Origin of the sequence: Kitasatospora sp. NPDC056800, assembly GCF_042789775.1 — a bacterium.
Taxonomy (GTDB): domain Bacteria; phylum Actinomycetota; class Actinomycetes; order Streptomycetales; family Streptomycetaceae; genus Kitasatospora.
The window spans coordinates 1-57060 of the sequence record NZ_JBHUAL010000026.1 but is presented as its reverse complement, the minus strand read 5'-3'; the positions used below and the strand labels follow the sequence as shown (position 1 = coordinate 57060).

Annotated in this window: 50 protein-coding genes (1 of these 50 only partly in view); 32 read left to right on the top strand and 18 right to left on the bottom strand. The window is 73.7% G+C overall.

Features of this window, described 5'->3' with window-relative positions:
• On the bottom strand, positions 1 to 946 hold the 5' portion of the coding sequence (locus ACFRQN_RS09045; protein WP_380739381.1) for an MFS transporter. Its footprint begins 545 nt before the window's first position; only the first 946 of its 1491 coding nucleotides appear in the window; the start codon lies at positions 944 to 946; its stop codon lies off the left edge, out of view.
• Between the two features lie 152 nt (positions 947 to 1098).
• On the opposite strand from ACFRQN_RS09045, the gene ACFRQN_RS09040 reads away from it, so the two are divergent.
• Complete coding sequence (locus ACFRQN_RS09040) at positions 1099 to 1779, top strand: TetR/AcrR family transcriptional regulator (protein ID WP_049650271.1); 681 nt, start codon at positions 1099 to 1101, stop codon at positions 1777 to 1779.
• A gap of 156 nt (positions 1780 to 1935) precedes the next feature.
• Positions 1936 to 2568, top strand: a complete 633-nt coding sequence (locus tag ACFRQN_RS09035) for a streptomycin biosynthesis protein StrG (RefSeq protein WP_380739379.1) — start codon at positions 1936 to 1938, stop codon at positions 2566 to 2568.
• Positions 2569 to 2599: 31 nt separating this feature from the next.
• Here the strand turns inward: ACFRQN_RS09035 and ACFRQN_RS09030 are convergent, their stop codons facing one another.
• A complete protein-coding gene (locus ACFRQN_RS09030; RefSeq protein WP_380739377.1) occupies positions 2600 to 3292 on the bottom strand; it encodes a DUF899 domain-containing protein in 693 nt (230 codons plus the stop codon).
• Between the two features lie 131 nt (positions 3293 to 3423).
• Entirely contained in the window at positions 3424 to 5010 is a 1587-nt protein-coding gene (locus ACFRQN_RS09025) for an MFS transporter (RefSeq protein WP_380739375.1), read from the bottom strand.
• Between the two features lie 157 nt (positions 5011 to 5167).
• On the opposite strand from ACFRQN_RS09025, the gene ACFRQN_RS09020 reads away from it, so the two are divergent.
• The gene (locus ACFRQN_RS09020; protein ID WP_234348258.1) at positions 5168 to 5512 is read left to right on the top strand and encodes a YciI family protein; all 345 of its coding nucleotides are present in this window, start codon (positions 5168 to 5170) and stop codon (positions 5510 to 5512) included.
• Positions 5513 to 5537: 25 nt separating this feature from the next.
• On the opposite strand, the gene ACFRQN_RS09015 is transcribed toward ACFRQN_RS09020, so the two are convergent.
• Complete coding sequence (locus ACFRQN_RS09015; protein ID WP_074002840.1) at positions 5538 to 6284, bottom strand: DUF2306 domain-containing protein; 747 nt, start codon at positions 6282 to 6284, stop codon at positions 5538 to 5540.
• 408 nt (positions 6285 to 6692) lie between these two features.
• On the opposite strand from ACFRQN_RS09015, the gene ACFRQN_RS09010 reads away from it, so the two are divergent.
• From ACFRQN_RS09010 to ACFRQN_RS08975, 8 genes are all read left to right on the top strand, one after another.
• Positions 6693 to 8216 carry an FAD-binding protein gene (locus ACFRQN_RS09010; protein WP_380739373.1) on the top strand — a complete coding sequence of 508 codons (1524 nt, stop codon included), beginning with the start codon at positions 6693 to 6695 and terminating at the stop codon, positions 8214 to 8216.
• 106 nt (positions 8217 to 8322) lie between these two features.
• Positions 8323 to 9711 carry an NDP-hexose 2,3-dehydratase family protein gene (locus ACFRQN_RS09005; protein WP_380739371.1) on the top strand — a complete coding sequence of 463 codons (1389 nt, stop codon included), beginning with the start codon at positions 8323 to 8325 and terminating at the stop codon, positions 9709 to 9711.
• A 127-nt stretch (positions 9712 to 9838) separates the two neighbouring features.
• On the top strand, positions 9839 to 11032 hold the full coding sequence (locus tag ACFRQN_RS09000; RefSeq protein ID WP_380739369.1) for an acyl-CoA dehydrogenase family protein: 1194 nt from the start codon (positions 9839 to 9841) through the stop codon (positions 11030 to 11032).
• Between the two features lie 50 nt (positions 11033 to 11082).
• Complete coding sequence (locus tag ACFRQN_RS08995) at positions 11083 to 12339, top strand: acyl-CoA dehydrogenase family protein (RefSeq protein ID WP_049650263.1); 1257 nt, start codon at positions 11083 to 11085, stop codon at positions 12337 to 12339.
• A 19-nt stretch (positions 12340 to 12358) separates the two neighbouring features.
• Positions 12359 to 13480: a DegT/DnrJ/EryC1/StrS family aminotransferase gene (locus tag ACFRQN_RS08990; protein ID WP_380739367.1), complete on the top strand. Its 1122-nt coding sequence runs from the start codon at positions 12359 to 12361 to the stop codon at positions 13478 to 13480.
• Between the two features lie 58 nt (positions 13481 to 13538).
• Entirely contained in the window at positions 13539 to 14801 is a 1263-nt protein-coding gene (locus tag ACFRQN_RS08985; protein WP_380739365.1) for a methyltransferase domain-containing protein, read from the top strand.
• A gap of 60 nt (positions 14802 to 14861) precedes the next feature.
• Positions 14862 to 15461 carry a dTDP-4-dehydrorhamnose 3,5-epimerase family protein gene (locus ACFRQN_RS08980; RefSeq protein WP_380739363.1) on the top strand — a complete coding sequence of 200 codons (600 nt, stop codon included), beginning with the start codon at positions 14862 to 14864 and terminating at the stop codon, positions 15459 to 15461.
• A 36-nt stretch (positions 15462 to 15497) separates the two neighbouring features.
• Positions 15498 to 16772 (top strand): RNA polymerase sigma factor, encoded by a 1275-nt coding sequence (locus ACFRQN_RS08975; protein ID WP_380739361.1) that lies wholly within the window; start codon positions 15498 to 15500, stop codon positions 16770 to 16772.
• A 55-nt stretch (positions 16773 to 16827) separates the two neighbouring features.
• Here the strand turns inward: ACFRQN_RS08975 and ACFRQN_RS08970 are convergent, their stop codons facing one another.
• Entirely contained in the window at positions 16828 to 18117 is a 1290-nt protein-coding gene (locus ACFRQN_RS08970; protein WP_380739359.1) for an activator-dependent family glycosyltransferase, read from the bottom strand.
• A 170-nt stretch (positions 18118 to 18287) separates the two neighbouring features.
• Between ACFRQN_RS08970 and ACFRQN_RS08965 the strand changes: the two genes are divergently transcribed.
• The 3 genes from ACFRQN_RS08965 to ACFRQN_RS08955 all read left to right on the top strand — a co-directional run bounded on the left by ACFRQN_RS08965 (position 18288) and on the right by ACFRQN_RS08955 (position 21419).
• A complete protein-coding gene (locus ACFRQN_RS08965) occupies positions 18288 to 19241 on the top strand; it encodes a putative sugar O-methyltransferase (RefSeq protein ID WP_380739356.1) in 954 nt (317 codons plus the stop codon).
• Positions 19238 to 20248 carry an NAD-dependent epimerase/dehydratase family protein gene (locus ACFRQN_RS08960; RefSeq protein WP_380739354.1) on the top strand — a complete coding sequence of 337 codons (1011 nt, stop codon included), beginning with the start codon at positions 19238 to 19240 and terminating at the stop codon, positions 20246 to 20248. Before ACFRQN_RS08965 ends, ACFRQN_RS08960 begins: the two co-directional genes overlap by 4 nt.
• A 253-nt stretch (positions 20249 to 20501) precedes the next feature.
• Positions 20502 to 21419, top strand: a complete 918-nt coding sequence (locus ACFRQN_RS08955; RefSeq protein WP_380739352.1) for a glycoside hydrolase family 19 protein — start codon at positions 20502 to 20504, stop codon at positions 21417 to 21419.
• Positions 21420 to 21526: 107 nt separating this feature from the next.
• Here the strand turns inward: ACFRQN_RS08955 and ACFRQN_RS08950 are convergent, their stop codons facing one another.
• Positions 21527 to 23008: an APC family permease gene (locus ACFRQN_RS08950; RefSeq protein WP_380739350.1), complete on the bottom strand. Its 1482-nt coding sequence runs from the start codon at positions 23006 to 23008 to the stop codon at positions 21527 to 21529.
• 118 nt (positions 23009 to 23126) lie between these two features.
• Here ACFRQN_RS08950 and ACFRQN_RS08945 point away from each other — a divergent pair, with 118 nt between their 5' ends.
• The 4 genes from ACFRQN_RS08945 (at position 23127) to ACFRQN_RS08930 (ending at position 30508) form a co-directional block, all read left to right on the top strand.
• Positions 23127 to 23774 carry a TetR/AcrR family transcriptional regulator gene (locus ACFRQN_RS08945; protein WP_380739348.1) on the top strand — a complete coding sequence of 216 codons (648 nt, stop codon included), beginning with the start codon at positions 23127 to 23129 and terminating at the stop codon, positions 23772 to 23774.
• A gap of 47 nt (positions 23775 to 23821) precedes the next feature.
• Positions 23822 to 25000, top strand: a complete 1179-nt coding sequence (locus ACFRQN_RS08940; protein ID WP_380739346.1) for a P1 family peptidase — start codon at positions 23822 to 23824, stop codon at positions 24998 to 25000.
• A gap of 205 nt (positions 25001 to 25205) precedes the next feature.
• Positions 25206 to 29273, top strand: a complete 4068-nt coding sequence (locus tag ACFRQN_RS08935) for an AAA family ATPase (RefSeq protein WP_380739344.1) — start codon at positions 25206 to 25208, stop codon at positions 29271 to 29273.
• Positions 29274 to 29518: 245 nt separating this feature from the next.
• The gene (locus ACFRQN_RS08930) at positions 29519 to 30508 is read left to right on the top strand and encodes an aldo/keto reductase (protein WP_380739342.1); all 990 of its coding nucleotides are present in this window, start codon (positions 29519 to 29521) and stop codon (positions 30506 to 30508) included.
• Between the two features lie 81 nt (positions 30509 to 30589).
• Here ACFRQN_RS08930 and cysD read toward each other — a convergent pair whose 3' ends face one another.
• Positions 30590 to 31528, bottom strand: a complete 939-nt coding sequence (gene cysD, locus ACFRQN_RS08925; RefSeq protein WP_380739340.1) for a sulfate adenylyltransferase subunit CysD — start codon at positions 31526 to 31528, stop codon at positions 30590 to 30592.
• On the bottom strand, positions 31525 to 32103 hold the full coding sequence (cysC, locus tag ACFRQN_RS08920) for an adenylyl-sulfate kinase (protein WP_380739338.1): 579 nt from the start codon (positions 32101 to 32103) through the stop codon (positions 31525 to 31527). Before cysC ends, cysD begins: the two co-directional genes overlap by 4 nt.
• A gap of 86 nt (positions 32104 to 32189) precedes the next feature.
• On the opposite strand from cysC, the gene ACFRQN_RS08915 reads away from it, so the two are divergent.
• Positions 32190 to 32834: a sulfotransferase family protein gene (locus ACFRQN_RS08915; protein WP_380739336.1), complete on the top strand. Its 645-nt coding sequence runs from the start codon at positions 32190 to 32192 to the stop codon at positions 32832 to 32834.
• 48 nt (positions 32835 to 32882) lie between these two features.
• Here ACFRQN_RS08915 and ACFRQN_RS08910 read toward each other — a convergent pair whose 3' ends face one another.
• The 4 genes from ACFRQN_RS08910 to ACFRQN_RS08895 form a co-directional block, all read right to left on the bottom strand.
• Positions 32883 to 34088 carry a cytochrome P450 gene (locus ACFRQN_RS08910; protein ID WP_380739334.1) on the bottom strand — a complete coding sequence of 402 codons (1206 nt, stop codon included), beginning with the start codon at positions 34086 to 34088 and terminating at the stop codon, positions 32883 to 32885.
• An 82-nt stretch (positions 34089 to 34170) separates the two neighbouring features.
• Positions 34171 to 34389, bottom strand: a complete 219-nt coding sequence (locus ACFRQN_RS08905; protein WP_049653036.1) for a ferredoxin — start codon at positions 34387 to 34389, stop codon at positions 34171 to 34173.
• Between the two features lie 217 nt (positions 34390 to 34606).
• Positions 34607 to 34813 carry a hypothetical protein gene (locus ACFRQN_RS08900; protein WP_380739332.1) on the bottom strand — a complete coding sequence of 69 codons (207 nt, stop codon included), beginning with the start codon at positions 34811 to 34813 and terminating at the stop codon, positions 34607 to 34609.
• Between the two features lie 76 nt (positions 34814 to 34889).
• Positions 34890 to 35714 (bottom strand): class I SAM-dependent methyltransferase, encoded by an 825-nt coding sequence (locus tag ACFRQN_RS08895; RefSeq protein WP_380739330.1) that lies wholly within the window; start codon positions 35712 to 35714, stop codon positions 34890 to 34892.
• Between the two features lie 416 nt (positions 35715 to 36130).
• On the opposite strand from ACFRQN_RS08895, the gene ACFRQN_RS08890 reads away from it, so the two are divergent.
• The 7 genes from ACFRQN_RS08890 (at position 36131) to ACFRQN_RS08860 (ending at position 43775) form a co-directional block, all read left to right on the top strand.
• On the top strand, positions 36131 to 36934 hold the full coding sequence (locus tag ACFRQN_RS08890) for an SDR family oxidoreductase (protein WP_074002856.1): 804 nt from the start codon (positions 36131 to 36133) through the stop codon (positions 36932 to 36934).
• Complete coding sequence (locus tag ACFRQN_RS08885; RefSeq protein WP_380739328.1) at positions 36931 to 37530, top strand: non-canonical purine NTP pyrophosphatase; 600 nt, start codon at positions 36931 to 36933, stop codon at positions 37528 to 37530. The genes ACFRQN_RS08890 and ACFRQN_RS08885 overlap by 4 nt, the downstream gene beginning before the upstream one ends.
• Positions 37515 to 39902 (top strand): MBL fold metallo-hydrolase, encoded by a 2388-nt coding sequence (locus tag ACFRQN_RS08880; RefSeq protein ID WP_380739326.1) that lies wholly within the window; start codon positions 37515 to 37517, stop codon positions 39900 to 39902. Before ACFRQN_RS08885 ends, ACFRQN_RS08880 begins: the two co-directional genes overlap by 16 nt.
• A 44-nt stretch (positions 39903 to 39946) precedes the next feature.
• Positions 39947 to 41143 (top strand): deoxynucleoside kinase, encoded by a 1197-nt coding sequence (locus ACFRQN_RS08875; protein WP_380739324.1) that lies wholly within the window; start codon positions 39947 to 39949, stop codon positions 41141 to 41143.
• A complete protein-coding gene (gene moaA, locus ACFRQN_RS08870) occupies positions 41124 to 42158 on the top strand; it encodes a GTP 3',8-cyclase MoaA (protein ID WP_380739322.1) in 1035 nt (344 codons plus the stop codon). Before ACFRQN_RS08875 ends, moaA begins: the two co-directional genes overlap by 20 nt.
• Positions 42159 to 42162: 4 nt before the next feature.
• Entirely contained in the window at positions 42163 to 43254 is a 1092-nt protein-coding gene (locus ACFRQN_RS08865; protein WP_380739320.1) for a glycosyltransferase, read from the top strand.
• Between the two features lie 350 nt (positions 43255 to 43604).
• Entirely contained in the window at positions 43605 to 43775 is a 171-nt protein-coding gene (locus ACFRQN_RS08860) for a hypothetical protein (protein WP_181970411.1), read from the top strand.
• 106 nt (positions 43776 to 43881) lie between these two features.
• Here ACFRQN_RS08860 and ACFRQN_RS08855 read toward each other — a convergent pair whose 3' ends face one another.
• The 5 genes from ACFRQN_RS08855 to ACFRQN_RS08835 all read right to left on the bottom strand — a co-directional run bounded on the left by ACFRQN_RS08855 (position 43882) and on the right by ACFRQN_RS08835 (position 49027).
• Positions 43882 to 45681, bottom strand: a complete 1800-nt coding sequence (locus tag ACFRQN_RS08855) for a S8 family serine peptidase (protein WP_380739385.1) — start codon at positions 45679 to 45681, stop codon at positions 43882 to 43884.
• 210 nt (positions 45682 to 45891) lie between these two features.
• Positions 45892 to 46638 carry an anti-sigma factor domain-containing protein gene (locus ACFRQN_RS08850; protein ID WP_380739318.1) on the bottom strand — a complete coding sequence of 249 codons (747 nt, stop codon included), beginning with the start codon at positions 46636 to 46638 and terminating at the stop codon, positions 45892 to 45894.
• Entirely contained in the window at positions 46635 to 47219 is a 585-nt protein-coding gene (locus tag ACFRQN_RS08845) for a sigma-70 family RNA polymerase sigma factor (RefSeq protein ID WP_380739316.1), read from the bottom strand. Before ACFRQN_RS08845 ends, ACFRQN_RS08850 begins: the two co-directional genes overlap by 4 nt.
• A 204-nt stretch (positions 47220 to 47423) precedes the next feature.
• Complete coding sequence (locus ACFRQN_RS08840) at positions 47424 to 48230, bottom strand: ferritin-like domain-containing protein (protein ID WP_380739314.1); 807 nt, start codon at positions 48228 to 48230, stop codon at positions 47424 to 47426.
• Complete coding sequence (locus ACFRQN_RS08835; RefSeq protein WP_074002863.1) at positions 48227 to 49027, bottom strand: ferritin-like domain-containing protein; 801 nt, start codon at positions 49025 to 49027, stop codon at positions 48227 to 48229. The genes ACFRQN_RS08840 and ACFRQN_RS08835 overlap by 4 nt, the downstream gene beginning before the upstream one ends.
• 487 nt (positions 49028 to 49514) lie before the next feature.
• Here ACFRQN_RS08835 and ACFRQN_RS08830 point away from each other — a divergent pair, with 487 nt between their 5' ends.
• Complete coding sequence (locus ACFRQN_RS08830; protein WP_380739312.1) at positions 49515 to 50732, top strand: serine hydrolase domain-containing protein; 1218 nt, start codon at positions 49515 to 49517, stop codon at positions 50730 to 50732.
• Between the two features lie 306 nt (positions 50733 to 51038).
• Positions 51039 to 51515: a hypothetical protein gene (locus ACFRQN_RS08825; RefSeq protein ID WP_380739310.1), complete on the top strand. Its 477-nt coding sequence runs from the start codon at positions 51039 to 51041 to the stop codon at positions 51513 to 51515.
• 217 nt (positions 51516 to 51732) lie between these two features.
• Here ACFRQN_RS08825 and ACFRQN_RS08820 read toward each other — a convergent pair whose 3' ends face one another.
• Positions 51733 to 52650: a LysR family transcriptional regulator gene (locus tag ACFRQN_RS08820; RefSeq protein WP_380739308.1), complete on the bottom strand. Its 918-nt coding sequence runs from the start codon at positions 52648 to 52650 to the stop codon at positions 51733 to 51735.
• 205 nt (positions 52651 to 52855) lie between these two features.
• Between ACFRQN_RS08820 and ACFRQN_RS08815 the strand changes: the two genes are divergently transcribed.
• From ACFRQN_RS08815 to ACFRQN_RS08800, 4 genes are all read left to right on the top strand, one after another.
• Positions 52856 to 53569, top strand: coding sequence for a class II aldolase/adducin family protein (locus tag ACFRQN_RS08815; protein WP_380739306.1), 714 nt, complete (start codon positions 52856 to 52858; stop codon positions 53567 to 53569).
• A gap of 45 nt (positions 53570 to 53614) precedes the next feature.
• Complete coding sequence (locus tag ACFRQN_RS08810) at positions 53615 to 54868, top strand: MFS transporter (protein WP_380739304.1); 1254 nt, start codon at positions 53615 to 53617, stop codon at positions 54866 to 54868.
• Between the two features lie 281 nt (positions 54869 to 55149).
• On the top strand, positions 55150 to 56481 hold the full coding sequence (locus tag ACFRQN_RS08805; RefSeq protein WP_241852909.1) for a M64 family metallopeptidase: 1332 nt from the start codon (positions 55150 to 55152) through the stop codon (positions 56479 to 56481).
• Between the two features lie 143 nt (positions 56482 to 56624).
• Entirely contained in the window at positions 56625 to 56948 is a 324-nt protein-coding gene (locus tag ACFRQN_RS08800; protein WP_074002867.1) for a hypothetical protein, read from the top strand.
• Positions 56949 to 57060: the final 112 nt, after the last annotated feature.

Sequence of the window (57060 nt, the reverse complement as noted above, 5' to 3'; positions counted from 1 at the left end):
TCAGGGTGGCGAACGCCCGCTGGAGGCCGTGGGTGAGGGCCCGCGCGGACCGTGAGTCCCGCCGCGGGGCCGGTGCGCTCCGCGCCGCCGGGGCGGAGAGCGCCACGTAGTCGGGAACGAAGGGCGTCAGCACGGCCAGCACGGCGCCGGTGGGGGCACCGATCAGCCAGAGGATCCGCCAGCCGAACACCGGCTCCAGCCACAGGGCCGAGCCGGCGGCGATCAGGTAGCCGACGGCGGTGGCGACGACGGAGAGCGCCACCACCACCGAGCCGCGGACCCGCCCGCCGACCGCCTCGGTGAGCAGGGTGATCAGCAGCGGGGCGAGGCCGCCGACCGCCAGGCCCATCAGCCCGCACATCAGCAGGTTCCCGCGGAAGGTGGGCATCGAGCCGCACATGCTGGTGGCGGTGAAGCCGAGGGTGGCGATCAGGTAGGAGCTGCGGCGCCCGATCCGGTCGGTGAGCACACCGAACAGCAGCGCCCCGGCCGCCGTCCCGGTCAGTCCGCAGACCGCCAGCAGGGAGGCCGTCCGGGGGTCGAGGCCGTAGTCGGCCCGCATGCCGGGGATGACGAAGCCCAGCGTGGAGGTCTTGCTGATGTCGACGGTCAGGGCGGCCGTACCGATGACGGCGATCAGCAGCCGGCCGCGCCGGCCCGCACGGAGTTCGGTCGGGGCCGAGCGCGGCCGTCCGCGCAGGGCGGCGCCGGCCACCACGAGCAGCAGCCCGGCGAAGGCCGTGAACATCTCCGGCATCTCCGCCAGCGGCATGCCGCCGAGCTTCCGTCCGGCGTCGGCCGGGGCGTGCGCCATCTCCATCGGCATCGGCATCGGCATCGCGGGGTCCATGGCGAAGGCGTGGTGGAAGGCCAGTGCGGAGGAGACCAGCACGATCGCGCTGCCCGCGTACAGGAGCATCGCGGCGCCGAGGGGTCTGGAGAACACGGGGCGGCCTTTCGGTCGGGGGCGGCGGTCGCGCCGGGTGACTGGGAAGCTACGCCGGGCGTCCTGAGGGCCGCTTCTCGCAGTGTGCTGGGATCGGGAGTTGTGGACCCGCGACCGGTTCCGGCACCACGGCGTTTTGGTTGACTGGGGACATGAGTCCGCGTCGCTCGGATCCCCGTGCCCGCCCGGGGCTGGTGACCATCGCCGCCCGGCTGCTGGCGGAGGAGGGGCCGCAGGCACTGTCCACCCGCCGCATCGCGAGCGAGGTCGGCACCTCGACGATGGCCCTGTACACCCACTTCAACGGAATGCGCGGGCTGGCGCGGGCCATCGTCCACGAGGGGTTCGCCCGGCTCCAGCAGCACTTCACCCAGGTGCGGCCCAGTGACGACCCGGTGTGCGACCTCGCGCTGCTGGGCCGTGCCTACCGGTGCAACGCGCTGGCCAACCCCCACCTGTACGCGGTGATGTTCGGCGGTTCCTCGCTGGCCGGGTTCTCGCTCGACGAGGAGGACCGCCAGTACGGCCGCTACACGCTGGCCGGTGTGACCGAGTGCGCGGCCCGGTGCGTCGGGGCGGGCCGGTTCCGCCCGGCGGACCCGGAACTGGTGGCGCACCAGATGTGGTCGGCGGTGCACGGCCTGGTCGTCCTGGAGCTCGGCGGCTACCTGATCGAGCCCTGCGACGCCGACCGCCTGCTGGAGGCGCAGCTGGTGGGGCTGATGGTCGGTGTCGGCGACACCCGGGAGGCCGCCGCCGGATCGGTGGCGGCCTCGGCCCGGCGGCTGCGGGAGGAGGTGGTGCCGGTGGTGGACGCGGCGGGGCCGGAATAGTCCGGCGACGGGCACCCGAACTCTTTCCGGACCGCTTTCTCCCGTCGTGCTCTTGCCGCTCGGAACGTCTTGGTGGAGAAGGGACGCTGCGCTAGCTTCTCGAACAGGAGGCATTGTCCGCCGTCCGCCAGGAGAATTCGGGGAGTGTGGGAGAGCATGCAGCCGAAGACCTACGAGTACGATCCGGCCGTGTTCGACTTCGCCGCGGCGGTGCGGTCGATCTACCGGACCGAGGACCTGAGCACGTTGCGGCCGGACGCCCCGATGGAGCTGCTCACCTGGCAGACCGACCAGTCCACGGAGTTCCACGCCGCCTTCTACCGGGAGTTCGAGCCCAGGCTCCGGGACCTGTACCGCGGCTTCGTGAAATCCTTCGTGCCGGACGTGCTCGGCACCGACGAGTTCTGCTTCCAGCGCGTTCCCACCTTCCGGATCCATTTCCCGGGAAATGTCGCGGTCGGCGAGTTCCACAAGGACGGCGACTACCACCACGCCGACGGCGAGGTGAACTTCTGGCTGCCGCTGACCCGGGCCTGGGGGACCAACTCCGTGTGGGTCGAGCGGGAGCAGGGGTCGGAGGACTACGCGGCGACCGAACTCGACGTGGGGCAGCTGCTGGTCTTCGACGCGGTCGGCTGGAACCACGGGAACAAGGTGAACGACACCGACTCGACCCGGGTGAGCTTCGACTTCCGCTGCATCCGGCTCGCCGACTACCGCGCCTCGGACCTGCGGACGGTGGACGCCGGCCGGGGGCTGTGGATCGGGGACTACTTCGACGTCTTCTGACCGGTTCCGCTCCGGCGGCGCACCGGCGCGGTCATCCCGACTGCCGGCCCAGCGGCGTCAGGTCCAGGTAGTTGTGGACGGCGAGGAGGATGTCCAGCCCGCGCGAGAAGGTCGAGTAGGTGTGGTAGACCTCCTCGCCGTCCCGCAGGAAGACGCTGACCGCGGGGAGTTCGTGGCCCCAGATGTCCCAGGGGCCGACGGCGGCCTCGTGCTCCTCCCTGGTCCGGAAGTTGATCAGGAGCGGGGTCACGGACTCGTCCAGCGTGGCGTGGAAGTCGTAGTTGAAGCGGCTCCCGTACGACGAGTAGTACGGGATGTTGTCCCAGCCCATCCGCTCCTTGTACCGGCGGATCTTCTCCTGCGGCGCGCGGGAGACCAGCACCAGCGTGGTGTCCCGCTCGTGCAGGTGCGGCAGGTACCCGATCTCCCGGATCTGGAACCGGCAGCTGGGGCAGCCCTCCTCCCACTCCGGGTCGAACATCACGTGATGGACGATCAGTTGCCGGCGCCCCTCGAAGAGGTCGGCCAGGGACGCCTTGCCGTCGGGGCCCTCGAAGACGTAGTCCTCCTCGACCCGGACCATCGGGAGCCGCCTGCGCTCGACGCTCAGCGCCTCCCGGGCGTGCGTGAACTCCTTCTCCCTGACCAGGAACTCCCTGCGGGCGGCGAGCCACTCCTCCCGCCCGACGACCCGGGGGAGCTCCGACTGCGGTTCCGTGTCCATGGTGCCGTTCTTCCTCTCATGCGGTGCGGTGTTCCGTACTGCCGTGTTCCGTACTGCCGTGCTACGTACTGCCGTGTTACGTACGGCGGTGTTCCGGGCCGCGGTGTTCCGCGGCGCTCTGCTGCGGCGGGTCATTCCACGGCCGTGGCGGTCGGTGCGGGCGACTCCTCCGCCGCCGGGGACACCGCCCCGGCCGCGGAGCGCGACCCGAGCGCGCCGAGCGCCAGCACACCGAGGGCGGCGACCAGGACGGCACTGACCACGGCGGCGGCGTTCAGGCCCGAGGTGAACGCGTCGCGCGCGTGCTCCAGCAGGCGCGCGCCCGCGTCCCCGGACAGCCGCCCGGCCTCCTGCGCGGCGGCCTCGACGCTCTGCCGGACGTCAGGGAGCGCGCCGGCCGGGGCCCCGGACGGGCTGAAGCCATCCATCCGGGCACCGTAGACGGCGGCTCCTATGCTCCCCAGCGCGGCCACCCCCAGCGAGATGCCGAAGTCGCCGCTGGTCTGCGAGAGCGCCGCCGCCGCCCCGGCGTTCGCGGGGGGCACGGAACCCACCACGAGGTCCTGGCCGAGCGCGCCCACGAACCCGATCCCGAGGAAGACCAGGATGATGCCGCCCACCAGCTGGGACAGCCCGTCCGAGGTGTCCAGGACGGCGAGCAGCGCGAAGCCGACCGCGGCGAGGCCCATGCCGGCGGCGATCACCACCCGGGGGGTGAACCGGCGTGCGGCGAGCGGCGCCAGCATGCTCCCGACCACCATCGCCAGCGAGGACGGGACGAGCCACAGGCCCGCGTGCAGCGGGGTGAACCCCTCGACCGACTGCAGGTACCGGCTGATCAGGAACATCACCCCGCCCTGGGTGGCCACCCCGAGCATCAGGATCACCAGCGCCGCGGTGAACGCGAGCCGCTTGAAGAGCCGGACGTCGAGGAGCGGGTCGTCGAGCCGGCGCTGCCGCGCCACGAACACGGCCCCGAAGGCCAGGCCGGCGACGGCCGCGGCCGCGCCCAGCGGCTGGACCCCGTCCCGGGCCATGTCCTTGATGCCGTAGACCAGGGGAAGCATCGCCAGCAGGGACAGGGCGACGCTCAGCGGGTCCGCGCCGCGGACCTGCGGGGAGCGGTACTCGGGCAGGAACACCGGGCCGACGGCCAGCAGCAGCACCATCACCGGGATGGCCAGCAGGAACACCGAGCCCCACCAGAAGTGGCTGAGCAGCGCGCCGCCGATGACCGGCCCGGCGGCCGCGCCGCCCATGAAGCAGCTCATCCACACCGCGAAGGCCATGCCGCGCTGCCGCGGGTCCTGGAACATGTTGCTGATCAGCGCGAGCGTGGAGGGCATCAGGGTGGCCCCGGCGACGCCCATCCCGGCGCGCGCCGCGATCAGCATGCCCGGGCTGGTCGACCAGGCGGCCACCGCCGAGGCGATCCCGAACGCCACCGCGCCGTACAGCAGCAGCTTGCGGCGGCCGACGCGGTCACCCAGCGTGCCCATGGTGACCAGGAAGCCGGCCGTCAGGAAGCCGTACACGTCGGTGATCCACAGCTGCTCGGTGGCGCCGGCCCCGAGGTCGTCGGTCAGGCTGGGCAGCGCCAGGTAGGTCACGCTGAGATCCAGCGCGAGCAGGAGTGTGGGCAGGGCGAGAACCGCCAGGCCCGTCCACTCGCGGCGCCCCGCTCGCGGCGGGGAGGCCGCGGTCGTCGGCGAGGTCATGGGTACGTCCTCCAGAGTCGGGTTGTACGGGACGGGACCGCCCCCGGAGGGCGTCCGTCACCCCGGGGTCGGAGCCGCGGCCTGCGATCCGACATCCGCTTCGCTATCGTCGTCCACGAAGTTCCGGAACAGGCCGCGGAGGACGTGCGTGAAGTACATGCTGCTGATCTACAGCGACCCGGTGGTGTGGGAGGCGCTCACGGAGGCGGAGCGGGCCTCGCTCGGCCCCGAGCACGCGGCGCTGATCGGCGAACTGGAGGCGTCCGGGGAGTGGGTCGGCGGCTCGGTGCTGGCTCCCCCGGAGCGGAGCCGGGCGGTGCGGGTCCGCAACGGCGCGGTGCAGGTCGTGGACGGTCCGTTCGCCGAGGTCAAGGAGCACCTGGCGGGCTACGACATCGTCGACTGCGACGGCATGGAGCGGGCGGCGGAGATCGCCGCCCGCATTCCCGACGCCCGGCTGGCCCGGGTGGAGATCAGGCCCATGGTGGGGCCGGAGGCGTGACCGGAGGGGCCCGGCGGCCCTTCCCTCAGGCGGACACCGGGAGCCGTCGCCGCGGCTTCCGGTCCAGCCAGAGCTGCACGAGGACGAGGTTGACCATCCAGCCGAGCCAGCGCGCGACCTCGAACAGGTAGTCGAGCGGGACGGGCGCTCCCGTGTGGACCATGACGTCGACCATGGCGCGGCCCCACAGCACGCCGGCGGCGAGCGCGAAGCTCCGCAGCATCCACCGGCGGTGCTCGGCCCAGCGGTGCCGGCGGGCCGCCACCGTCCCGGCCACCGTGGTCGCGATCCACAGCAGCGCCTGGAGCGCGATCCCGATGTCGCCGCGCCACTCGGGCATCAGCGGCATGATCACCAGCGCGGTGACGGCACAGGGCAGGGCGCCGGCGTACACGTAGAGCCGGCCGCTGAGCCGGTGCACCCGCGGGCGGGTCCGCCGCAGCCCGGGCCACAGCTGGAGCACGACGGTGACCAGCGCGATCGACCCGAAGGCGATGTGCGCCACCAGGACCGCGTAGTGCCACGGGACCTGGGGGTCCAGGTTGATGCGCGCCTTCGCCGGATCGAAGCGCAGGTAGGGCGGGAGCTCGTCGACGAGGAAGAGCCCGACGAGCAGGGCGAGCAGCGCGGCCCACCGGCGGGCGGAGGCCCGCCCCGCGCCCCGCCCGCCGTCCGCGCCCCCTCCGCCGGACTCGTCCCGCCCGCCGGAGTCGCGGCGCCGGCCGGACTCGGGGAGCGCGGCGGTGGCGGTGCTGTCGGTCTGCTGAGCCATGGGTGTCCTTCCCCGCCCGGGTGACGAATGGCCGCCAGCTTCACAAACCGAGCGGCCGGACGGCACCTCCCGGCTTGCTGTCCCTCCTGCGCAATCCACGAGAAGACAGGGGCCGCTGCGACGGACGACGATGCGTCTGGAGCCGATCGGGGCGACGGGCGAGGAGGGACGGCTGTGCTGGACGGTGTCGGGGACCGGTCGGGTCCGCAGCGTCCGGGGTCCGGTCGGATCGATCTCATGGTTCGTCAACTCACCTGTACGCTGACGGAGTTCGTCGAACGAACCCCCGGGCCTCGACGTGCCGCCGCGTGGCCGCCCCGGTCACCGCGCCGGTCCGCGCCCACGTGCGGAGGCTTCGCCGAGAGCCGCCGGGGAGACAACTCCGCCCACTGTTTCCGGAGGTAGTACGTGAGTGATGTGACGGATCCCGGAGGTCTCGCCCCGGCCCGGGCCGACGGGACGGTCGTCCGCCCCGAGGACACCAGGTACAGCAGCCTGACCATCGGCCACAACCAACGGTTCGTCGGCCGCCCCGACTCGGTGCGCGTGGTGCACGGCACCAAGCAGGTCGTCGCCGTCGTCGAGGAGGCGGTGCGGGCCGGGAAGCGGATCGGGGTGCGCAGCGGCGGCCACTGCTTCGAGGGCTTCACCTTCGCTCCGGAGATCGAGACGCTGATCGACCTGTCGCTGCTGGACGAGGTCCGCCACGACCCGGAGCGCCGGGCCTTCGCGATCGGTCCGGGCGCCACGCTCGGGCACGTCTACCGCACCCTCTTCAAGGAGTGGGGTGTCACCCTGCCGGCCGGGGCCTGTATGGACGTGGCGATCGGCGGGCACCTGACGGGCGGCGGCTACGGCCACCTCTCCCGCCGGGACGGCCTGGTGGCGGACCACCTGTACGCGGTGGAGGTGGTGGTCGTCGACGAGAAGGGCAGGGCCCGCACCGTCGTCGCCACCCGCGAGGAGGGCGACCCGAACCGGGACCTGTGGTGGGCGCACGCTGGTGGCGGGGGCGGCAGCTTCGGCGTCGTCACCCGGTTCTGGCTGCGCAGCCGGGGCGTGCGCTCCGACCGGCCGGCGGACCTGCTGCCGAAGGCCCCCGGCAACGCGCGCCGGCGGACGGTGATGTACTCCTGGGACGGCATGGACGAGGCGTCGTTCGGCACGCTGGTCCGCAACTACGGCACCTGGTACGAGCGGAACAGCGAGCCCGGCACGCCGGCCTGCGACATCTGGGGGGTCCTCCAGCTCTTCCACCGCTCGGGGGGCATGCTCGGCCTGATCTCCGTCATCGACGACGCGCTCCCGGGCGCGTCGGAGCGACTGAACACCCATGTCGACTTCCTCACCGCCGGGGTCGGCGCCACGCCCGTGATCGACACCGACCAGGTCATCCCCTGGATGTCCCCGCAGAACTGGCCCTACGAGCCGTCCGGGAACTACAAGCACAAGGCCGGGGACCTCCGCAAGGGGTACACGGACGAGCAGATAGCGGTCATCTGGAGGTACCTGAGCAGCACCGACTACCACAACCCGGCCGCGAACCTCGGCCTCTCCGGGTTCGGCGGCCAGGTCAACGCGCTGCCCGCCGACGCCACCGCCACGGCCCAGCGGGACGCGATCGTGAAGGCCGTCTACTCCACCGGGAACTGGGAGGGGGGCTCGGGCGCCGAGCACCTCGACTGGGTCCGCTCCTTCTACCGCGACGTCTACGCCGCCACCGGCGGCGTCCCGCTCCCGGACGAGCGGAACTCCGGGAGCTACATCAACTACCCCGACGTCGACCTGCTGGACCCGAAGCTGAACGACTCCGGGGTCTCCTGGACGACGCTGTACTACCGGGACAACTACGCCCGGCTGCAGGCGGTCAAGAAACGGTATGACCCCGGGAACGTCTTCCGCCACGCGATGTCGGTGGAACTCCCGTCCTAGCGCGTTCCGGCCGGGCGGTTCGCGCCGCCCGGCCGGGGCCGGCCCCCCCCGGGGTGACCTCCGCGCCGATTCCCGTGACAGCCGATTCCCCTGAAAGGACGTGGAGTTGAGCACCATCGGTACGGTTCGTGGAGGCATCGGAACCCGGCTTCCGGCCCTCACCCGGCGCCCCGCCGCGGCACCGGGCCGGGGCGGTCCGGGCGCCTCGGCCGACGAGATAGCGCACTGGCTGTCCGCCCGGGTGCGGGCCGACCGCTTCCGGGTCGAGCGCATCCCGTTCGACCGGCTCCGCGGGTGGTCCTTCGCCCCGGACACCGGCGACCTGGTGCACGACAGCGGGCGCTTCTTCTCGATCCAGGGCGTCGAGGTGGAGACGGCCGACGGCCCGGTGCCGACCTGGCGCCAGCCCATCATCGACCAGCCCGAGGTCGGCATCCTGGGGATCATCGCCAAGGACTTCGGCGGGGTGCGCCACTACCTGATGCAGGCGAAGATGGAGCCGGGCAACCCCAACATCGTCCAGCTCTCCCCCACCGTGCAGGCGACCCACAGCAACTACACCGGCGTGCACAAGGGCGCGCCGGTCGCCTACCTGGAGTACTTCCTCGATCCGTCCCGGGGGCGTCCCGTCGCGGACGTGCTGCAGTCCGAGCACGGCGACTGGTTCAACCGGAAGTTCAACCGGAACACGATCGTGCTGGTCGACGAGGAGGTGCCGGTCGCCGAGAACTTCCGCTGGCTGACCCTCGACCGGATCGCCGCACTGCTGCACCGCGACAACCTCGTCAACATGGACGCCCGCACGGTGCTCTCCTGCCTCCCCCTCCCCGCCTCGGGAGCGAGCGGGCTGATCTCCGTGGAGCACATCGAGGGCTGGCTGGCCGCGGAGCGGGCCCGCCGCTCGCTGCGGGTACGGCGCGTCCCGCTGCGCGAAACCGGGGGCTGGGTGCGGACCGCGCACGCGATCCGCCGGGTGCCGGACCGCCACTTCCGCGTGGTCGCGGTGGCCGTCGAGGCGGGCAGCCGCGAGGTGGCCCAGTGGACGCAGCCGCTGGTCGAACCCGTACGGCTGGGGCTGAGCGCCTTCGTGCTGCGGTACTTCTCGGGCGTGCCGCACCTGCTGGCCCGGGCCGGCGTGGAGGTCGGCTTCCAGGAGATCGCGGAACTCGCGCCGACGGTGCAGTGCACCCCGGAGCACCACCGCGGCCGCCCCCGCGGGCCCCGCCACCACTTCCTGGACGTCGTCGAGAACGCCGCGCCCTCCCGCGTCCGCTACTCGGCCCTCCACTCCGAGGAGGGCGGCCGCTTCCTGAACGCGGTGAGCCGCTACGCCATCGTGGAGGCGGACGGAGCGCAGGCGCCGTCCCAACCACCGCCCGGGTACTGCTGGGTGACGCCTGGTCAGCTCTCCGCGCTGGTGACCCGCGGCGGGCGGGTGAACGTCCAGGCCCGCACCCTGCTCTCGGCGCTGACCACGCGCGCCGTCCGGCTCTGATCCCCCCGGCTCCGATCCCCCCGCGACGCCGTCCACGGGGTGCGGGACCGCCACCGCGCGACCGGTGGACCCGCCCCCGCCATGCCCCGAATTCCGCTGCCCCGTCCTTCACCAGGGAGAGCACGTCATGACGGACACCACCGCAACGACCGCCGTCCCCGACCGCGCCGAGATCCTCCGCCGGGCGCGCGAGGTGACGCCGGTCCTGAGGAACAACGCGCCCTGGGGCGACGAGAACCGGCGCCTGTCGAAGGAGACCGTCTCGGTCCTGGCGGACGCCGGCCTGCTCCGCACCCGGATCCCCAGGCGCCTCGGCGGTTTCGAGGTCGACATGCGCACCCAGGCCGAGCTCCTGGTGGAGCTGGCCCGCGCCGACGGCGCCGCGTCCTGGACGGCCGGCGTCTGGTCGATCAGCGCCTGGGTCGCCGCTCTCTTCCCGGACGAGGTGCAGGACCGGGTCCTCGCCTCCCCGGACGCCCTGGTCAGCGGCATCATCAGCCCGACGGCCACCGCCGTCCCGGTCGACGGCGGCATCCTCGTCAACGGCTCCTGGAAGTTCAACAGCGGCGTCCAGCACAGCACCTGGGACACCAACGCGGCGGTCCTGCTCACCCCCGACGCGGCCCCCCGGCCCATCATGACGCTGATCCCGGTCTCCGACCTGGAGGTGGTCGACGACTGGCACACCGTGGGGCTGCGCGGGTCCGGCAGCGTCACCACGGTCGCGCGGGACGTCTTCGTCCCCGCGGAGCGCTACATCCCGATGGAGCCGGTCATGATCGGCGGCGGCGGGGCGGGCAGCAACGCCGGCTCGGAGATCTACCGGGCCCCGATCATGCCGACGGCCTGCGCGACGGTGAGCGCGACCGCCCTCGGCCTCGCGATCGCCGCGAAGGACGCCTTCTTCGAGCGCCTCCCCGACCGGCGGATCACCTACACCGACTACACCGACCAGCGCGAGGCGCCGCTGACCCACCTCCAGGTCGCGGAGGCCGCGGTGAAGATCGACGAGGCGGAGTTCCACTGCTACCGCCTCGCGGACCTCGTCGACGCGAAGAACGCCGCCGCCGAGCCCTGGACGCTGGAGGAACGCGCCCTGGCCCGCCTGGAGACCGGCGCGGTCTGCGCGCGCGTCAAGGAGGCGGTGGACATCCTGGCCACCGCGAGCGGGGCGTCCTCGGTCTACCTGGACGTGCCGATCCAGCGGATCGAGCGGGACGTCCGGACCCTCCACCTGCACGCCGTCATGCACCCGAACACCAACCTCGAACTCTACGGCCGGCTGCTGTGCGGCCAGGCACCGAACACCCAGTACCTCTGAACCGCCGGTGCGAGCGCGATGCCCGGCCGGAACGAAACGGGAGGCGAACTGTGCTGACGGAGGCCGCGAACGAGGCCGCGCGCCCGGACCTGTCCGCGCCGGTCAGCGAGGCGGGCCGCAGGCTGCTCGGCCTCGTCTCCGAGCAGGTGCCGGCGATCCGCGCCGACGCCGACGTACGGGACCGGACCGGCACCTTCCCGGTCGAGGTCTTCGAACGCTTCGCACGCGCCGGCGTGCTCGGGGGCACCGTCCCGGCGGAGCTCGGCGGGCTCGGCGTGGACCGCCTCCACGACGTCGCCCTGGCGCTCCAGGAGGTGGCCCGGGCCGACGCCTCGACGGCGCTCGCCCTGCACGTCCAGTTCAGCCGGGGCCTGACGCTGGCGTACGAGTGGCGCAACGGCAAGCCGGAGGCCGCGGCGCTCGCCGAGCGGGTGCTGCGCGCCATGGCGACCGGCGAGGCGCGGGTGTGCGGCGCCGTCAAGGACCCCCCGGGCACCGTGACGCGGCTGGAGCCGGACGGCTCCGGCGGCTGGCTGCTCTCCGGCCGCAAGACGCTGGTGAGCATGGCCCCGGTGGCCACCCACTTCTTCGCCTACGCCCTGGTCGAGGCGGACGGCCGCACCTGCCTCGCGGCGCCCCTCGTCGCCCTCGGCACCCCCGGCCTGACCGTCCTGGACACCTGGGACGGCCTCGGGATGCGCGCCTCCGGCACCTGGGACATCGCCTTCGACCGGTGCCCCGTACCGGACGCCGACGTGCTGGTGCGGGGCCCGGTCGGGGAACGCGGCGACGCCGCGCTGGCCGGGCAGACCGTCAGCTCGATCACCATGCTCGGCATCTACCTGGGCGTCGCCCGGGCCGCGCGCGACGCCGCCGTGGAGTGGCAGCGGGAGCGCCCCGGCGCGCCCGCCGCCGTCCGCACGCTCGTCGCCGAGGTCGAGGCCCGTCTGTACGCGGCGCGCGCCACCACCGCCGCGGCCCTGGCCGAGGCCGACGCGCTGACCGCCGGCGTGCCCGATCCGGCGGTGCGCGGCCCCCGGATGATGACGGCGTTCCAGTGCGCGAAGCTGACGCTCAACCGGCTCGCGCCCGACATCGTCAACGACTGCCTCACCATCGTCGGCGGCGCCTCGTACGCCGGGAGTTCGAGCCTGGCCCGGCTCTACCGGGACGTCCGGGCCGGGTGGTTCATGCAGCCCTACACCTACCCCGACGCCGTCGACCACCTCAGCGCGCGGGCGCTGCGCATCGACCGGGACGACGACTACATGAGCACCCGCGCCGCCCGCCCCGCCGGGCGGCGCTGACCCACCGAGGAGGGCGCAGATGACAACGCGGGTATGGGACTACCTTCCGGAGTACCGGAACGAACGCGAGGACCTGCTCGACGCCGTCGAGACGGTGTTCGGCTCCGGGCAGCTGGTGCTCGGCGCGAGCGTGCGCGGCTTCGAGGCGGAGTTCGCCGCCTGGCACGGGCTGGACCACTGCGTCGGGGTCGACAACGGCACCAACGCCATCGTCCTCGGGCTGGAGGCGCTCGGCGTCGGGCCGGGCGACGAGGTCGTCACGGTGTCCAACACGGCCGCCCCGACCGTGGTCGCGATCGACGCCGTGGGGGCGGTGCCCGTCTTCGTCGACGTGCGCGAGGACGACTACCTGATGGACACCGACCTGCTCGCGGCGGCCGTCACCGACCGCACCAGGGCGATCGTCCCCGTCCACCTCTACGGCCAGTGCGTCGACATGGACGCGGTGCTCCGGGTGGCGCGCGACCACGGCCTGGCGGTCCTGGAGGACTGCGCCCAGGCGCACGGGGCACGCCACCGCGGCCGGACGGCCGGCACCATGGGCGACGCCGGCGCCTTCTCGTTCTACCCGACCAAGGTGCTGGGCGCGTACGGCGACGGCGGGGCCGTGGTCACCCGCGACCCGGACACCGACCGCGCGCTGCGGCGGCTGCGCTACTACGGGATGGAGGAGACCTACTACGTCGTCGACACCCCCGGCCACAACAGCCGGCTGGACGAGGTGCAGGCCGAGATCCTCCGGCGCAAACTGACCCGCCTGGACGCGTACATCGAGGGCCGCCGGAGCGTGGCGCGCCGGTACGAGGAGGCGCTCTCCGACCTCGCCGCCCCCGACGGCCTGGTGCTGCCCCGGACCACGCCCGGCAACGAGCACGTCCACTACCTCTACGTGGTGCGCCACCCGCGGCGCGACCTCGTCCTGAAGGAACTGCTCCGGCACGACATCGCCCTGAACATCAGCTACCCGTGGCCCGTCCACACCATGAAGGGGTTCCGCCACCTCGGCGTGGGCGAGGGCGCGCTGCCCGTGACCGAGCGGCTCGCCGGCGAGATCTTCTCGCTGCCGATGTACCCCTCGCTGCCCCCGGACCTCCAGGACCGGGTGATCGAGGCCCTGCGCGAGGTCCTGGCCGGGCTCTGACCTCCCGCTCCCCCGCGCCCGCAGCCGTGCCGACGACGATGACGATGGAGGCCCGACGATGACCGACCGGATCGACACCGCGCCGCCCGCCCCGCCCGCCCCACCGCACCCGTGCCGGATCTGCGGCGCGGCGACAGAGGAGTTCCTCGACCTCGGCCGCCAACCGCTCTCCGACGCCTTCCCGGCGCGGACGCCCGTCGCCGACGAGTTCTTCTACCGGCTCCGGGTCGCCCGCTGCACCGCCTGCACCATGGTGCAGCTGGTCGACGAGGTGCCCAGGGAGCGGATGTTCCACGAGGACTACCCGTACTACTCCTCCGGGTCGGCCGTGATGCGCGAGCACTTCGCCCGCACCGCCGGCGGGTTCCTGGCCTCGGAACTGGCCCGCGACGGCGCGTTCGCCGTCGAGATCGGCTGCAACGACGGGGTGATGCTCCGGACCGTCGGCGAGGCCGGCGTCCGCCACCTCGGCTTCGAACCCTCCCGCAAGGTCGCCGAGGTCGCGCGCGCAGCCGGCGTGCGGGTGCGCGGCGACTTCTTCGAGGAGGCGACCGCCGCCGACGTCCGGCGCGCGGAGGGGCCCGCCGACGTGATCTACGCGGCCAACACCATCTGTCACATCCCCTACCTGGAGTCCGTCTTCCGCGGCGTCGACGCACTGCTCGCACCCGACGGCGTCTTCGTCTTCGAGGACCCGTACTTCGGCGACGTCGTCGAGAAGACCTCCTTCGACCAGATCTACGACGAGCACTTCTACCTCTTCACCGCGCGCTCCGTCCACGCGATGGCCGAACGCTTCGGCTTCGAGCTCGTCGACGTCCGCCGACTGCCGGTGCACGGCGGGGAGATCAGGTACACCCTCGCCCGGCCCGGCACCCGGCGCCCCTCGCCGGCCGTGGGCGAGCTGCTCGCCCACGAGCAGGAGCGGCGGCTCGCGGCCCCGGACACCCTGCGCGGCTTCGCCGACGCCGTGGCGGCGGTCCGGGACGACCTGCTCGCACTGCTCACCCGGCTCCGCGACGAGGGCCGCACCGTGGTGGCCTACGGCGCGACCGCCAAGAGCGCGACGGTCGCCAACTACTGCGGCATCGGCCCCGACCTGGTCTCCTTCGTCTGCGACACCACCCCGGCCAAGCAGGGCCGCCTGACCCCCGGAACGCACATCCCGGTGCGCCCCGCCGAGGCGTTCGCCGACCCGTACCCGGACTGTGCGCTGCTCTTCGCCTGGAACCACGCGGACGAGATCATGGCCAAGGAGACCGGTTTCCGCGAGGCCGGCGGCCGGTGGATCCGCTACGTCCCCGAGGTACGCGTCGACTGACCGCGGCCCGCCCGGCCGGGGAACGGCCTTCCCCGGCCGGCCCGCGAGGAGAGGAGTGCCATGGACGTACGGGAGTTGGCGGTCGAGGGCGCGCTGGAGTTCACCCCGCGCGTCTTCCCCGACGACCGGGGGGAGTTCCTGTCCGGCTACCAGGAGGCGGACTTCCGCGCGGCCACCGGGAGGACGCTGTTCGCCGTCCGACAGGCCAGCCACAGCCGGTCGCGGAGCGGGGTGCTCCGCGGGGTGCACTACACGGCCACCCCGCCCGGCTGCGAGAAGTACGTGACGTGCCCGCGCGGGCGGGCCCTGGACGTCGTCGTCGACCTGCGGGTCGGGTCCCCGACCTTCGGGCGGTGGGACTCCGTCGAGCTCGGCTCGGACCGGTACCGCGCCGTGTACCTGCCCGTGGGCGTGGGGCACCTGTTCCTCGCGCTGGAGGACGACACCGTCGTGTCCTACCTGCTGTCACGGGAGTACGTCCCGCGCAACGAGCTGGCGCTGTCGCCGTTCGACCCCGCGCTGGCCCTGCCCGTCCCCGAGGCGTCCCGGACGCTCCTCTCGCCGCGCGACCGGGACGCGCCGTCGCTCGCCGAGGCCCGCTCCGCCGGGCTGCTGCCCGACTACCGGGAGTGCCGGCGGGCCGGGTCCGGAGGGCGGTGATCGGCTAGCCTGGACCGCAACGCTGGGGAGGTCCGGGTGGCGGTCGTCGTCGAGGAACTGCTGCGCCGGTCGGCGCCGCGCGCGCTCGGCCTGCTCACCCGCCGCCACCCCACGCAGTTCGACCACTGCGAGGACGCCATGCAGGAGGCGCAGCTCGCCGCGGTCGTGCAGTGGCCGAGGGACGGGGTGCCGGACAACCCGGTCGCCTGGCTCCTCACCGTCGCCACCCGCCGCCTCCAGGACGTGATCCGCAGCGAGAGCGCCCGGCACCGGCGCGAGGCCGTGGTGGTGGCCCGGTCGGCCGCCGGCGAGCCGGCCGTCCCCCCGGCCGACGAGGCCGGCCCGGGCGACACCGACGACACCCTGCGCCTGCTGTTCCTCTGCTGCCACCCCGAGCTCTCGCCGCAGGCCCAGGCCGCGCTGACGCTCCGTGCGGTCGGCGGGCTGACCACCGCGGAGATCGCCCGTGCCTTCCTGGTGCCGGAGGCCACCATGAGCCAGCGGATCCGGCGGGCGAAGCAGCGGGTGAAGGAGGTCGGGGGCGGGTTCCGGATGCCCGTCGGCGAGGAGGGCGCCGCGCGGGTGCAGGTGGTCCTCCAGGTGCTGTACCTGATCTTCAACGAGGGGCACACCGCGTCCAGCGGGTCGAACGTGGTGCGCCCGGACCTGACGGCGTGGGCGCTGCGCCTGGTCCGCGACCTGCACCGCGCCCTGCCGCAGGAGGGCGAGGTGGCGGGGCTGCTCGCGCTGATGCTGCTGACCGAGGCCCGGCGGGACGCCCGCTCCGCACCGGACGGCGCGCTCGTCCCGCTCGCCGACCAGGACCGCACCCGGTGGGACCGGGACGCGATCGCGGAGGGGGTCGCCCTGGTGGCCCGGACCCTCGAACGCTTCGGGCCCGGCCCGTACCGGTTGCAGGCCGCGATCGCCGCCCTGCACGCGGAGGCGCCCGGCGTCGCGGAGACGGACTGGCCGCAGATCCTGATGCTGTACCGCATCCTGGAGCGCATCGCGCCGAGCCCGGTGGTCACGCTCAGCCGTTCGGTGGCGACGGCCATGGTCCACGGCCCGCTCGCCGGGCTGGAGGTGCTCGCCGAGGTCGCGGACGACCCCGCGCTGGCGCAGAACCACCGGGTCGACACCGTCCGGGCCCATCTGCTGGAACTCGCGGACCGCCCCGCCGAGGCCGGGGCCGCCTACGAGGCCGCGGCGCGGCGCACCGAGAGCGACCCCGAGCGGCGCTACCTGCTGGCGCAGGCGGAGCGGGTCCGTCAGCCGGGCGGGTCCCGGGGCGGCCCGGCCCTGCGGTGAGCCGGCGGCCCCGGGGCGGTGCGGTCCGCGGCGGCCCGGCGGACCGGTGCGGGGGTCAGGCCGGGTAGCGGTGCTTGGCGGTGAGCCCCTCCAGGACCGGGACGAGGTCGTGCGGGCTCGGCAGGGCGGCCGACTGCTCGGACACCCGCGCGGCGCCCTCCCGGAAGGCCGGGTCCTCCAGGACCCGCCGCAGCTCGGAGCGGAGCAGCTCGCCGGTCAGCCCGTCGGCGTCGGCGACGTAGCGGCCGGCGCCCTGCTCCTCCAGCCCGGAGGCCATCGCCACCGGCCCCCACCACTTCTCGCTCCAGTACACGTTGGGCACGATCAGCTGCGGGACGGCGTGTTCGACGGCGGCCGCGAAGGCCCCCGCCCCGCCGCTGTGGATGACGGCCGCGCAGGTGGGCAGGAGGTCGTTGAGCGGGACGAAGTCGACCACCCGCACGTTGTCGGGAACGCGGAGCCCCGGCGGGAGTTGACCGGGGGCGAGGGTCGCGACCACCTCGACGTCGAGGTCCGCGATGGCCTCGAAGACCTCGCGCGGCGAGGCGGACACCCCGTGGCCGCGGCCCTCCCGGTGCGCCAGTCCGAGGGTGAAGCAGACCCGCCGCCGCTCAGGGCGCCGGTACACCCAGGACGGCGTGGTGCTCGGGCCGTTGAACGGGACGTGCCGCATCGGGACGTACGGGATCCCGGCCGGACGCCAGACCCAGGTGGGCATCGGGAAGACCGTCCACTGCCCGAGGACCGCCTCCTCGTCGAACTCCACGCCGAACCGGCCGAACACCGGCTCCAGCCACTCCCGCAGCGGATCGACGCCGTCCCAGTCGGAGCCCTGCGCCCGCCACTGCGCGCGGCAGGCCGTGCGCAGCTGGCCGAGCCCGTCCGCGCCGAACAGCATGCGGGCGTGCGCCGCCCCGACCCGGCGGGCGGCGGGCGCGCCCGAGAGGACGAAGGTGTCGGAGACGACGAGGTCGGGGCGCCACAGCTCGGCGAACGCGACCAGGTCGTCGAAGGACGAGTCGGGGTTGAAAAGCGTCCGCCAGCCGGCCGCGTTGGAGGCCAGCTCGGCGGTCGGGTCGCCGAGGGGGTAGTCGCTCTGGTGCGACTTCCGGCCCCCGGCCGGCGCCGCCGGGGCGCGCTCCGGCTCCGACCGCGCCATCAGGTCCCCGAGGTCGACCTCCTCGCCGATCGGCACGGGCGTGAGCCCGGTGCGGACCACGTCCTCGGTCAGGCGGGGCGAGCAGGCGACCCGGACCTCGTGGCCGGCCGTGCGCAGCGCCCAGGCGAGCGGCGTCTGCACGTAGAGGTGCGAGCGGAACGGTGCGGTGACGAACAGTACGCGCAACGGGCCCTCCGAGCTCGGACGAATCCCGGTGATTCTGGCACCGCGGCGGACGGCCGCACTTCTCGCGGAGTGCTGTGTTCGGGGCGGCGGGGGCGGCGGACGGCCGGGCCGGCCGGGAACAGCACGATCGAGGAAGCCCCCGTCGGCCGGTCCTCCTAGCATCGGCAGCCATGGATGACAGGTACGCCCCCAGCGCACTGTGGGAATACAACAACTCCGTCAAGGTGACCGAGCAGGGCGTGGCCGAGCTCGGATCCTTCAAGTCCGAGCCGGTGAACTTCAAGCTCGCCCTCTGGGATCCGCAGGTCAACGGCGTCCGCTACCTCAAGGCGCTCATCTTCGAACTCGCCACGCGGCTCACGCCGGAGAACCGGTCCCGCCTGCGCCGGATCCGCGGCCGCGAACTCGGCTCGCCCATCACCGTGACCCACGACGGCGACCGGGTCTGCATGGACTACCTGCTCGCCGTCCACGAACTGGACTTCATCTCCCGCCACCTCCCGCTGGACGGCGCCCGCGTCCTGGAGATCGGCGCCGGCTACGGCCGGACCTGCCACGCGATCTTCGCCAACCACCGCGTCGAGGAGTACTGCATCGTCGACCTGGCCCGCGTGCTCTCGCTGTCGCGGGCGTACCTCGGCAGGGTGCTCGCCCCCGAGGACTTCGCGCGCGTCAGGTTCGTCCCGGTCGACGACACGGACGACCTGGACCGGGCCCTCGGCGGGAGCCGCTTCGAACTCTGCCTCAACATCGACTCGTTCGCGGAGATGCCGCCCGGGACGGTGCTCAACTACCTCGACCTGGTCGACCGCCGGTGCGCGGCGCTCTACGTGAACAACCCGGTCGGCAAGTACCTGGAGAAGGAGCTGGACAACCACGCCCAGGGCGAGGAGGTCGTCCGGATGGCCCTGGCGACCGGGCTGCTGCGGGACGTCCTCGACATCCACGACAGCCGCGCCGTCGAGGCGCTGGCGCCGAAGTTCCTCTCGTCCTACCGCCCCGGGCCGCGCTGGGAGACCGTCGCCGACGGCGGGGCCGTCCCGTGGAGCTACTACTGGCAGGCGCTGTACCGGCGGTCCGACGCGGGAGTCGGCACGGCCCGGCCGCCGGCCGACACGGCGTGAGCGGCCCCGCCGCGGCGGCGCGCCGCCCCCGCGTCACCGTGCTGGGCGCCTCGGGCTTCGTCGGCTCCGTCGTCCTCGGGGCGCTCGCCGGGCGGCCGCTCCGGCTGCGTGCGGTGGCCCGGGGGGCGGTCGCCGTGCCGCCCGCCGGGCGGGCCGAGGTCGAGGTGGTCGCCGCCGACGTGACGGACCCCGAGGCCCTCCGGGCCGCCGTCGCCGGATCCGACGCGGTCGTCCACCTGGTCTCGCACCGCGCGGGGTGGCGCGGCGCCGGCCAGCCCGAGGAGGCGCTGGGGCGGACCAACGCCGGCGTGATGAGCTCGCTCCTGCCGGCCCTCCGGCAGGAGCGCGCACGGCGCGGCGGCGCCCCCGTGGTCGTCCTGTTCGCCGGTTCGACCTCGCAGGCCGGGCCGGACGCGCCGATCCCGGTCGACGAGTCCGCGCCGGACGCCCCGGCCAGCCCGTACGACCGCCAGAAGGCGGCGGCGGAACGGGAGTTGCTGGCCGCCACGGCCGAGGGCGCGGTGCGCGGCGCCTGTCTGCGGCTGCCGACGGTCTACGGCCGCGGCGCACCGGCGGGGCGGGGCGACCGGGGGGTGCTGGCGACGATGGTGCGCCGCGCCCTGGCCGGGGAGCCGCTGACGATGTGGCACGACGGCTCCGTGCGGCGCGACCTGCTCCACGTCGACGACACCGGGCGGGCCTTCCTGGCCGCCCTGGACCGGCCCGACGCGGTCGCCGGCCGGCACTGGGTGCTCGGCACCGGGCACGGGGAGCCGCTCGGGCGGGTCTTCCGGGCGATCGCCGACGGCGTCGCGGTGCGGACCGGCCGTCCCGCCGTGCCGGTGGTCTCCGTCCCCCCGCCGGAGCACGCGCTGCCGACCGACCTGCGGAGCACCGTCGCGGACTCCTCGCGGTTCCGCGCCGCGACCGGATGGCGCCCGCTGATCCCGCTGGACGCCGGACTCGCCGACCTGATCGCCAACCTCGCGGACCTCGCGGACCTGTGACCACCCGGGCCGGCCTCCGCACGCCCCACCGCCCCGGCGCCGCCCACCGCGCCGCTCGCGGGGGCGTCTTTTGCCCGGAACCCCTTGACAGGTATAGACCACTCCGCTTGAGTCTGGGGCAGCCCCGCACCGGCCCGCACCCCTGTCGGCCCGTCCCCCACGACGTGCCCCCACCCCGCGGGGCCCGGCTCCCCTGCCCCGACGTCCCTACCTCCACGACCCTGCGGCCCCACACCGCACAAGGGGTGATCAAGTGTCTACGAAACGCCTGCTCGCACTGCTCTCCGCCGTCGCCACGGCGCTGACGGTGCTCCTGCTGCTGCCCGCGACCAACGCCAGCGCCGCCGTCTGCGCCACGCCCTGGAGCTCCTCGGCCGTCTACACCGGCGGCGCCGCCGTCTCCTACAACGGCCACAACTGGCTCGCCAAGTGGTGGACCCAGAACGAGCCGCCCAGCACCGGCGGCTCCGGCGTCTGGTCCGACCAGGGCGGCTGCGGCACCGGCCCGAGCCCGACCGCCACGCCGACGTCCACCGGCACCCCGAACCCGGGCGGATTCCCGGTCAGCCAGGCCCAGTTCAACCAGATGTTCCCGAACCGGAACGCCTTCTACACCTACCAGGGCCTGATCGACGCCCTCGCCGCCTACCCCGCCTTCGCCGCCACCGGCAGCGACACCGTCCGCAGGCAGGAGGCCGCGGCCTTCCTGGCCAACGTCAACCACGAGACCGGCGCCCTGGTCTACGTGGTCGAGCAGAACACCGCCAACTACCCCCACTACTGCGACACTTCGCAGCCGTACGGCTGCCCGGCCGGGCAGGCCGCGTACTACGGGCGCGGCCCGATCCAGCTGAGCTGGAACTTCAACTACAAGGCGGCCGGCGACGCCCTCGGCATCGACCTGCTGCGCAACCCCAACCTGGTGCAGACCGACCCGGCCGTCGCCTGGAAGACCGCGCTCTGGTACTGGAACACCCAGAACGGGCCGGGCACCATGACCCCGCACAACGCGATCGTCAACGGCTACGGCTTCGGCGAGACGATCCGCAGCATCAACGGCTCGCTGGAGTGCAACGGCGGCAACCCCGCGCAGGTGCAGAGCCGGATCGACGCCTACCAGCGCTTCACCCAGCTGCTCGGCACCGTGCCGGGCGACCACCTGGGCTGCTGAACCCGCACGGGCCCTCCGCGGTACGTCACCGCGGAGGGCCTCGGCGGCGCTGCCGCGTTCCCCGGGCCTGGTCCCGGCCCCGGTCCCGGCGGAAGCCACCCGGGGCCTCAGCCGGTGGCGCCGCCGTCCTCCTCCCGGACCGGGTCGGGCATGGTCCAGCGGTCGGCGCGGCGGGGGTGGAGGTAGGCGTAGTAGTAGGCGTAGCCGACGGCCGTCATCCCGACCGCGATGGCGATCGGGCGCCAGTCGGCCCGCACCGACTCGTAGCCGACGTAGAGCATGATCGCGACGACGCCCAGCGGGACGTACGGCCAGCCGCGCATCCGGTAGGGGGCCGTGGCGGTGGTCCCCCTGATCCGGCCGGACAGCGCCGACAGCGCGACCAGGACGTAGACCACGACCAGGGTCGAGCCGGTGGCCAGGATCAGCGTGTCGAGCGAGACGAGCCAGCCGACCAGCAGCGTGGCCACGCCCATGGTCAGGGTCGCCGCGAGGGGCGTGCGCAGCCGGGGGTGAACGGAGGCGAGCGGGGCGCCGACCCGGTCCGGCCAGGCCCGGTCGCGGGCCGAGGAGAAGAGCAGCCGTCCGCTCTGCAGCATGATCGCGATGACCGCGTTGACGACGGCGACGGCGATGCCCAGGCTGACCACCGTGTTGACGGTGGAACCGGCCCGCTCCAGCAGGAAGTAGCTCATCGGTGAGGCCGCCGACATCAGTCCGCTCATGCTCGGCGTGCCCAGCAGCACCCCGACCAGCGGCAGGCACTCGGCGGCGACGGTGATCCCCAGCGACCAGAGCACCACCCGGCCGATCGAGGACGCCCGCCTGGTCTCCTCCGCGAAGTACACGGCGGTGCCGTAGCCGTTGTAGGCGAAGATCGCGGTGGTCGTGAACGAGGCGACCAGCCCCCAGGACGCCCCGACCAGCACGTCGCCGCCGGCGCTGCCGAGCGCCTGCGGGGTCCACAGCACCGAGACCGGCTGGTCGACGTGGACGAAGCCGAGCACGGCCAGCACCGCGACCGCCGCCAGTTCCAGGAGCAGGAAGACCCCGGTGACCCAGGCGTTGGTGCGGATGTCGAGCACCGCGACCAGCGAGGCCAGCGCGATCACCGCCAGCCCGGTCCCCTTCCCGTCCAGCGCGCTCCAGAGCACGCCCAGGTAGCCGCCGGTGCCGAGGGCGATGACGGCGGTGACCAGCACCCCGCCGAGCAGGCTGAGCGCGAACAGCGCGAACCCGGTGGACCGACCGAGGGTGCGCGCCGCGAAGGCGTACTCGCCCCCGGTGACCGGGAAGGCGCTGGACAGCTCCGCGTAGCAGAGCGCCATCAGCACGCCGACCGCCGCCGCGAGGGCGAAGGCCACGGCCGCCGCGCCGCCGAGGCCCCGGATCACCGCCGGCATCACGATGAACACGCTGGAGGCCGGGGTCACCGAGGAGAGGGTGATCAGCATGTTCTCGCGCAGGCTGAGCGAGCGGGAGAGGTCCTGGGCGTAGCCGGCCGACGGCGCGGAGCCCGAGGCGGTGGGGCCGGCGGCGGCAGTGGCGGGGTCGGTGGCGGCGGGGTCCGTGGCGCGGGGATCGGCCATCGTGCTCCTTCCGAGTCCATGAAACTTCGTCGGAGTTCTTTGGCACAGAAGTCAAAGTTCTGCGATAGTTCCACGTCAAGAGGTACGACGTGATCCGACATCAGTGACAAGGAATGCGATGGCCCGAGCAAAGAACCAGGCCGCCCGCCGCGAACAGCTGGTCCTCGCGGCCACCGAGGCCGTCGGACGGCACGGCCTGGCGCAGCTGCGCGTCGCCGACATCGCGGACGCCGCCGGCGTCGCCCGGGGCTCGGTCAGCTACTACTTCAGCGACATCGGCGAGCTGCTCCAGCAGGTCTACCAGCGCGCCGCCGACCGCTTCTTCACCAGCCGCAGCGCCGTCGCGGCCGCGCTGCCGGACGCCCGCGACAAGCTCGTGGCCTGCGCCCGGCTCGGCCTCCCGGACGGCCCGGACGACGAACTCGCCCTGGTGCTGTACGAGTTCAGCTCGGCCACGCACGACAACCCGGTCTACTCCGCACTCGCGCAGAGCCTGTTCGACCGTCAGGTCGCCCTCTACGCCAGCATCCTGGAGATCGGCCGGACCCAGGGCCACTTCGAGCCCACCGGGCCGGCCCTCGACCTCGCCGCCAACCTGGTCGTCCTGGAGGACGGCTACGGCCTGCACATCGTCTCCCGCAACGCCTCGCTCACGCCCGAGCGCTCGCTGGAGCTGCTGCTCGGCTACGCCCGGACGGCGACCGGCTGCCTGGACCTGCGCCCCGACCGGGCGGTGGACGGCCCGGCCGCGCGCCCCCGCGACTGACCTCCCGCGCCCCAGTCCCTGCCCCTGCCCCGCGAGGAAGGATCCACATGACCACGCTCTCCACCCCGTCCGGACGCCCCCGGGCCCGCGCCCTCGGCCTGCTCCTGGACGGCACCCCCGGCCCCGCCAACGCCCTGACCGACGTCCCCGGCGTGCGGATCGGCTACACCACGCTCGTCGAGGGCGAGCACGTCCGCACCGGCGTCACCGCGGTGCTCCCGCGCGGACGCGAGGGCGTGGGCACGCCGTGCGCGGCCGGCTGGTACGCGCTGAACGGCAACGGCGAGATGACCGGGACGACCTGGATCGAGGAGACCGGCGCGCTCAACGGCCCGGTCATGGTGACCAACACCCACGCCGTCGGCACCGTGCACCGGGGCGTCGTCGACTGGACCGCCGCCCACCGGCCCGACCTGGCCCGGCAGTGGCTGCTGCCGGTGGTCGCCGAGACCTGGGACGGCTACCTCAACGACATCAACGGACCGCACGTCGGCGCCGAGCACGCGATCGCCGCGATCGAGTCGGCGGCGGCCGGGCCGGTCGAGGAGGGCTGCGTCGGCGGCGGCACCGGGATGAACTGCTACGGCTTCAAGGGCGGTTCCGGCACCGCCAGCCGGGTCGTCCGCTACGGCTCCGCCGACTACACCGTGGGCGCCTTCGTCCAGGCCAACTTCGGCGACCGGCGCGAACTCGTGGTCTGCGGCGTCCCGGTCGGGCGGGAGCTGTCGGCGGACAACCCGATGGAGGACGACGACTGGTTCGCCCCCGGCGGGGCCGGCTCGGTGATCGTCGTGATCGGCACGGACGCGCCGCTGCTGCCCGGCCAGTGCAAGGCGCTGGCCCGCCGGGTGCCGCTGGGCCTGGCCCGGACCGGCACCAGCGGGGGCCACTTCTCCGGCGACGTCTTCCTCGCCTTCTCCACCGCCAACCCGGGCGCGCTGGGCAGCTCCTTCCCCCGGGGCGAGCCCGGCGACACCGACTACGACACCCTGCGGTTCATCCCCTGGGGCCGGATCGACCCCTTCTACGAGGCCGTCGTCCAGGCCGTGGAGGAGGCGGTGCTGAACGCCCTGGTCACCGCCGAGGAGACGACCGGCCGCGACGGCCACCGCTCCCCCGCACTCCCCCACCAGCGGCTCCGCGAACTCCTAGCGGCCCGCGGCGCGTTGGCGGCGGCCGAGGACGGGACACCGCCCGGCCCGGGCGCGGGGCCGCTGTCCGCGTAGCCGTGGCCACAGGGCTCGGACGTCCCACCGCCTCCGCCCCGCCGGAGGTACCATCCAGGCCCCCGCAGCGGCACGAAGTCTCTGGAACCCTACGCTTCCACAACGAATGTGGCTTTCCGCACCGACGTGCGTGCACGCTCTGGTAGTCAGGTGGCGGCTGCAGGCGGGTGGCCGCGCAGTGCGGCCCCCGCAGGAGGGGAAGCACATGAGCACGTCATCGAGGTCGGCCGTCATCGCCACCGAACAGCAGGCGGTCGACCGCGCGTACGCCTGTTACGAGGCCAAGCTCGCCGAACTGTCCGGCGACTCGTCAGCCCAGGCGGCAGCCAGCGGGAAGGACGGCATCGCGGCCCGGGCGGAGTCCTTGGCCAGGGCAGAGGAGTTCCGGCTGGAGGGCGAGAACCTCGTCACGATGCGGGTGGACACCCGGTCGGACGAGACGGGCGAGCCGGAGGTCTTCTACCTCGGGCGGCGGACGGTGCACGACGCCGAGACCCGGGACACCGTCGTCATCTCCTGGACGAACAAGCTCGCCACCACGTGGCGCCTGGCCAAGCCGGACACCCCAGGGGAGATTCGGTTGCGGCGGCGTCTGGACTGCGACCAGCGAACGGTCCGAGACTACCGCGACGAGATAGGTCCGCTGGTCCCGGCCGCCGCCAGAACGGCGGCGGGCGTGCCATCCCCCGGAGACGTCTTCGGCCCCGCCGCCGCAGTCGGAAAGCCGGCCGTGGACGACCTACTGCTCCGCGACCTCGACCGCGCCCGCCGCAGCCGTATGCGCGACATCGTCGAGACAATCCAGCCCGACCAGATGGCGCTGGTGGCTGGCCCGTCCACAGACGTCCTGGTCGTCCAGGGCGGTCCGGGTACCGGAAAGTCGGCCGTCGGTCTCCACCGGGTCACCTGGCTCATCGACAACAAGCGCTTCCAGGCGCAAGACATCCTCGTGGTCGGACCGCACCGCAGATTCCTGGAGTACGTGGGCAGGGTGCTGCCAACCCTGGGCACGCGCAACGTCACCGCCGTCGAGCTCTCCTTTCTCTGGGAGGGCACCGTGCGGGCCGAGGACACACCGTCGGTGCGGCGGATCAAGTCGGATGAGCGTATGGCGGACGTGCTACGGCGCCGGGTCGAGGGCAACTGCCGACCGACCGCCGTCGACGCAGCCGTCACCGCCGCGCCGGACGAGCGCCACGAGCCGATGTTCACCATCGTCCTGGGCAGCGCACCCCTGAGGGTTCCGGCGTCCGAGGTCCGCCGCGTCTTCGAGGCCACCCGCAGTGGGCCCGGCCACTACCGGGCCCGCCGGGACCGCTTCCGCGACGTACTGGTCGACCTCTTGCTGGCCGCGCTGCGGCAGGGCTTCCCCCAGCGCGCCCGCGACCGGACCGTTCGGCAGAGTATCGAGCGCCATCGCCAGGTTGCCGCGCTCGTCGAACGCGCGTGGCCTCCCCTTAGCCCGGAGGAGGCTCTGCGGAGCCTACTGAACTCGTCGGGCAAGCTGGCCGAGTGCGCTGCCGGGGTGCTCGACACGGCGGAGCAGGCGCTGCTCTCGCGCCCGGCTGCCGAACGTGCCGAGGACGAGCCGTGGACCCTGGACGACCTTGTGTGCCTCGAAGAGCTGCGCACCCTCATCTCGGGGGAGACGCCGCAGCGTTATCCCCACATCGTCGTGGACGAGGCCCAGGACCTGACTCCCATGCAAGCCAGGTCACTGCGGCGGCGCAATCCGAAGGGGTCGATGACAGTGCTCGGCGACCTCGCGCAGGCCACCGGACCGCATAGCTACCCGAGTTGGGAACGGATCGGCCGGATCCTGGCGGGCGAGGCCGGCTGGCACCTCGAGGAGCTCACCACCAGTTACCGCGTGCCGGCCCAGATCATGGAGTTCGTCGCTCCGCTCGCCCGGGCGGTAGCCCCGTCTGTTCCCTTCCCGGCCGCAGTGAAGGAGGCGAACGGGGAGCCCGTGCGAATCGTGGAGACCACGCCTTGGCAGCTCCTCGCCGAGGCGGTCGGGCACGCCGCTCGACTGGCCAGCTCGGACGGTCGCACCCAGCGCTCCATCGCCCTGGTCGTCCCCGACGACTCGGACTGGCTCCAGCAGGTCCAGCTCCTGGTGGGCTCCGCGGATGCGATGACCGACGAGGTCCGGGAGGCGGTGACCATCCTGGCCGCCGGCGAGGCGAAAGGAATGGAATTCGACCACGTTCTCGTCCTGGAGCCCGCGATCATCACCGCCCGCGGTGCCGAGGGCCCGCGCCAGCTGTATGTGGCCCTGACCCGAAGCACCCAGACGCTGACTGTGCTGCACGCCTCACCCCTGCCTGCGGTCATGCTGCCCACCGCCGACCCGTCGCCCACCGCCGGACCAGACCACCCTGCCCCGGAGCCCCCGTCCGACCCTGCGCGGGGCCCCGTCTGCTCGCGCTTCCACCTGGACGGCGAGCGCTGCGACCTGCCCACGCGGAACGCCGACGGCTGGTGCCGCGACACCTCCTGCGGCGGCTTCCGAACGAGCGCGGTGCCGGACCGACCAGTGCCCCGCAACCTGCCCAGGGTGCCCACCGACGCCGATCTCGGAGCCCTGCTGGAAGCGTCGGAGGTATTCCTCGGCAGGCTCCGGGTGACCAGGGCCGCTGTGCGGGCCTTCGTGACCGCGCACGGTGGCAGCGACCAGGAGGCCGAGGCCGAGATTCGCGGCGTGATCGCCAGGTTCCTGACCGACGGGCGCCAGGCGCAGCAGTCGGACGGCTACCGACTCGTCGACCTCAACGGCTACCGGTTCGTCTTGAGCCACGACGGGACGGCCCTGACCGGCTACCGAAGCGTGCACGGCGAGCGGAGCCCGGCGCAGTTCCTGGCCGGGGTCCCGTCCCGATACAGGTCCTCCGGCCTCGCCTCCGACCGCGCCCTTGATCTCCAGGACACGGCGGCGGTACGTGCCCTGGCGGCCGAGCAGATCCAGGTGAGCGTCGAGGCTCGAGCCGCGTACGCCAATCTCACCTCGGACAGGCAGGATCAGACCGACGCCTTCCTTGGTCGGCTCCGCAACGCGCTCGCGGCGGATCTGTCCGGCGGTCACATCGAGACCGGGTCGCGGGGCAGTCACCTCGTCCTCGCTCCCGGACGCACCTGGAGCCTTTCGCCGGACGGCAGCTCAGTGATCTTCCTGCGTAAACCCACCCCAATGGACGCGGAGATCCTGGCGGCCTCCGGCCTCGGCGAGGCGGACGAACTCGCCGCCGGTACCGAACTACGGGTACGCGCCCTCGCCCACGGTGACCAGCTTCACTGGAGGGTCACCCCGGTGGCGGAGGACCGGCAGCGGCGGTTCATCCTGAAGCTGAGGCCCAGTGACCGGACACCCGAGGCCGGGCAGGAACTGGATGTCTGGGTCGTGCAGCACCGCTCCGGCGTGTACGTCGTGTCGGCGAACGATTTCGGGCGCCATCCGGTCACGGAGCGCTCGGCCGAACGGTGCAGGGCCGCGCTGGCAGTCCTAACCGCCCTCGGTGACGACGTCCCGGCGGCACCGCCCGAGACCGGTCTCAGGGAACTCGACGGCATGGTCGCCTGCTGTCTCCGTCGCGACCAGACCGACTGGCTATCCGTCTGGCAGCTCCTCGGCTCCCCGTCCCCCGCCGACCTGACGATGCTGCGGGACTTCTCCTCCGGCCTTTCGGAAGCCGCACGGTCGGCTGACACGGCCGAGTTGGACCGGCTCAGCGAGATCCTCCGGAGCAGCGGCTGGCGGGACCGGGCAGTCGCCGCCCTGGCGAAACTCACAACCGAGGAATCCGCGGAGGCGTCTGCCGAAGCCACGCCGTCCGCGGTACCTGCCGGAACCACGCCAGCTGCTCTCCTGGAGACAGAACTCGCTGCCGCAGCCGAGGCCGACCGGACCTGCCTCCGGCACGAGGCAGTGCGCCACCGTCTCATGGCCGGCCTTTTCGAGGCCGGGCACAAGCCGCAGGACTCATCGATCGCCGATGTCGTCCGGCCCGGAGAGCGCGGTCCGATCGTCTACGAGGTCCTTCCGGCCGGCCACACCTCTTACCACGCCGTACGGTCCGGCGCCGTCCGTGTGCGGGAGATCGGGCTGATGGCGGGTGGAACTCCCGAGCGGCTCCACCTTGTCCTCACCTCGCCGCCCGACGAACCGTGGATCCCAGACCTCGTCGAACGGGTCCTCGACGTCTCCGTCCTCTGGCCCTCGGACACCGGCTGGCAGGGCCCTGGAAGCTCCTCCGCCGTCGGCACCGTCGTCTGAGTGACGCCTGGACATCGGATCAGGTGGCGCGTCGGCCGACAACGCCCCCTGGCACCGATCGAAGACTCTGCGCCGGCGTGATCGTCCACGGAATGGCGCCGCGCCGGCGTCCCCCACCCGGCGCCGCCGGAAGGCCCCGGCACCGTAAGGTCCTCTCCGGAAGACGAGGCCGACCGGTCACCCGGACCGGGGCGTCGGAAGGCGTCGGGCCGCGGGAAGATCGGGACGAAGGGCTGGCACGTCACATGCAACAGCGCAGTCTGCGGGACCTCCAGGTGTCGGCCATCGGCCTCGGCTGCATGGGGATGTCCGCCTTCTACGGCACCGCCGACCAGGACGAGGCCGTCGCGACCATCCGGCACGCCCTGGACCTCGGCATCACGTTCCTCGACACGGCGCAGGTCTACGGGCCGCTCACCAACGAGTCCCTGGTCGGCGAGGCCGTCCGGGGACACCGTGACGAGTACGTGATCGCCACAAAGTTCAACTACCGCATGGACGGCGCCGTTCCGGGCGACATGTCGACCGTGGGCCGCCAGGACGGCTCGGCCGAGCACGTCCGCGGTTCCGTCCACGGTTCGCTCGCGCGGCTCGGCACCGACCGCATCGACCTGTACTACCAGCACCGGGTCGACCCGGAGGTGCCCATCGAGGAGACCGTCGGCGCGCTCGGCGAACTGGTCGCCGAGGGGAAGGTCCGGTACATCGGACTGAGCGAGGCGAGCGCCGAGACCATCCGCCGCGCCAACGCCGTTCACCCGGTCACCGCCGTCCAGAGCGAGTACTCGCTCTGGACACGGGACGTGGAGGCCGAGGTCCTCCCCACCTGCCGGGAGCTCGGGATCGGCTTCGTGCCGTACTCCCCGCTCGGCCGCGGCTTCCTCGCGGGCCGCTTCAGCTCCCCGGACGAGCTCGACAAGGACGACTTCCGCCGCACCAACCCGCGCTTCACCGAGGCCAACCTGGCGGCCAACCTCCGGCTCGCCGGGAAGGTGAAGGAGATCGCCGCGGAGAAGCAGGTCACCCCGGCCCAGCTGGCGATCGCCTGGGTCCTGGCCCGCGGCGAGCACCTCGTGCCGATCCCGGGCACCAAGCGCCGCAGCTACCTGGAGCAGAACGCGGGCGCGGTCGACGTCGAGCTGACCGCCGAGGACCTGGCCCGCATCGAGGCCGAGCTGCCCGAGGTCGCGGGCGAGCGCTACGACGAGGACGGGATGCGGGCGGTCAACCGCTGAACGACCGCCGGACCCGGAGCCCGGCGACTGCCAGTGGGACGGCTGGACCCCTCCGGGCCCGGGGGCAGCGGCGGGCGGGCGTCAGAAGTACCCCTCCCGCTTGCGGTCCTCCATCGCCGCCTCGGAGAGCCGGTCGTCCGCACGGGTGGCGCCGCGCTCCGTCGAGCGGCAGGCCGCGAGTTCCGCGATGACCTGGGCCGGGGTCGTCGCGTCCGATTCGACGGCTCCGGTGCAGGACATGTCGCCGACCGTGCGGTAGCGGACCAGCCGGGTCTCCAGCCGCTCGCCCTCCCCCGGGCCGCCCCAGGCACCGGGGGTGAGCCACATGCCCGCGCGGGCGAACACCTCCCGCCGGTGGGCGTAGTAGAGCGCGGGGAGGCCGACGCCCTCGCGCTCGATGTACTGCCAGACGTCGAGCTCGGTCCAGTCGGACAGCGGGAAGACCCGGACGTGTTCGCCGGGGCCGCACCGGGCGTTGTAGAGCCGCCAGAGCTCGGGGCGCTGGCGCCCCGGGTCCCAGCCGCCGGACCCGTCGCGGATCGAGAACACCCGCTCCTTGGCCCGGGCCCGGTCCTCGTCCCGGCGGGCCCCGCCGAACACCGCGTCGAACCCGTGCCGCTCGATCGCGGCCGTCAGCGGGACGCTCTGCAGCACGTTGCGGCTGCCGTCGGGCCGCTCCCGCAGCCGCCCGTCGTCGATGAACTCCTGGACGGAGACGACGTGCAGGCGCAGCCCGTGGGCGGCGACCAGGCTGTCCCGGTGGGCGAGGACCTCCGGGAAGTTGTGCCCGGTGTCGACGTGGAGCAGCGGGAAGGGCAGCGGCGCGGGGCCGAACGCCTTGCGCGCCAGGTGCAGCAGGACGATGGAGTCCTTGCCGCCGGAGAAGAGCAGCACGGGCCGCCCGCACTCGCCCACCGCCTCCCGGATGATCTGCACGGCGTCCGACTCCAGCAGGTCGAGCTGGGAGAGGCCGGGCGGGCCCGTGCCCGGTCCGTCGGCCGGAGCGCCGCCGGCCGTCACGACGCGCACAGTCCCCGGTCGGTCAGGAGCGCGCGCAGCGCCCTGACCGACTCGGCCTCGCTCTGCCGGTCCGTGTCCAGCCTCAGGTCCGGCCGCTCCGGTTCCTCGTACGGGTCGTCCACCCCGGTCAGGCCGGTGAGCAGCCCCTCGCGCTGCCGCGCGTAGAGGCCCTTGACGTCGCGCCGGGCGCAGACCTCGACCGGCGCCGCGACGTGGACCTCCAGGTACGCCGTCCCCGACTTCTCGTGCCGCCTGCGCACCGCCTCGCGGGCCTGCTCGTACGGGGCGATGACCGGCACCAGCGTGAGGACGCCGTTGCGGGCGAGCAACTCGGCCACCAGGCCCACCCGTTGGACGTTGGTGTCCCGGTCGGCCCGGGAGAAGCCGAGGCCGGCCGAGAGCAGGCCGCGCATCTCGTCCCCGTCCAGCACCTCGGTCCGGCGGGCCTCGGCCCGCAGTTGCGCGGCGAGGGCCCACGCGATCGTCGACTTGCCGGCGCTGGGCAGGCCGGTCAGCCAGACCGTGGCCCCGGGGAGGCCCTCGCGGGAGGCGACGGGGCGGGACGGATCGTTCACACCCGCTAGAACGAGGCCGGCGCCGTGACGACACGATGCCGGGCGGCTCCGTACCCCCGCGGGGCTCCGCGTCGTTGGGTTCCCATGTGAGCGCATCCTCCTTCCAGCCGGACCCCTCCGAGCGCTTCCAGCCGGTCCCGTCCGAGCGCGACGGCGGCCGCCCGCGCCCGCCGAAGGTCTTCGGCCTCGGTCTGACGCGCACGGGCACGCGCTCCCTGACCGCGGCCCTGGGCGTCCTGGGGTTCGACGTCGTCCACTACCCGGTCGACGGGGCCACCTACCGCACGCTGCTGGCCGGCAGCGCGCGGTTCCCGCTGCTCGAATCGCACGACGGCCTCACCGACATCACCGTCGTGCCGTACTACCAGGACCTCGACCTCGCCTGGCCGGGCAGCAGGTTCGTGCTGACCGTCCGCGAGGAGGAGAGCTGGCTGCGGTCCTGCCGGACGCACTGGGAACGACCGCTGCCGGACCGGGGCGACGGCCGGGACGTCCGTCTCGAAGGCGACCTCCAGCGCTTCCTGCGGGCCGCGGTGTACGGCTGTCACGCGTTCCACGCGGAGCGGTTCCGCGGGGTGTACCGGCGGCATGTCGCCGAGGTGGCCCGGTACTTCGCGGACCGGGCCGACGACCTGCTCGTCCTCGACGTCGTCGGGGGCGAGGGGTACGAACGGCTAGCCCCCTTCCTCGGCGTGCCGGTCCCGGACGAGCCGTTTCCGCACCTCAGTTAGCCAGGGATCCGGCCGGTACTCCGGTGAGAGTTCTCCCTCGGGCCCCGCTCACCAGGTCACGGGCAGTGACCGCATCCCGTAGATGAACGACTCGGTACGGAACTCGCGCTCGCCGGCCGGCCGCAGCCCCGGCAGCCGGCGGAACAGCGTCTCCAGGGCGATCTGGAGTTCGGCGCGGGCCAGCGGCTGGCCCAGGCACTGGTGCACGCCGAAGCCGAACGCCAGGTGCCGCCGGGCGTCCCGGTACACGTCCAGCTCGTCCGTCGCCCGGTGGCCGGCGCCGCCGAACGCCGCCTCGTCCCGGTTGGCGGTGGAGAGCATCGCCATCACGCCCTCCCCGGCCCGGACGGTGACGCCGCCCAGCTCCACGTCCTCCAGCGCTACCCGGGGCAGGCCGGTGTGCACGATGGTCAGCAGCCGCAGCAGCTCCTCCACCGCGCCCGGCAGGGTGGCCGGGTCGGCCAGGCCGGGGATCTGCTCGGGGTGCTCCAGCAGCAGCGCGGTCGACAGCGCGATCATGTTCGCGGTCGTCTCGTGCCCGGCGACCAGCAGCAGCACGCCCATGGCGGCCACGTCGACCGGGGTCAGGTCGTCCCGCGCCGCGAGCCGGCTGAGGACGTCGTCCTCCGGCTGTGCGCGCTTGCGGGCCGTCAGGTCGCGCAGGTAGTCATGGACCTCCTCCTGGGCCTCCCGGAGCTGCTCCACGGTGCTCTCCCGGTTGAGCATCGTGCGGCTCAGGCGCTGGAAGCGGTCGTGGTCCTCGTACGGCACGCCGAGCAGCAGGCAGATCACCAGCGAGGGCACCGGCAGCGCGAAGTCGGTGACCAGGTCGGCCGTGGTCCGGCCCGCGGTCATCCGGTCCAGTGCCTCGTCCACGATCCGCTGGATCTCCGGGCGCAGCGCCTCCACCCGCTTGACCAGGAACTCCCCGGTGAGCATGCGGCGCTGGCGGGCGTGCTCGGGGTCGTCGAGCCGCAGGAAGTCCGGATTGTCGGTGATCAGCTCGCGAGCGCCGGCGATCAGCAGCGGGAAGGTCGGGTGGCGTATGTCGGCACTGAACCGGCGGTCGGACAGTACGGTGCGGACCTCGGCGATGCCGGTGACCAGCCAGCAGAGGTCGCCGTCGGGCAGCACGGCCCTGGTCACCGGCCCGGCGGCGGCGGCCTCGGGGTACGCGGGCGGCGGGCCGAACGGGCAGCCGCCGGAGTGCCGGGCCGGCAGTGGGAGGACGGGGGTGGTGGGTGCGGTGGTCACGGCGGGGGTCTCCTCACGTCGCGGGTGTTCTCGTGGGGTTCGGGGCCCGGGAGGGTTCCCGGCGGCCTGCGGCGGGGGTCCGTCAGGCCCCGGTCCGCGCGGGCTCGTCCCCGGTGACGGTGATCGCCCGGCCCGGGCAGAGCTCGGAGGCGAGTCTGACGTCGTCGAACTGCTCGGGCAGCAGGACGGTCTGACGGAGTCTCACCAGACTGTCCCGTTCGTCCTGGTCGAAGACCGCGGGGGCGTTCGTCACGCACATGCCGGAGCTGCAGCAACGGTCCCGGTCGACGCTCACCTGCATGTCGGGCACCTTTCGCCAGGGCGGCGCCGGCTGCCCGGCGGCCGCCTCTCGTTGTCACGGTCAAACTAGCCGTCGCCGGTCCGCTTACGGACGGGTACGGTGGCCGGACCGAGAACGGCTGAATCGGCCCCTGTGCGTGAACCCCCATGGCCGCACAATGCGTTCAACCCGCGGTACTTCATCGGAAGAGTCGGCGGACCCGGCCGCGCGGACGGCCTCACAAGCCTTCGGCGGTGGCCAACTCCCGTACGGAGGCCACCGTATGGGCCTCGGCGGCGCTCCTGTCCGGCCGGCAGCGCACCGCCCGGGCGAACCGCCGGGCCGGCCCGGCGGGGTGGCGGGGGCCGCGCCGGAGGCCGTCGAAGGCGACCTCGACGACCGGTTCCGGCCGGACCGGCACCGTCCGGGCGTCCCGCCCGGTCATGGACAGGATCCGGGTTCCGCGCCTCACGACCGGCCCCGGCACGGTCGCTGTCGCCGCACCGGCCGTCTGGCTCCGCTCATGATCGCGCGGACGGAGCCCGGCCGGGGCGGAGGCCTCGATGCCGCCGCGTCGCGGTCAACGCCTCGGTACGGACGGTCTGTTCGAAGCGGCCGTCCGGGCTGATGCCGGCCAGCGCCGTCCGCAGGTCCCGTTCGAAGGCGTCCTTCCGGCCGCCGAGCCGGGCGGGGGTGAAGGAGGAGTGCGAGAACTGGAGGCCGATGACCTCGTCGAGGGTGCGGTCGACGCGGTACGTCCAGTGCGCGGCCGTGACGCGGGGGAAGGGGGAGCGACGGAGGATCTCGCGGTTCGACTCCTCCTGTTCCGGGCGGGAGCCGTCGTCTCCGCCGCCGGGGAGCGTGCGGTACGCCTCCCGTACCTCGTCCACGGCGCGCGACCACGCCGTCCCGGTCGGTTCCGTGGCGACGATGACCACGCCGCCCCGAGGGTTGACGAGGCCGTCGAGGTCGGCGAGGACCTGCTCGCGGGACATCCAGTGGAACGACCTGCCCATGACGCAGAGGTCCAGCGGGGGAAGGCCCAGCGCGCGCAGGTCCGAGGAGTCTCCCCGCCTCCACCGGATGGTGCCGACGTTCTGCCGTTCGGCGATCGACCGGCCTTCTTCGAGCATGCCCGGTTCCGGGTCCACGGCGATGACGTGGGCGACCAGCCGGGACAGCGGGAGGGCGAGGATGCCTGGTCCGCATCCGAGGTCGAGGGCCGTCTGGGTCCCGTTCAGCCCGAAGGCCTCGGCGAGGAAGTCGAAGAGCTCCCGCGGGTACCGCGGCTGGTAGCGGGCGTAGTGCGACGCGCCGGAGGCGAAGAGCTCACCCGGGGAGGACATCCGGACCTCCGACGACCGACCGGGGCGTGCCGGGCGGGTTCACCGCGGCCCCGCCCGGGCGGGTGAGGGGCTGCAGAGCCTCCGGCGGGCGGTCGGCGGCAGCCTCCCAATGGGCTCGCGTCCGGCCGGTGCGCGGCGGGGGCCGGCGGTCCTCGGGAGGCACCGGGAATCCGGTCGTCACGGGCGGGTGCACGGGCGTTCCTCCGGCAGGCGGCGGGCGGGGCGGGCAGGGAAGGCGAGGGGGCTGGGTTGCGGTGCGTATCGCCACGTGCACCATAAGTCACAGGTAGGTGGTTCGTCCGACGACTGATCGCCGTCGCTCCAAGCCGAGGAGGCGGGACATGGCGCCCCACCCTCACCCCGACCCCGCGAAGCCTCGTTCCGCACCTCGTCCGGGTCTCGCGGACACGACCTGTGTGATCACCGGAAGCGCGTCGGGCATCGGTCGCGCCGTCGCCCACGCCTTCGTCGGCGCGGGAGCCCACGCCGTCCTGGTGGACCGGGACTCCGACGGGCTGCGCCGGGTCGCCGGAGAACTCGGCCCGGCGGCCTCCGTGGTGGTGGGCGACATCTCGCGGCACGCGGACTGCCTGGAGGCCGCGCGGGCGGCCGAGGGGACGGCGCTGCCGGTCCGGTCGCTGGTCAACTGCGCGGCGAGCTTCCTGGCCCTCGGCGAGGGCGCCGGCCCCGCGGACTGGGACCGGAGCCTGGGCGTGAACGTCAAGGGCAGCGCGATGATGACGTCGGCGCTGGCCCCCGTGCTGCGCAGGGCGCGAGGGGCCTCGGTGGTCAACGTCGCGTCCGTCTCGGGGCACATCGCCCAGCCCCGCCAGTGGACGTACAGCGCCGGCAAGGGGGCGCTGCTCGCGCTGACCCGCTGCCAGGCGCTCGACCTGGCGGACGACGGCATCCGGGTCAACAGCGTCTCGCCGGGCCTGATCTGGACCCCGGAGACCGACCGGATGACCGGCGGCGACCGGGCGCGCTGGGGGCCCGTGCTCGGCGACCACCACATCCTGCGGCGGGTGGGGCAGCCGGAGGAGGTCGCGGCCGTCGTGCTGTTCCTCTGCGGGCCCGGCGCGTCGTTCATCACCGGCGCCGACCTGCCGGTCGACGGCGGCTACCTCGCCATGGGCCACAGCAGGTCGGAACCCGAGGTGCTGCCGGGGCGCAGGGACGACCGGGCCCCTTCCCGGCACGTGGACGGGACGCCCGCATGATGCACGCCGTACTGGCGACCGGCAATCCCCGCAAGGCCGCCGAGATCGTCGAACTGCTCTACGGGGTCCTGGAGTTGCTGCCCCGGCCCGGATGGCTTCCCGAGACCGTCGAGGACGGGACGACGGTCGAGGAGAACGCCTACCTCAAGGCCTCCGCGGTGGCCCTCGCGACCCGCCTGCCCGCGGTGGCCGACGACACCGTGATGGAGGTGGACGCCCTGGGCCTCGCTCCCGGGCTGTTCTCGGCCCGCTACGCCGGCGAGGGCGCGGGCGACGCCGCGAACGTGGCCAAGGTGCTCGCCGAGATGGCGGGTGTCGCCGCCCCGGGCCGGGGAGCCCGGGTGCGCACCGTGGCGCTGCTCTGCTACCCGGACGGACGGCGGGTGGTCAGCGAAGGGGTCGCCCGGGGCCGGATCACCGAACGCCCGCTCGGCGACCGCGGGTTCGGCTACGACACCGTGTTCGTGCCCGACGACGGCGACGGACGCACGCTCGGCCAGATGACCGCGGACGAGAAGGCCCGGCTGTACTGCCGGGGGCGGGCGTTCCGCGGCCTGGCCGCCTCCCTGAAGAGCGCGGCATGCCGGTCGCGCTAGAGCTCGGCGGACACGCGACGGTCCTGATCCGGGCGGACGCCTTCACCCTGCTCTGCGACCCCCACCTGCACGACAGCTACCGCGGCGGCCTCCTCGGCTTCGCCCCCGCCCGACGCGTCCTGCCGCACGCGCTGCCCCGGCCCGACGCGGTGTGGATCTCCCACTCCCACCGCGACCACTTCGACCTCGCCTCCCTGGCCCGGCTCGACCGGGCGCTGCCGGTCCTGCACCCCGACGACCCGAGGATCGCGCACGCCCTCCGCCGGCTGGGCTTCCGCGACACCGTCGTGGTGCGCGACTGGACGGCGTTCAGCCCCCGCCGGGGCGTCGAACTGACGTGGACGCCCTCGACGATGGCCGTCCCCGAGCATGGGCTCTCGGTCCGCACCCGGGACGCCTTCGTCTGGCACATGGTCGACAGCCTGGTCACGCCCGCGTGGGTGCGGCGGCTGCTCGCCGACGGACCACCGCCGGACGTCCTGCTGGCTCCCTGCCAGCCGATCGAGGAGACCCGCAGTGTGGAGGGCGTCCCACCCGGGGTGGACCCGGACTGGTCCGATCCGCTGACGGCGCTGATGGCACAGGTCCGCCCCGCACACGTGGTCCCGCTGCCGGAGGGGCAGTACGGGCTGGGCGAGGCGGCCTGGCTCAACGGGCACAAGTTCCCCGTACCGCCCCGGCTGGTCGACCGGGCGCTGCGCGCGGACGACCCGGAGCGCCGGGTGCTGCGCCCCGGCCCGGGAGACCGGCTCACCGTGACGGGAGGGACCGTGCGGTGGGAGGAGGCCGCCGTGGACTGGGTGCGGGCCACCGACGAGCCGCGCGACCGCAGCTACCGTCCGGGAAGCTGGATCGGCCGGCTGGCCGCGGGCCCCGGTCCCGCCGCCGGGGACGGCCGGAGCGCGCCGGACGGCCACGGCGGAGCGGCGGCACTGGACCGGCTGTTCCCCTGGCCACCGGGGCTTCCCGGGGCTGACGCCCCCTCCGGCCGGGTGACGGTGCCCGGCCTGCCCGAGCTCGCGGCGGCCGCCCGGGGCCGGCTCCGCGCCACCGCGTACCGCTTCGTCACGGTGGGCGCCGACGCGGAACCGCTCGCGGAGCGGACCGTACGGCTGGGCGTCGACGGCACGCTGTCCGCCCTGCCGTCGGCGAGCGTGCCGGACGTCGAACTGGCGGTCTCCGTCCGGGATCTGGACGACCTGCTCGACGGGCGCCTGGGCTACTCCGCGGCGCAGTACGGCGGGCGGCTGCGCGAGGTGCGGCCCGGGCCGGCGGCCGATCCCGACGCCGGCCCCGCCGTTGTCACCAGCCGGCATGACCCGGTCCCCGCCACCGGGGCGGTGATGCTGTCGGGCACCGGGCTGTTCGCGATCCTGCTGCGCACCCGGCTCGGTTCGGCGCTGGTGGAGCTGGACCACGAGCTCGACGCCCGGCTCCCGGACCGTCCGGTGCCTCCGGTGCTTCCGCCCTCCGCGCCGCCGGCCCATGCCCTTCCCCCGGTCGTCCGGCCGCAGCCGCGGGCCGGGGAGCAGCCGCCCCGGTTCTGGCCGCGCGTCGCCCGCTGCCTGGCGCGGGGCGAGGACCCGTCCGCCGCGTCCGGAACGTTCACCGACGCCGGTCGTACGCACTACCTCGGTGTGCTCGGGCGCGGCGAGTGGCCCGCGCCCGCGCCCGGGCCAGGGCCGGACGACGGCGTGGGACTGCTCGTGCTGACGAGCCTGCTGGACGCCCAACCCCACCTCGGTGGCGGGGTGCGGTTCCCGGGCTCCTCCTACCGGCGGTTGCTGGCGAACATCGAGCGCTCTCCCGTCCGCCGGTGGCGGGTAGCCGCGGCGCTTCCCCCCGGGGTACGAGTGCCCCGGTGGCGTGCGGCCTCGCTGTTCCCCGTCTCGGCCGAGCGGCTCCGTGCCGACCTGGCCCGCCGGGGCTGGGACGGCGAACTGCTCGGCCCCGTCGGCCCCGACCCGGCCGTGACCGGCGGAGCCGAGCGCTGCTGGTGGCTCGGCGTGCCCCCGCTGGAGGGGCCGTCCGACGGCCTGTGGGCCCTGGTCCTCCAGGAGTCGCCCGGGTGCCGGCTCCACGGTCTGGTCGAGGCCGCCCCCGGGCCGGAGGACCCGGCAGTGGAACAGCCCGACTTCCGCGTGCGGGCGGCGCTGTCCCGCCCGTCGGCGCCACCGGACGCCGTCCTGCACGCACTGCTCGGCGGTGACGTGCGGTTCTCCTGGCTGCTGCCGCCCCGGGAGACCGTACGGAAGGCCGGACGGACCGTGGACCCGGTCGCCTTCGCGGAGCGGGTCGCCCTGCTCGCCCTCGCGGAACTGGCCCGCCGGGCGTACGCGAGGACCGGGCCGCCACCGGCCGGCACCGGCTGACCCCGACCGCCCCCGGCCGTCTCCGACCGACCTCAAGGACCGTGATGCTCACCGAACTACCGCCCCGGCACCGCCCGGACCACCTCCGCGCCGCGTGCGTCATCCTCGACGGGCAGGACCGGGTCCTGCTCACCGAACCGCGGTCGGCCGACGAGCGGCCCGGCCTGCCCTGGGCCGTCGTGCCACCGGGCACCACGGCTCGGGAGACCGCCGCAGACGTGGCCCGCCACGCCTGCCGCCAGCGCGTGGCCGCGGCCCGGCTGCGCTACCTCACCGAACTCCACCTCCCGCCCGGCCCCCACGGGGAAGCGCCCCACGACCTGCGGGTGTTCGTCCACCGGTACGCGGGCGCCTCCCGGCGTACCGCACCCGGCCCGGACCTGCGCTGGAGCCCGCCGCAGTCCGGTACCGGGGAGGGCCTTGGACTCGACGCGGCATCCGCGTACTGCGTCGGCGAGTTGCTGCGGCACCGCCCCGGCGACGCCGCGGACGGCGGGATCCGTGCCGTGGCCGAGATCGAGGACGAGGCGCGGCGGCTGATCGATCCGGTCCCCGCGCTGTGGCGCAGGGACGGAGCGGCCCGCGTGGTGGTCATCGGCCCGCCCGCCGTCGGCAAGAGCACCCTGCTGAAGCGGCACACCGCCCGCGCCCCGGACACCGAGCACGTGCGGGACATCGTCCCGGTGCGCCGGGACCGGGACCGGGGCCCGGGCCCGGACAACTACCTGACCCGCTACCTGCGCGGGGACGACGCCTCGGGGTTCTTCTGCCAGATGGAGACCCTGCTGCTGCGGGTCCTGCAGAACCTCCGCACCGGCGAGAGCGGCGTCATGGACCAGGACGTGCACAGCTCGCTCGCCTACGCCAAGGCGCTCCGGCTGAGCGGCGCCCTGAGCGCCCAGCAGTACGAGACGTACTACCGCTACCACCACCTGATCACCTCCGCGCTGCCGCCGCCCGAGGCGGTGGTCCACCTGACCGCCCGTACCGACGTGCTGATGCGCCGGCTGCGCCGCCGCGACCGCGTCCTGGAGCGCTCGTTCACCAGCTCCTACGTGTCCCTGGTGGCCCAGTGCTTCGAGGACGTGGCCGAGGAGCTCGCCCCGCGGATCCCCGTCCACCACCTCGACACCTCCGAGCTGAACCCCGACCAGGTGCTGGCGCGCTTCGAGGAGCTGCTCCCCGTACGCACCGGCTCCACCGACCGAAGGACCGACCGACATGACCAAGCCCAAGGCTGACTGGCGCAATCCGGGACCCGCTCCGACCGGCGGCCCGCTCATCGACACGTTCGGCCGGGTCGGCGGCGACCTCCGGATCTCCGTGATCGACAAGTGCAATCTGCGGTGCACCTACTGCATGCCGGCCGAGGGGCTGCCCTGGCTGGAGAAGGAGGAGCTCCTCACCGTCGACGAGATCGACCGGCTCGCCCGGCTCTTCCACTCCCTCGGGGTGCGCGACTTCAAGATCACCGGCGGGGAGCCGACCGTCCGCCGGGAACTGTCCGAGATCGTGGCCCGGGTGTGCGCGCTGGAGGGGGTGGACGTCTCCATCACCACCAACGGGCTGCTGCTGGACCGTCTGGCCCGCCCCTTGCGGGAGGCGGGGCTGCGCAGGATCACGGTGTCCTGCGACTCCCTGATGAGGCACCGCTACGCCGAGATGACCCGTCGGGACGCCTTCGACAAGGTGACCGCGGGGCTGGAGGCGGCCCGCGAGGCCGGATTCGACCCGATCAAGATCAACTGTGTGGTGATCCGCGGCAGCAACGAGGACGAGGCCGTCGACTTCGCCCGCCTGGCGCGGGAAGGCGGCTACGACGTGCGCTTCATCGAGTACATGCCGCTGGACGCGGAGCGGACCTGGGAGCGGGAGAAGGTCGTCCCGGCCGCCGAGACGCTGGCGGCGGTCTCCGCGGCCTACGACCTGGCCCCCGTCGTCCAGGACGCGCCGCAGCCGGCCACCTCCTTCCGCTTCGCCGACGGGGCCCCGGGGGTCCTGGGCTTCATCCCCTCGGTGACGAAGCCCTTCTGCGACAGCTGCAACCGCATGCGGACCACGGCCGAAGGAGCCTTCCGCGTCTGCCTGTTCGCGCTGGAGGAGACCGACCTGCGCACCGCGCTCCGCTCCGGTGCCGACGACGCCGAACTGGAACGGCTGGTCCGCGAGGCGCTCTGGCACAAGTGGCCCGGACACAAGATCAACCACCCCGACTTCGTCCGGCCCGACCGCAGCATGTCGATGATCGGCGGCTGAAGCCGTGAACGGCCGTGTGGTCTCCTTCACCTGGGGCCGGGGGCTGGGCCACGTCTCCCGCCAGATCGCCGTCCACCGCGAACTGCGCGGGCTGGGCCGGGACTCCCTGCTGCTGACCGAACGGCCCCAACGGCTGATCGAGGACTACGGCTTCGCCCAGACCGTCCTGCCCACCGACGCCGACAGCCTGGTCGGCGAGCCACTGCACGGGACCGGCCCCGCGGTGGACCACGGTCTCGCCCGGGCCATGGTCGCCTGGGTGCTGCGGCCGGACGACGTGGTGCTGCACGACGTGACGGTGCAGCGGGAACTGTACGACCAGGCCGCCCGGCTGGGCTGCCCCCAGTTCCTGGTGCACCGCTTCCAGCGCAACCGCCCCGACCCGCCCCACTGGGTCTCCCGCCACACGCCCGCCATCGGCACGATCTACCTGCTGGGCGAGCCCGGACCGGAGGAGACCGTCCACGGGGTGCGCGTGCTGGGGGTGCCCCACGTCGTCCGACCGCTGCTCGACGACCGGTCGCCCTGGCCCGAGGACACCCGCGCCCTCCGGGTCGCGGTGGTGGCCGGCGGCGGCGGGCACGACGACGCGCCCGGATTCCTCACGGCCGCGCTGCACGGCATCCGCGCGTTCACGCGCGGACGCCCCGCCGGCGTCGACGTCCTGGTGCTCACCGGCCCGCACTTCGACGGAGCCGTCCTCGTGCCACCCGGCCTGCCCGGGCCGGTGCGGGTCCGCCCGTACCTGGGGCCCGCCTACGACGTGTACCGGCACGCCGACGCCGCGATCACCCACGCCGGGTACAACACCGTGCAGGAACTGGTCCGTTCCGGCGTGCCGGTGGTGTCCGTCCCCGGCGTCCGCGACTTCGACGACCAGCGCGTCCACCTGAAGGCCGCCGACAGCCCGAACGTGGTGGTCGCCGACGCCGAGGAGCACGCCATCGCCCGGGCCCTGGCCGAAGCCCTCGACGGCCCGTCCGGCACCCGGGCCCGGCCGACCGCCACCCCCGCCCGACAGGCGGACGGCGCCGCCCGGATCGCCCGCGACCTGGTCGCCGCCACCTCCCGCGTCAGCGGCGCGGAGTCACCGTGACGCCCGGACACCGCCCCCGCTCGACACGGTCGATGTCGAGCTGACCACCGAGTCCTGCCCTCAGGGGAGTTGATCTTCCTCGGCTTCGGGAGGATGCCCCGTGGCAGCCGTGCACGTCACCGTGTGGGACGACCGCGACCGGGCCGGCGGAGGCCGCACGCCCAGGGACCCGCCGCCGTCAACGCCGCCCTGCGGGAGTTCTGGGGCTGACCCGGTTCCGCACCGGCTACCGGTCCCGCCCCGCGGCCGCGGGCCTACCAGCCGACTTGCGGACTGCCGGACCAGGGGCGGTGATAGGAGGAGGCAAGAACAGCGAACCCGTCCGCGGGCCGTCCGGCCCAGGAGGAACCATGTCGCACCACAAGTCGAACAAGGACGTCGAGGGCGACCCCGACACCGGCCACGGCCGCGGCCTGCCGCGACGCCCCGACGAGGCCGAGCTCGAGGAGCGCACCGAGGAGGACCGCGAGGAGGTCGGCCTGGCGCCCGACGCCGACGAGGCCGACGAGGACGGCAGATAGGAGCAGGGCCTGGTGAGCCGCCCGCCCCGGTGGTGGTCGGCGGCCTGCGCACGCTCCCGGCCGACCGACGCGCTCGGGCGTCGGCCGGCCGGGCCGAACCACGGGATCAGAAGGTGAGGTTCCAGGCGTCGATCGTGCCGGTGTCGCCGGAGGCGCCGTCCTTCACCCGGAGCTTCCAGGTGCCGTTCGCCGCGCTCGCGGAGGCGTTGACGGTGTAGGTCTTGGCGACGTTGTCGGTGCTGTCGCTGTTCGGGAAGTCCTCCAGGAGGTAGACCGTGCCGTCGGGCGCGACCAGGGAGAGGACGAGGTCGCCGCGGTAGGTGTGCTTGATGTCCACGCCGACCTTGAGCGTCGCCGGGGCGTTGCCGGTGACGCCGGTGACGGTGATCGGGCTCTCCACCGTGGTGTTGTCGGGGATCGCCACGTCGGCGGTGTTCTCGAAGTACGTGCCGGTGGGCTGGGTGGCGCCGCCGACCGCCTTCAGCGCGTCGACCTGGCCCTCGCCGAAGAAGGAGTTGTCGGCGGTGGTGCCGGTGCAGCGGCTGTCGGAGGCGGGGCAGGCCAGGTCGTTGGCCTGGCTCGCCAGCCGGGCCCGGATGTCCGCCGGGGTGAGCGAGGGGTTGCTGCTCGCGATCAGCGCGGCGACCCCGGTGACGTGCGGGGAGGCCATCGAAGTGCCGCTCTTGGTGCCGTACTTGCCGCCGGGCAGGGTCGAGTAGACGCCGGTGGCACCGTCACCGCCGGGCGCCGCGACGTCGATGACGCCCCGGCCGAAGTTGGAGTAGGAGGCCTTGCCGCTGCCGCTGCCCGTGGCCGCGACGGTCACCACGCCGGGGAGTTCGGTGGGGATGTCGATGCAGGCGTTGGTGATCGTCCGGGTGACCTTGGTGGAGTCGTTCGGGCTCTCGGTGTCGGTGGTCTTGTTGGCCAGGTCGTAGTTGGCGTTGCCGGCCGCCGCGACCTGCAGCGAGCCCTTGCCCTCGGCGTACTCCTGGGCGCGCTTGACGCCCTCGATGATGGCCGCCTGGTCGAGGTCGTTCGGGCAGTTGAACTGCCAGGGGTCGGTGTAGTAGCTGTTGTTGGTGACCTTGAAGCCGTGGTCGCCGGCCCAGACGAAGCCGCAGACGGTGTTCTCGGCGTAGAACAGGGTGCTGGTCGGCTCGGCGATCCGGACCGAGGCGATCTTCACGCCCGGTGCGACACCGATGACGCCCTTGCCGTTCTTCGCGGCCGCGATGGTGCCGGCGACGTGGGTGCCGTGGGTGTCCACGTCCCGCCAGGCGCCGGTGCGGGCGTCGGGCTTGCCGTAGGCGCAGGAGACCGAGTCGGCGGCGTCGAAGTTCGGCGCGAGGTCCTGGTGCTGGTCGTCCACGCCGGTGTCGAGCACGCCGACCTTGACGGACGGCGAGCCGGTGCTGACGCTCCAGGCCTGGTCGGCCTTGATCTGCGTCATGTCCCAGCGGTTGGACTCGGTGAGCGTGGTGGCCGCCTGCGCCGGGTTGGCGGGCAGCGCCGGGCTGTAGGCGTCGGCCGGCACGTCGGAGGTGCGGGTCGCGCCGACCTGCTGGATGCCGGTGACGGTGCGCAGCGCGGCGGCGAAGCCGGCGCTGGTGGAGTGGGCGACGATGACGCCGATCTGGTCGTAACTCGAGAAGACCGTACCGCCCTTGGCGGCGACGGCGGCCTTGGCTGCGGCGACGTCGGCGGGGGCGCTGATCACCAGGTAGGCACGGGTGCCGGCGGCCCAGCCCGCCGCGCCGCCCGCGGCGGCGGGAACGGCGGGGGCCTGGGCGGCGGGGGCCTGGGCGGCGGGCGCGGAGACGGCGCCGGGGACGGTGGGGGTGGTGGTCGTGGTGGCGGCGGTCGCGAACGCGGTGGGGGTGGCGAGCGCCATGGCCGAGAGCACGGCGAGGGCTGCGGCCGGGCGGCCGAGCCGCCGGGATATCAGGGGTGACACGTATCCTCCGATTCAGACCGTGCGTGAGGGGGATCGCACGGGAATTGAGGGAAACATGCCAGATTTAGCAGGAGTTGGGGAAGACTTTACGCCCGGCGACTTTCCACGGAAGCGTTACGTTTTGATGTCACGGGGCCTCCGGCACCCATCGGGGTGTCATCAGGCGAGCGGCAGCATCATGAGGGGCCGCCCGGTGGGGTGGTCCGATCCGCCGGACGGTTCCTCGGTCACGCCGACCCCGCCGGCGCCGCCAATGCTCCCGGTGAGCAGCAACTGCCCATCGCCGGCCCGCAGCAGGCCGGCCGGCCTCATCGTGCCGCCATCGTCGAACCACAGCTCGTAGGCACGCCCTCGCGGCGGGACGGGCATGCCGGTGACGAGGAACGCGGCCTGCCCGCGGCCGGCCGACCACACGACCGTGGCGGCGGCCGGGCCGGAGACCGCAGTGGAGGTGCGCACGTCCGGAGCGGACAGCAGGCTCGCGACGGCCGCCTGCTGGTCGCGCAGCCGGCTCGCCTGGGCCTGGGCCCGGCCCGCCTCACCGTGCTGTCGCACCGCGATGGCACCGGCCCCCGCGGCCAGGGCCAGGCACGCCGCCAGGAGCACCCTGGGCCACTGCCGTGCCAGGCTCGACGTGTACCGCGGTCGCGCCGCCGCGGGCCCGGCCGTCGACCGGAGCTGGCGGACGTGGCCGATGCCTCGCATCACCCGTGCCTTGAGCTCCTGCGGCGGCTCCACCGATTCGGCGGCCCCGAGCCGCGCCAGGGTCACCTGGAACTCGGAGACCTCCCGGGCGCAGGCCGGGCACTGGGCGAGGTGGCGCTCGAACGAGACGCGGTCCCCGTCCGGCAACGCGTCCGCCGCGTACGCACCGGTGAGGGTGTGCGCATCGGGTACCGCATTCATGATCCCACTCCCAGGCAGTCGCGCAGGCGGATCAGGCCGTCCCGCATCCGGGTCTTGACGGTGCCGAGCGGGATGCCCAACAGCTGGGCGACCTCGGGGTAGGTGTGCCCCCGGTAGTACGCCAGGGTGACCGATTCACGCTGCAGTTCCGTCAGCGACCGCAGGCATCGGCGGACCTGCTCGCGCTCCAGCCGGCCCTCGACCTGCTCGACGACCTCGTCGAACGCGGGAACACGCGCCCGGGCGGCCGCCCTCTGGTCCCGCTCGGTGGCGGCCTGCGCGGCCCGGACCCGGTCCACCGCTCGTCGGTGGGCCACCGTCAGCACCCAGGCCATCACCTCTCCGCGCTGCGGCTCGTACCGGTCCGCGGTGCGCCACAGCTCGAACATCACCTCCTGGGTGACCTCCTCCGACTGCGACGGATCCCGCAACACCCGCAGCACGAGGCCCAGCACCGGGCCGGCCACCGCGTCGTACAGCCGGGCGAACGCCTCCTGGTCGCCGAACGCCGTCCTGGCGACCAGTTCCTTCAGATCCGGGCCGCGGAAGCGGGGAGCGGGAAGGTACACGACGGCGCTCACCCCCGCCTCCCTCCGCGGCCGTTGTCGGATCCGGCCGGGTGCGACCGTCCGGGCCTGCCGTGCGAACGGTAGCAATGCATGAGGGCCTCCTGGGCCGAGCGGCGGGCAGGACCGGTCGATCGGCACCGGTCGGGATGGGGCGCGCGCCCGCCGGGGCCGGGGGGGTGTCGGTCCGGATCGCCGGGCGCGCGCCTGCTGAGGGGGTCAGACGGTGAGCAGGGTGGGCGCGGCGGCCTTGTCGGTGGGCAGGAAGTCGTCCGGAACGGGGTACCGGCCGAGCACGAAGTTGAGGATCGCGGCGTGCATGGCCTCGACGGGGGCGATACCGGCAGCGGTGGCGATGCCGGCGGGGCTGGCGACGCTGTAGGCCGCGAAGAGGTACGTCTGGGCCGCCTGGTCCTCCAGTCGGAGGGCGAGCTCGGCAACGTCGCCGACGGAGGCGGCCTTGTCCAGCGCGGCCAGCGTCTCCGGCTGGTTGGAGAGCGGCACGTCGGTGATCGCGGGCAGGCCGGCACCGGTGAGGACGGCGTTCCAGGCCTTGGCGTGGTCGGCGTGCTGGGCCATCGCGGCGGTCACGAACGTCGCCACCGCCGGGGGGACGGCACCGAGCCTGCCGGCCTTCGCGGCGTCGAGTGCGGCCTGGTAGGCACCGACGGCCTGGTTCTCCAGCGCGGTGGCCAGGGCCACCACCTTCAGATCGCCGGTGTACCTCCCGGACGCCCGGGCCGAAGCCGGCGTGGTGGAGGCGCCGCTGCCGGGGACGGGGTTGGTGCGGCTCCGGCTGCTGGAGCACGCGGTCAGGACGAGGCCGGCGGCGGCCCCGCCCGCGCCGAGCAGGAAGCGGCGGCGGCCCACGTCGACCCGCCTGGTGGCGCGGATGTCCGCGACCAGCTCGCGGGCGGTCGCCCGCATGGCCGGGAGGGTGGCCCGGTGGGCTTCGTTCATCTCCCGGGTCAGACGGGTGAGTTCGGCCTCGCCGACGGCGGGCTCCCAGGTACGGTCGGCAGTCACTTCACGGCCCCTTCGGCGATCGGGGAGGCGTTCTCGGTCGTCTGGAAGGCATCGGGGAAACCCACGCTTCCGGCCGCGGCGGGCAGCTTCGCCGGGTCGACCGGAATGGTCACCAGGTCGGCGGCGTCGCCCGCCAGCAGCGCCTGCACGGCCAGCAGGACGGCGCGGTGCTGGGCCTCGACCGGGGCGACGGAGGCGAACAGCCTGCGCAGGTCCGCGCTACCCACCTGGCCGACGTTCCTGGTGTAGGTCTGCGCGGCGACGTCCTCCAGGGTGATGGCGAGCTTCACCACGTCCGCCGGGGTCCTGAGGGTGGGCAGCGCCTGGTCGACGACGGCCTTGTACTTCGGGTCGGGGTCGTTCTGCGCCTTGCCACCGGCTGCGGTCGCGGCGGTGTTGAAGGCCTTGGCGTGGGCCTGGTGCTGCTCGGTGGTCCTGGCGATGAACGCGGCCACCGTCCGGTTGCCGTCCTTGATGAACGGCAGGCCCGCGGCGGCCCGGTAGACGGCCACGGCCAGGTTCTCGATCGACGCGGCGGTCTGCAGCGCCCGGATGTCGTCCCCGGAGGCCGTCGCCGACGGGGAGGCCGCCGCCCGGGTCAGGCCGGCCAGGCCGACCGCTCCCGCCAGGCCCGCGAGCGCCGTGCCACGCTGCCACCAGCGGCGCGCGGGCTCGGCGCCCTGCTCGAAGTCGGTCAGCGCGGTGCGGGTGACCCGCAGCGCGTCACTGTTCAAGTCCTCTGACTGCTCGGCGAGTTCTTCCAGCAGCCGGGTGTCGATGTGCTCGCTGGCCATCATGTCCCGTCTCGGCTCGTCGGCCCGGCCGAATGCCGGACCGCTTCCTCCCGGCCTTCGGCGCCTCCCCGGCCCCGGCTTGGTCACAGGGCCGGATGGGCCCGTAGTTCACCCGTGAGGGTGAACCACCAGGGCGAGGTGGACGGCGTGCGCCAGCCCCTATCCCGGCTGCCGGCCACTCGATCCACCGAGGCCTCAGGGATCCGTCGGGGGCGGTCTTCGACCTGAGGTGGAGTCCTACGACCGGGAAGATGCACCCCTGGGCGGACCTGCTCCGCCCTCCAAGGTGGACGCCTCGCGTCACAAACAACTGAAAGTCTGCCAACTACCGTGATTGAGACGAATGTTGATGACATTCGTCGGCAGGCCCCAGGAGGACGGAATGGCGGATACGAGGCCCGGGAAAGCTTGGTCGAAGGGTCGACGGTGGCGGCGCCCGGTCGGGCGGTCGGCGGTCGTCGCGCTCGCCGGTGCGGGCCTGCTGGCGGCCTTGGCCCCGGCCGCCGGCGCGGCGGGCGCCCCGGCGGCGCCCCACCGGGTGGCGGCGGCGGGCGGTGAGCGGACGGCGGACGGGGCGGCCCTGGACGCGGTGGTCCGGGCCATGGTGCGGGAGGGCGGTGCGGCGGCGACGCTGGCCCGTGTCCGGGAGAACGGCTCCACGGTCTGGAAGGGTGCGGCCGGCGTGGCCGACCTGGCCACCGGTGCGCCCGCCGACCCGGACGGCCGGTTCCGGATCGGCAGCGTCACCAAGACCTTCGTCGCGACGGTGGTCCTCCAACTGGTCGCGGAACACCGGATCGGCCTCGACGACTCCGTCGAGAGCCGCCTGCCGGGCGTGGTGCCGAACGGCGCCGGCATCACCGTGCGCCAACTACTCAACCACACCAGCGGCATCCACGACTTCACCGAGGACCCGGCGTTCGACGCGAGCAACGAGGAGACGCTGCGGCAGTGGCTGGCGGGTGGGCGCTGGACGTCCTACCGGCCGCAGCAGCTCGTGGACATCGCCAACACGTACCCGCCGTACTTCGCCCCCGGTCAGGGCTGGCACTACTCCAACACCGACTACGTGCTCATCAGCATGATCATCGAGCGCCTCACCGGGCGCAGTTGGGCGCAGGAGGTGGACCGCCGCATCATCCGGCCGCTGGGCCTGACGGGCACGTCGATGCCTATCTACTCGCCCTTCATCCCCGGCTCCCACGCGCACGGCTACTACAAGCTCCCCACCGGCCCCGCCGACGTGACGCTGCTCAACCCGTCGATGGCGTCCGCCGCCGGGGCGGGCATCTCCACCACCGCGGACCTCACCCGCTTCATCGCCGCCCTGCTCGGCGGGCAGCTGCTCGGCCCGGCCGAACTCGCCGCGATGAAGGACACCAGCGGCCCGAACGCGGCCGCCGGCTACGGCCTCGGGCTCCAGCGGTTGACCACACCCTGCGGCGAGTTCTGGGGACACGACGGCGGCATCCCCGGCTACAACACCCTGCTGGTCGGCGAGGTCACCGGCAAGCGGCAGTTCGCCACCTCGATCAACCGGTACGACCTGTCGGACCATGCCGCGATGCTGAGGACCTCCAACGCCCTGTACTCCGCGGGCACTTGCGGCGGCGGCCCGTCGGCCTCCTCGCCGTCGGCCCTCCCGTCCGACGCCGCCGCGACACCGCACTCCGCCGGACCGCTCGCCCTGAGCGTTTCGACGCACTGAAGGCCGCTCCCGGTCACGCGAAATTCACAGCCCGGGGTCTACTCGCATAGACAACGATGGGGCATCCTGGTCCGATGCCGGCGCTCGAAGCCCGTCGCCCCCCGTTTCCCGGGAGCGGCAGGCGGTGGCGCCGGAGGGATCGGTCGGCCCTCGTGCCGGAGCACTGTCGCGTCACAGCACTGCGTACGACCCCTACGTCCGGGCCGCTTGCGTCGGCCCGGCGTCGGACCTCCCGCCCTCCCAGCGAGGCGCGGCAGGAGGGCGGGGGTCGAGTCGGATGCACACCATCCTCACCGGGAGATGCAGATGAAGCCACGCACCGCAGCCACCGTCGTCGCCCTGGCCCTGGCCGGCCTCGCCCTCTCGGCGCCCACGGCCGGCGCCAGCGGCACCAAGCTGTCGCAGTCCGCGGCCGCCGGCCAGTTCAGCGGCGCCGGCATCACGTGGAGTTCCAGCGGGGGCTGCACCACCAGGTCCAACTCCACCTGCACCTCGTTCGACCAGATCAACTCGGGCACGGTCAGCGCCGTCATCACCCTCAAGCAGGCCAGCGGCTGCGCCATCAACATCACGGGCGGCACCGAGGTCGGCCACGCCTCCGGCACCTACAGCCACTACAACGGCTACAAGGTCGACATCGCCCGCAGCTCCTGCATCGACGGCTACATCCAGAACAGCTTCACCTACGTCGGCCTCCGGGGCGACGGCTACCCGCAGTGGCAGGCCGCGTCGGGCAACCTGTACTGCAACGAGGGCAGCCACTGGGACGTCCTCATCTACTGACGCCGCCCCCGGGCCTTCCCCGGGATCTTTCCGAATCAGGACACGGCGCCGTGACGGGGACCGAGGACCCGTCACGGCGCCGGACCATGCCGAGGAACGCGCCCTCGGCATCACCGTCGCCGACGGGCTGCCGCGGGTCCAAGGCCTGTCCGCGCCACGGCACTTGACCGCCCCGCCCGTCCGCGTCCCGTGATGCGGACGGGCAGGGCGGCGCGCGTCACGGGGCAGTCCGCCGACCGGCAGCTTCGCGGACGCGGGCACGCAGCCAGCGGTGGGCCGGGTCGTCGTCGTGGCGAGGGTGCCACAGCATGCTGACGCGCAGCGGCTTCACGTCCAACGGCACCGGGAAGGTGACCAGTTCGAGCGGGTCGGCCAGACGGCCGGCCAGGGCTGCCGGCACGATCCCGACCAGGTCGCCGGCGGCTACCAGGCGCAGCGCCGTGGCGAAGCCGGGCACGGAGGCCGCGACGGTACGCCGCACTCCCTCGGCCTCCAGCAGCCTGTCGACCGCGGTGCGCAGGCGGCCGTGACGGGAGACCACGACGTGCTCCCACGCCGCGAAGCGGGCCGCCGTGACCTCGCCGCTGCTCAGCGGGTGACCGGCGCGGACCACGCCGAGCAGCGGCTCGCGGACCAGCCCTTCCGAGCGGAGGTCGGCCTCCCTGGAGGCGTTGACCGCGATCGCGACATCCGCGGTGCCCTCGCGCACCGCCGCGCCTTCGTCGGCCGCCCGCCCTTCGCCGAGGAAGCGCAGCTGGACGCCGGGGGCTTCGGCGCGCACGAGGGCCAGCAGGTCCGTACCGAAGCACCCGATCAGGTCCTCGGGCGCCAGAACGGTGAAGCTGCGGCACCAGGCGGCCGGCGCGTCCTCCTCCGCGGGCCCCAGCAGGTTCCGGGCGTCCTCGACCAGGGCTCGTACCCGCGGACGCAAAGCCAGCGCGTGCGCGGTCGGCTTCAGTCCGCGGCTGGAGCGCACCAGCAGGGGATCGCCGAAAGCGGTCCGCAGCCGGCCCAGGGCCCTGCTGACGGCCGGTGCCGACAGGTCCAGCCGGCGGGCCGCCCCGGTGACGCTGCCTTCCTCCAGTACGGCGTCGAGGATGACGAGGAGGTTGAGGTCGAGGGACGTGACTTTCACCAAGTGAAAATAGCACTTGCATTCTTTTCACTGGTCGCAATCCGCGACCGCTCCTAGGGTCGTGAGCACCGCCGCAGGATGCGGTCCCGGACGCCCCGAACACACGGTCCGAAGCCCCCCGCGTACGAGGGGAGAAGGCGGCCGCAGCAGCCCGAGAACGGGCCCGGACACGACATCCCGGACACGACATCAAGGAGCACCATCCATGACGGACGACACGATGGACGACCCGGTCGAGCTGGTCGCACTGGGCAGCCGGGCGCTGGCCGCCGCCGGGCACGGTGACATGGTGTGGGGACACCTGGCGGTCCGCGACCCAGACGGGCGCGGCGTGTGGATGAAGTCGGCCGGCTGGGGGCTGGAGGAGATCACCCCCGAGCGCGTCCTGCTCGTCTCGTGGACCGGCGAGCGGCTGGCGGGAACCGGACGCGTCCACCTCGAACACCACCTCCACACCGAACTCATACGGGCCCGTCCCGACGTGCGCGCCAGCGTCCACACCCACTCCCCGACGGTCAACGCCTTCAGCGCGCTCGGTGAACCGCTCCGCGCGCTCAGCCACGACGCCGTCGTCTTCGCCGAACACGGCCTGCCCCGGTACACCGCCACCGACAACCTCGTCCGCACCCCCAGGCTGGGCCGCGCGCTCGCGGCCGACCTCGGCGGCGCCCGCGCCTGCCTGATGCCCGGACACGGCCTGGCGGCGGTCGGCCGGGACACCGCCCACGCGGTCATGTACGCGATCCTGCTCGAACGGGCCTGCCGGACCCAGCTCACCGCCCGCGCCGCGGGCGAGCTCCGGCACTGGACCGGCCATCAGGAATGCCTGGAGAAGGACGCGGTGGCCTGGCCCGACAGCCAGATCGACGCCGGCTGGCAGTACTGGCTGCGCCGTGCCGCACTCCTCCAGGCCCACTGACCCTTCCCGTTCCCGAAAGACGCCCACGCGGAAGGAACCCCGCACGTGAACACCCACGCCTCCCCGATACCCGCCCCGCCGACCGCGTCCGCCGCCGGGACCACCGCCACTCCCGGGGCGGGTGCCCCGGGCGGCAGACGGCGGATCGGCACCTGGGCGGTCGCCCTCGCCTTCTGGGCCGTCACGGCCGGGACGACGGTGCCCACCCCGCTCTACCCGCTGTACGAGCGCGCCTTCGGTTTCTCTCCGCTGGCCGTGACCGTGGCCTTCGCGGTCTACGCGCTGGCCGTGGTCGCGGGACTGCTGGCGCTCGGCGGGCTCTCCGACCGGTACGGCCGCCGTCCGGTCGCCGCCGCGGCGCTCCTCACCGCCCTGGCGGCCGCCGTCGTGTTCCTCCTCGCCGAGAACCTGGCCGCCCTCCTGGTCGGACGGGTGCTGTCCGGGCTGGCCGCCGCGCTCATCACCGGGACCGCCACCGCCCACCTCGCCGAACTGGCGCCCGCCGACGGCCGGTTCCGTGCCGGGCGGCTGGCGCTCGCCGCGAACATGGGCGGCCTGGCCTGCGGCCCGCTGCTCGCGGCCGTGCTCGCCGACACCACCGACTGGCCGCTGCGAGCCGCCTGGGTCGCCGCCGCGGCCCTGCTGACGGCAGCCCTGGCCGCACTCGCCGTGGCCCCGGAGACCGTGACGCCGAGGGAGCGGGGAACCGGTTCGGTCGCCCGCGCGCCCCGTGTGCCCACCGCCCCCCGCAGGGAGTTCCGGCACGCCGCGCTCGCCGCGGGCGCGGGGTTCGCCGTCCTCGGCGTGCTCACCGCGGTGACCGGGCTGTTCCTGGCCGAAGTCGCGCACCTCCACGACCTCCTGGCCACCGCGGCAACCGTCTCCCTCGCTTTCGCCTGTACCGGCACGGGCCAGCTCCTGGCCGCACGACTGGGGCGCGCCGCCCTGCCCGCGGCGTGCGCCGGGCTGATCGTCGCGGCCGGGCTGATCGCCGCCGCCGTGGCGGCCTCCTCCCTCCTGCCGCTGCTCGGCGCGGCGCTGACGGTCGGCCTGGCGACCGGCGTCGCGGTCGGCCACGGGATCGCGCTCATCGGCGCGCGCACCCCGCCCGGGACCCGCAGCCGTACCGTCTCGGCCTTCTTCGCCGCCCTGTACACCATGCTGGCCCTGCCGGCCGTAGGCGTCGGCGCGCTGATCGGCGCCGTCGGACTGCGCACCGCCACCACCGTCTTCGCCGCCGCGGTCGCCGCCCTGGCCGCCGCCGTCCTCCTGACCCAGCGGGAACCCGCCCGCCGGTGACTCCCCGGAGAACGGGCCGGCCCCCGGAACGCGCCGGCAGACGACGAGATGATCTCGAAGCCGCCAGGAGCTCGCTCACCGGCGAGACGGCGGCAGCCCGCGTGAACCGTTCGTGGGCAGCGGGCCGTATCCACCGATGAGGTGGGCCACCGAATGGTGTCCCCTCGTCAGTTTCGGCTCCGTTCAGCCGTGTTGGCGGAGTGCGGCGGCAGCACGGCACGGGGCCGCGCTCCCCCGCGCTCCAGCACTTTTCGCCGCCCATAGATTTCGGAGAAACCCTCTTGCGCACCAGCAGGTTCACCTCGGTCACCCTGGCCGGCGCCATGACACTGGCAGCTCTCGCCGTCGGCGTCGGCCCGGCGGTCGCCGCTCCGTCCGACCCGGTCGACCCGGCCTCCGTCACCGTCTCCCCGGGGGTCCAGGACGTGGAGGTCTTCGCCGAGGACGGTGCCATCAGCCGGACCAAGGTCCCTGCCGCCTCCCCCTTCGTCGGCGCGCCGGTCATGAACGCGGCCGGCGCCGCGGCGGACGGCACCGTGACGAAGATCGTCAACAACGGGAGCACGGACAGCAAGCTGGACGTGGTCATGATCGGCGACGGCTACACGGCCTCGGAGCAGGACAAGTTCCGCAAGGACGCCGCGGCGAAGTGGAAGGACATCAGCGCCGTCGAGCCGTACGCCACCTACCGCAAGCTGTTCAACGTGTGGGCCGTGGGCGCCGTCTCCGCCCAGTCGGGCGTCTCCGGCGACCCGAAGCAGGACACCGTCCGCAAGACCGCCCTCGGCTCGCGCTTCTGGTGCAACTCCATCGAGCGGCTGCTGTGCGTGGACATCAAGGCCGTCGACACCTACGCCGCCAAGGCCCCGCAGGCCGACCTCGTGATCGTCGTCGCCAACACCGCCAAGTACGGCGGGGCCGGCTACGGCAGCACCCAGTCGCCGCTCGGGTACGAGGGCATCGCCACCGTCGCGGGCGGCAACAGCGCGTCCGGCCAGATAGCCGTGCACGAGACCGGCCACTCGCTGGGCAAGCTCGCGGACGAGTACTGGGCCGACGGGGCGGGGCCCTACCAGGGCGCGGAGCCCCCGCAGCCCAACATCACCACCCTGAGCGCCGACCGGATGCGCCAGGACAAGGCCAAGTGGTACCGCTGGCTCGGGAAGACCTCGCCCGACGGCGGCACCGTCGGCGCGTACCAGGGCGGCAGCAACTACCCGACCGGCCTCAACCGGCCGACCGACAACTCCGTGATGCGCTCCCTCGGGCGGGAGTTCAACCTTCCCGGCCGCGAGGCGATGATCGCCGGCTTCTACCGGCACGCCTCCACCCTCTCCAGCAGCACGCCGGTCACCACCCGCCTGACCGCGACCGACCACCTCACCGTCGACCTCCCGGTCTCCGGCACCAAGCTGCGCTGGTACCTCGACGGCAAGGAGGTGACGGCCCTGCGCGACCACAAGTCGATCGCCGTCTCCGACCTCGGCCCCACCGGCTCCAAGCCCGCGGCCCACGAGCTCAAGGCCGTGGCGAACGACCCCACCTCGGCCGTCATCGACCCGGCCCTGACCCCGGCGCTGACCCGCAGCCTGGTCTGGAGCGTCACCCGCTGACCACGGGCGTGGACCCCCACGGCCGCGCCGGCGAGGGTCCACGCCGACCTGGCCCGACGCGACGTCACCCGCACCCCCGGACGCCGGGTCGCCGTGTGCTTCCGTCGCTGGTGCCCGGCCGCGTTGTTCGAAAGGATGCTCAGGTGGCGAACTTGACCCGGATCTTCACGATGACCCGTACCAACTTCCGCTCGGCCGACCCGGTCGAGCGGTGGACCGCGCGTGCGACCTGGGCGGCGCTGACCGCGACGGGCTGGCTCGCGGTGATGTTCACGACCGTCTGGGGGGCCATGGTGGCCGGGGTTCCCATCGGTACCGTCAGGTGGCTGGCGGTCTTCCTCTCGCTGGCGGTCCCCGCCGTCTCGCTGATCGCCGTCACCTCCGAGGCCGGCGGGCGTACCGGCGCCCCGGCGCTGACGGTCGTTCTCCTGCTGGCGGCCGTCCTGCTCGTCATCGCCTTCGTCTGAGTCGGGGGGCGGCCCGCCCCCGGGCATCGCCTACGGGTGCCTCCCGCCCGGAGTGCACGCACCGGGGACCACCCGGAACCCGGGGACGGGCAGGCCGCCCGCAACGTTCGGG

What these genes read in the sequence shown, in the direction of transcription:
- ACFRQN_RS08935 (WP_380739344.1), top strand. Translation starts at nt 25,206, where the DNA reads ATGAGCACGTCATCGAGGTCGGCCGTCATCGCCACCGAACAGCAGGCG.
- ACFRQN_RS08880 (WP_380739326.1), top strand. Translation starts at nt 37,515, where the DNA reads ATGCCGGTCGCGCTAGAGCTCGGCGGACACGCGACGGTCCTGATCCGG.
- ACFRQN_RS09025 (WP_380739375.1), bottom strand. Translation starts at nt 5,010, where the DNA reads ATGACCTCGCCGACGACCGCGGCCTCCCCGCCGCGAGCGGGGCGCCGC.
- ACFRQN_RS08885 (WP_380739328.1), top strand. Translation starts at nt 36,931, where the DNA reads ATGATGCACGCCGTACTGGCGACCGGCAATCCCCGCAAGGCCGCCGAG.
- ACFRQN_RS08900 (WP_380739332.1), bottom strand. Translation starts at nt 34,813, where the DNA reads ATGACCGGGCGGGACGCCCGGACGGTGCCGGTCCGGCCGGAACCGGTC.
- moaA (WP_380739322.1), top strand. Translation starts at nt 41,124, where the DNA reads ATGACCAAGCCCAAGGCTGACTGGCGCAATCCGGGACCCGCTCCGACC.
- ACFRQN_RS08815 (WP_380739306.1), top strand. Translation starts at nt 52,856, where the DNA reads ATGACGGACGACACGATGGACGACCCGGTCGAGCTGGTCGCACTGGGC.
- ACFRQN_RS09035 (WP_380739379.1), top strand. Translation starts at nt 1,936, where the DNA reads ATGCAGCCGAAGACCTACGAGTACGATCCGGCCGTGTTCGACTTCGCC.
- ACFRQN_RS08965 (WP_380739356.1), top strand. Translation starts at nt 18,288, where the DNA reads ATGGATGACAGGTACGCCCCCAGCGCACTGTGGGAATACAACAACTCC.
- ACFRQN_RS09020 (WP_234348258.1), top strand. Translation starts at nt 5,168, where the DNA reads ATGCTGCTGATCTACAGCGACCCGGTGGTGTGGGAGGCGCTCACGGAG.
- ACFRQN_RS08825 (WP_380739310.1), top strand. Translation starts at nt 51,039, where the DNA reads ATGAAGCCACGCACCGCAGCCACCGTCGTCGCCCTGGCCCTGGCCGGC.
- ACFRQN_RS08875 (WP_380739324.1), top strand. Translation starts at nt 39,947, where the DNA reads ATGCTCACCGAACTACCGCCCCGGCACCGCCCGGACCACCTCCGCGCC.
- ACFRQN_RS09015 (WP_074002840.1), bottom strand. Translation starts at nt 6,284, where the DNA reads ATGGCTCAGCAGACCGACAGCACCGCCACCGCCGCGCTCCCCGAGTCC.
- ACFRQN_RS08930 (WP_380739342.1), top strand. Translation starts at nt 29,519, where the DNA reads ATGCAACAGCGCAGTCTGCGGGACCTCCAGGTGTCGGCCATCGGCCTC.
- ACFRQN_RS08895 (WP_380739330.1), bottom strand. Translation starts at nt 35,714, where the DNA reads ATGTCCTCCCCGGGTGAGCTCTTCGCCTCCGGCGCGTCGCACTACGCC.
- ACFRQN_RS08990 (WP_380739367.1), top strand. Translation starts at nt 12,359, where the DNA reads ATGACAACGCGGGTATGGGACTACCTTCCGGAGTACCGGAACGAACGC.
- ACFRQN_RS08940 (WP_380739346.1), top strand. Translation starts at nt 23,822, where the DNA reads ATGACCACGCTCTCCACCCCGTCCGGACGCCCCCGGGCCCGCGCCCTC.
- ACFRQN_RS08850 (WP_380739318.1), bottom strand. Translation starts at nt 46,638, where the DNA reads ATGAATGCGGTACCCGATGCGCACACCCTCACCGGTGCGTACGCGGCG.
- ACFRQN_RS08980 (WP_380739363.1), top strand. Translation starts at nt 14,862, where the DNA reads ATGGACGTACGGGAGTTGGCGGTCGAGGGCGCGCTGGAGTTCACCCCG.
- ACFRQN_RS09030 (WP_380739377.1), bottom strand. Translation starts at nt 3,292, where the DNA reads ATGGACACGGAACCGCAGTCGGAGCTCCCCCGGGTCGTCGGGCGGGAG.
- ACFRQN_RS08945 (WP_380739348.1), top strand. Translation starts at nt 23,127, where the DNA reads ATGGCCCGAGCAAAGAACCAGGCCGCCCGCCGCGAACAGCTGGTCCTC.
- ACFRQN_RS08905 (WP_049653036.1), bottom strand. Translation starts at nt 34,389, where the DNA reads ATGCAGGTGAGCGTCGACCGGGACCGTTGCTGCAGCTCCGGCATGTGC.
- ACFRQN_RS08860 (WP_181970411.1), top strand. Translation starts at nt 43,605, where the DNA reads ATGTCGCACCACAAGTCGAACAAGGACGTCGAGGGCGACCCCGACACC.
- ACFRQN_RS09000 (WP_380739369.1), top strand. Translation starts at nt 9,839, where the DNA reads ATGACGGACACCACCGCAACGACCGCCGTCCCCGACCGCGCCGAGATC.
- ACFRQN_RS08985 (WP_380739365.1), top strand. Translation starts at nt 13,539, where the DNA reads ATGACCGACCGGATCGACACCGCGCCGCCCGCCCCGCCCGCCCCACCG.
- ACFRQN_RS09040 (WP_049650271.1), top strand. Translation starts at nt 1,099, where the DNA reads ATGAGTCCGCGTCGCTCGGATCCCCGTGCCCGCCCGGGGCTGGTGACC.
- ACFRQN_RS08950 (WP_380739350.1), bottom strand. Translation starts at nt 23,008, where the DNA reads ATGGCCGATCCCCGCGCCACGGACCCCGCCGCCACCGACCCCGCCACT.
- ACFRQN_RS08835 (WP_074002863.1), bottom strand. Translation starts at nt 49,027, where the DNA reads ATGATGGCCAGCGAGCACATCGACACCCGGCTGCTGGAAGAACTCGCC.